Raw genomic sequence first — 45,653 nt, forward strand, 5'->3', positions numbered from 1 at the left:
TGAAACGATGAACAATAGCGAGGATTTAAATCATCTATATATTAATTTTACAAGCTTGTCTTCTGGTGGTACAGCATGGAATAGTCCATATTACTATGCCTCTTATATAAATCCTGAAATTGCAAACTATATAAAACAAAAGAATCCTTTGAGAGTGGGCTGGGTAATTCAAGACTACATAAATGAAAAGTGGTCACCATTATTGTATCAAGAAGTTATAAGAGCGAATAAGTCATTAATAAAAGAATAAAGATGATGAGAGTAAGAAGCGATAAAATATATCGCTTCTTTTTCTTTTCCAATAACCAACAATATAAATTGTACTTTTATAATAGAAAAAAATAAAAACATAAGATATAATCATACATATAAAATTTGTACCTATAAATTTTATATGTATGATTGAATTTGATTTGTTGTAATGAAATGGAGGTATATACTATGAAGTTTCCACATGATTTTTTATTCGGAGCTGCTTCAGCTTCTTATCAAGTAGAAGGTGCATGGAATGAAGATGGAAAAGGTGTTACGAATTGGGACGAGTTTTCAAAAATTCCTGGCAAAACATACAATGGAACAAATGGTGATGTAGCTGTTGATCATTATCATCGATATAAGGAAGATGTTCGCTTAATGGCTGAGATGGGATTAGAATCGTATCGTTTTTCTATTTCTTGGGCGAGAATATTGCCGACTGGAGATGGAAAGGTAAATGAAAAAGGGATTGAATTTTATAACAACTTAATTGATGAATGTTTAAAATACGGGATTGTGCCGTTTGTCACTTTATATCATTGGGATTTACCATTACCGTTAGAAAAAGATGGTGGATGGACGAATAAAAGAACAGCAGAGGCTTTCGTAAAATATGCAGAAACTTGTTTTAAGGTATTTGGTGACAGAGTTAAGCATTGGATTACTTTTAATGAGACCGTAATGTTTTGTGGATTAGGTTATTTAAAAGGTGCACATCCACCAGGAATACAAAATGATGTTCCAAAGTATTTTCAAGCTACTCATTATGTATTTTATGCACACGCGAAAACAGTTGCGGTGTACAAGCAGCTGAAACAATATGGTGAAATTGGGATTACACATGTTTTCTTACCAGCTTATAGTGTGGATGATCAAAAAGAAAATATACAAGCAGCAAATCATGCGAATGAATATGAAACGTATTGGTATTATGATCCAATTTTAAAAGGCGAGTATCCGTCTTATGTTGTACAACAATTAAAGGAAAAAGGATGGACTCCTAATTGGACGGTTGAAGAATTAGAAATCATTAAACAAAATGCAGAAGAAAATGATTTTATTGGCTTGAATTATTATCAACCAATACGAGTAGAAAGATACGATATGGATATAAAGAGTGAGGAACATTCTCGAGAAAACTCAACGCTTGCTCCAGGTAACTCTTCTTTTGATGGTTTTTATCGAACAGTTAAAATGGATGATAAAACATATACAAAATGGGGATGGGAAATATCTCCCGAAGGTTTCTTAGAGGGATTGCATATGTTGAAAGCGCGTTACGGTGACATAAAGATGTATGTAACGGAAAATGGACTTGGTGATGAAGATCCGATCATTGACGGAGAAATTGTAGATGTTCCGAGAATTAAATTTATTGAAGCGCATTTAAAAGTAATGAAGCGTGCAATTGAAGAGGGAATTAACTTAAAAGGTTATTATGCATGGTCAGTGATTGATCTTTTAAGTTGGTTAAATGGATATAAAAAGCAATATGGCTTTATTTTTGTCGATCATAATGATAACTTAAAACGTAAGAAGAAACTTTCGTTTCATTGGTATAAACGTGTGATCGAAACGAGAGGGGAAGAGTTATAACAGATAAAAGAGTATTTTAGGAGAAAGTGTATGAGTGCAAAGTATAAACAAATTGCAGATGTGTTAGAGCAAAACATTCGAGATGGGCTTTTTAATGAAACGAAAAAACTACCTACAGAAGAAGCGTTGATGAATCGATTTGAAGTAAGCCGTAATACGATACGTAAAGTAATTAGTCAGCTTGTGAATAGAGGTTATATTTTTCAAGTGCAAGGTAGTGGCATGTTTTTACGCGAAACTTCTGTAACAGATTACATTAATTTAGGAAGTTTACGTGGATTAACGAAAAATCTTGTTTCACAAAATATTGAAACGAAAGTGTTAGAGCTTGAAGTAATAGATGCGGACGAAGAGATAGCAAAGCAGATGCAATGCGAAGCTGGAACTAGGTTGTATTTTTTGAAGCGCTTAAGAATTGTAGATGCTAAACCATTCTCTATTGAAGTAAGTTATTTCAAAAAGGATATTATTCCATATTTGAACGAAGAAATAGCATTAAGCTCTGTATACAGTTATTTCATTGAAGATTTACGATTAAATATTGGTTTTGCTGATAAAGTTATTAGTTGTGAAAAAGTAAATAAAGAAAATGCACAGCTTTTAGAATTAAATGAAGGTGATCCGGCGCTTCTTATTGAAAATACAGTGTATCTTGTAAATGGAACAATTTTTGAGTTATCTCAGTCGATGTTTCATTATGAAAAGGCGAAACTTTTAAATCGAATTAATTTTAAATGAAAAATTATTGTGTGAAAAAAGCAACTGGTCCTAAGTGATCAGTTGCTTTTTATTTTTTAAGTGGATGAGCAAAAAAACACGAAAGTGGTTGGTCCGCTTTTTGCAAACATCTATTATGATAAGAGAAGAAAGGTAGTATGTTATCAACGTTTTAAAGAGGAAGGTTTTTATGTAAGTTCTTTAATTAAAATAGATGGGTCTTAGAGAGGTGAAAAGACAATGAGTTTTGCAATTTCACTAGTCGTTATTATTGTAATTGTATCGCTATTTGGGACTGTACTAGTTGCAAGAAACGTGGAGGAGAATTACGGTAAGTCTACAAAAAGAAATGTGAAAAACTTATCTGCAATCTATATTCTTCTTCTTTTTGTTCTACTAGTTGGGGTAACATGGTATGCGGTAACGATTTAATAGTTTGTAAAAGAACTGAAATGAGAGTATGAAGTTGGAATTTCAGAAGCTATTGAGTAATCAGAAAGAGAACCATTTTGGATATATCCATTTACGGATAAGAAAATGTGACTAATTAATACTATTTTTACGGTGAATACTGTTAGTAAAAAATGAGGATAGTTCGTTTTGAAAGGAGGGAACTATATGGAATGGAAACCAAATCGTGCAGATAAGACACCTGTATATAAACAAATTGCAGATTATATTGAAAGAGGCATTTCTTCAGGCGAATTTCCTTCTGATAGTAAGTTACCTTCTGAGCGTATGTTAGCAAAGGAATTACAGGTGAACCGGAGTACAATAGTAGCTGCGTATGAAGAATTAAAATCACTTGGAGTAGTAGAACGGCAAAAGGGAAGCGGAACACGGGTCAATACAGACATATGGGGTGTCTCACATAAACGAATACCGAACTGGGGTAGGTACGTGGAGGATGGATCGTTCTTACCTAACGTACCACTCGTTCAACAAATTCGAACGGAAACACAAAAAGATGATTTAATTAATTTAGCAAGTGGTGAACTGTCACCAGAATTAATTCCAAGTGATAGATTTCGAACAATTTTGTCGGAGAAAACATTTATGGAAAACCTCGGTTATGACCATCCACTTGGAAATGAGATGTTGAGAAAAACAATTGCAGCACATGTTCAGCAATATAAACAAATTGAAGCAGATTCAAGCTCTATTCTTATTACGTCAGGAGCACAACAGGCGCTTAATCTTATCGTTCAATGTTTATTAAAACCTGGCGATGCGATCGCGATTGAAGATCCTTCGTATTGTTTTTCGCTTCCAATGTTTAAATCGGCCGGTTTAAACATATTTCATTTACCTGTTGATGAGCATGGAATGAATCCAGATGACTTAATCGATTTGCACAAAAAGCATCGCATTCGTATGGTGTTTTTGAATCCAGATTATCAGAATCCGACGGGTACTGTGCTTTCATTAGCGAGACGTAAAAAAATTTTAGAACTGTCTTCTGAGTTCGGTATACCAATTGTAGAAGATGATCCGTATAGTTTAATCTCTTTTAATGGAGAAGTGAACCCAACATTAAAATCAATGGACCAAAATGGAAATGTTCTTTATATAAGTTCACTATCAAAAATTGTTGCATCAGGATTACGTATTGGATGGGTAATTGGTCCTACACGCGTAATTGAGCGTTTAGCAGATGCAAAGCAACAAGTTGATTTTGGCCATAGTGTATTTACGCAGTGGGTAGCAAATCAATTTTTAGAATCAAAGGATTTCCATACACATATTACGATACTTCGTGGACAATTGAAGCAAAGAAGAGATGAATTAATTGCAGAGCTTGAAGGAACATTGGGAGAACGAGTTGAATGTTTCGTGCCAGAGGGTGGAATACATGTATGGTGTAAAGTAACAGGAAAGTTTGATGAATATCACTTATTAGGTGAATCTATACGGAATGGTGTCGCATTTGTTCCGGGCAGTGTTTTAGGTTCGAAAAATGAATATATACGATTTACGTTTGGTAGAGCGAATATAGAACAAATTCAACTTGGAATTAAACGGTTTGCCGACACGCTAAATGAGATTTCATAATATGGATGTGTGATAGTGAAATGAGGGAAAGAAGTGAAGTACGTGACGCTTTTACTTCAAGTAGGCGTGCTATATGTATTTAGCCTAGTGGGTACGTGGATTCAGGAAATATTCCATCTATCAATACCGGGGAATTTAATAGGGATGTTAATACTGTTCCTGCTCCTTTCCACTCGCGTTTTACCGTTAAAATGGTTTGAGTTAGGTTCGGAAAAGTTAATCGTATTTTTACCGTTATTTTTAATCCCTTCGACAACAGGGCTCATGGAATACGGGTCTTTTCTTTTCAGTAAGGGAAGTATTATATTCCTTTTAGTAGTTGCAAGTACTGTAGTAACTTTGATTGTTTCAGGGTATATAAGTCAATTATTAGTCACATCAAAAAAATAAAATCGACAAGGTGCACGATTCAAATGGTCTTAATTATTATTACTGTAGCAATTTATTTCTTGGCGACAAAGCTATATAAAAAATTTACGTTTGCATTTACGTTACCAGTGTTAACAGTTACGGCAATTATGATTTGTTTATTTTTGATTTTTGGTATTTCTCATCATGAGTATAGGGAAAATGGGGGAAACATTCTTTCAAGCTTATTGAGCCCTGCAATTGTAGCATTGGCCATACCTCTATTTAAAGAGCGAAAGATACTGATGAAAAATTTTTCATCGATACTAATCGGAGTAGTGATAGGTATAGTGGCTGTAACGAGCATGAATGTAGTGATTGGCGGAATTTTAAATATAGATAAGGAACTTATATTAACTACTTTACCACAGGTAGCGACAATGCCAATTGCCCTTTCAATAGCGGATCAAATTGGTGGTATTCCATCTATGACTTCTAGTTTTGTAGTTGTTGCAGGAATAACAGGTGCTATGATCGGACCAACAGTACTTAAGCTTTTCCGTATAACAAGTACGATTGGAAAAGGAGTTGGAATGGGCTGTGCATCACATATTATCGGTGTGAGTCGTTTAGTGAAAGAAGGCGAGAAAGAAGCGACTATCGGTTCGGTAACGATGATTGTAACTGGAATACTTATTAGTATACTAATACCGTATGGAACGAAATTTATTTTTTAAATGTAATGGAGATGATAACAATGACAACATGGTTTATAGTTACATTATTTGTTTTTGGAGCTATTAAAGTATTAGTTTCTAGCATGCCCACTTCTGTTGTAGAATCAATTATTAGTAGATTTGAATTGCATCAAAAGCTTGAGGCGGAAAATACTTCTATATCGATAGATGGAAAAAATATAGAGGGAGAAATGAAACTACAAGTTATTCATGAATTTAATGAGGCGTTGTTTTTAGATAAACATTATTTCCCGCCGCACGGAGAAGGGACACCAATAGTCATTGATACGAAGAAAGGGAGTAAAGAGATTAGATTTTCGCTATATAGCTATGAGGAACATGTTGATGTCATTAAGCAATATAAGAAGAAAGTCGTTGCCTATCGTTTACGCTCTAAAAGCCTTCAAACATTGACACCATTAGTAATAACGGAAGAGTATGCTTAAGAAGAGACCTATAATGGTCTCTTTATTTTTTTATCCAATTATATACGTTCCAAATAAAAGAATGAAAAATTATATAACCAAATAAAGAATATGTATGGTTCCAATTCGCACTATGTACAAATAAACCTAAACTTTCAGCAATCTGTTCAAAAAGGCTAGCACAAATACCGATTGAAATAATAAATGAAATTCTAGAAACTTTAGATAATTTTTTTGAAATGTGTATAAAGATAACTGTTAAAATCGGCAGTACGAACAATGTAAAAGCTATATTAACCGAAAATGTGGATGAGAAGGGCCTAGCCGGAAAGGAATATATTTGTTTATGAACAAAAAAGGCATCTAAGCAAGTTGCAATAATAGAAGAGAGAAAGATTGTAACTACTAATGCTAGAAACTCATTCTTCTTCTCGGAGGAGGACATTTTTCTTTGCGAGAATGGCGATTTCAATTTTTTCGAGTGTTTTGCAGTAGTCTTCTGTAATTTGTCCATTTATATTTTCCTCCTTATCAACTAAGTAATTTACAACTTGCCAATCGGTAAACCAATCTTCACTGTCAACTTCTTCATGCTTCATATCTCGCCATGCATAGATGAGTGCAGGGCTGTATATACGATAAGCGCCATTTCGTAACTGGCATTTCTTAATTCGGCGCTTATAAAACTCACGGGAAAAAGATTCATTTACACTTGAAAATAAATGGGGCCAGTAATCTTTCCTAGATCCTGTATGTGGATGGTGTTGAGCCCAGCTTATTATTTGAGATAAAACATGTGTATCTCGAAATAATAATGAGTACAATCTTTTTCCAATTAATATCCGTTCATGTAAGGAAGTGAAATGTTTCATTGTATCACCAAATAGTAATACTTTTTGTTTCTTATCATTTTCGTAGAATGGGAAAAGGATATGATTAAACTGAAAGAAATCAAAGAGTTTAAATCCAATACTATTTAGTACAGTCTTTTTAAATTGTACATTTTGAATTACTCTTTTTTCTAAGTAGTTTTGTTCATTAATAATAGTTGCAATTGCTAAAGTTTTTTTGTTACCTGTTTTCCAAAAATGGTTCCACATCGTTTCCATAAATGTAGAAACATTTAGGTGAGGGAGAAGGTGAAATAACTTTTGTGATCTCTTTACACTTTGTTCGTAAAGTAAAAATTGAGGGTATACATCTTGGAAAATAAGCCAATTCCCTCTTTCTAAAAAAGAAAAAAATATGAATTGATCTTTCTCTGATAAAATTCTCGTATATAAATCGCCCTTTAAATCAGTCATATTCCAACCGCCGTTACGTGATACCATATGCCCAAGCAGTGCCCAATGTATTTCTGGATATTGAATGTAAAATTGGTAGTATGCGCGTGTTCTTGTAACATTATTTTTATTTAGTTGTTCTGTTTGTATTTTTATTTTGTTGATGATGAGTTGTTCTTCTTTCGTTAATTTATACATGGTGTCAGAAGGAATAAGTTTGCTTTTTTGTTTCAATTCATTTTTTACGTCGAATAGGGAGAGAGGCAGTGCTTTGGAAGGTCCGTTATATGTATGATTTGAATTGCTTCGGTCCATTCCGTTACCTCCCTTTTTCATAAATTTAAACATGATTATTGGCTATGAATCATTCTATTTATTTTATTACGAGTATAAGAAATAAATGAGCGGTGTTTTTTACAAGGAATTTATTTATCATGCAAACAGTATAAAAAATCTTACTGTTGTGAGATGAAATGAAAAACAGAAACTACGTTTAATAGTTTCTGTTTTTTTATTTTGTCAATTAAATGTAACAAACGACGATTATGATTTGAATCAATTGAAAATAATTCAATAAATATTATTTAAATTGAGATGTTTCGTAGGAGGAAGAAGAATGTTAAATAAAATAATTTTAATTACTGGTGGTACAGGTTCGTGGGGGCATGAACTTATAAAACAACTATTAGAAAAATCACCGAAAGAAATTAGAATTTTTTCAAGAAATGAAACGGTTCAGTTTGAAATGCAGCAACAGTTTATAAATGATGATAGGTTAAAATTTATTATTGGAGATATTCGTGATAAAGATCAACTAGTCTATGCTTGCCAAGGTGTACATTATGTGTTCCATCTTGCAGCTTTAAAACATGTTCCAGTATGTGAGTATTATCCTTATGAAGCTATAAAAACCAATATACATGGTACGCAAAATGTAATTGAAGCCTCTATACAGATGCAAGTTGAAAAAGTTATATATGTTTCAACGGATAAAGCAGCTGATCCATCAAATACGTATGGGATGACAAAAGCAATTGGTGAAAAATTAATGGTTCATGCGAATATACAAACGAAGAAAACAAAATTCATTTGTGTTCGTGGTGGAAATGTTTTAGGAACGAGTGGAAGTGTAGTACCACTTTTTAAACAACAAATTAAAAAATCTTCAGAAGTAGGGATTACCGATGCGAATATGACTAGATTTTTCTTAACAGTTGAAGATGCTGTTGGGTTGTTATTTAAAGCCGTATCTCAAGGTAGAGGCGGGGAAATTTTTGTTATGAAAATGCCGGCATGTAAAATAACAGATTTAGCAGAAGTATTAATTGAATATTCCGGAAAAGAAAAAGTTAAGGTAAAAGAGGTAGGGATAAGACCGGGTGAAAAATTAAGTGAAATGCTTCTATCTGAGGTAGAGAGTAAAACAAGTATAAGTTTTGATCAAAATTATTTTGTGGTACTACCGACTATTCCTATAGAAGGACTTCAAGAATATTATTCTAGCTATCCGCTAGTGGATGTGAAGAGTTTTAGTTCTCAACAAGACTTACTTGGAAAACATGAGGTGAAACAAATGCTATTAAAAGGAGGGTTTTTGCGATGAAAAAAAATGCGAGCCTTTTAATAACTGGTGCAAATGGTTTCACAGGACGCCATGCTTGCCACTATTTTTTACAGCAGGGCTTTCATGTAATTCCTATGTTTCAAAATCGTGCATATGGAGAAAAAATTAGAAATGGTATTACTTGTAATTTAACTAATAAGAGCGAAGTAATGAAGGTAATGAAACAAATAAAGCCAGACTACGTATTGCATTTAGCAGGAAGGAATTCGGTTATAGAATCTTGGACAGCTGCCCTTGAATATATAGAGGTTAATGTAATAGGAACATTATATTTATTAGAAGCAATTAAGCAAGAAGCCTCGCATTGTAGAACATTAGTTATAGGATCTGCTTTGCAAGCAGATAGTATGAACGAAATAAAAATTTCAAATCCATATAGTTTAAGTAAAACGATGCAAGTTATTATTGCAGAGGCTTGGGGAGGATTAATGGATTCAAATATTATCATTGCAAAGCCCTCAAATTTAATTGGTCCAGGGGTATCGAATGGCATTTGTTCGATTCTCGCAAAGAAAATGATAGATATAGAATCAGGTAGAAGTAAAGCTATTATCGAAGTAAACAGTTTGAAAGATAGTAGAGATTTTCTAGATGTACGTGATGCGGTCAAAGCGTATCATGTGTTATTACGAGATGGAATAAATGGAAAACAATATAATATCGGATCAGGAGTAAAACGATCTTTGTTAAATGTACTAGAACAATATAAAGAATTAACACAGCTAAATTTTTTTATAGAGGAAACAGAGAAAAGTGGGAGCGACTCAAATGAGAGTTTAGCAATAGAGGAAATAAAAAGGTTAGGTTGGATCCCAGAAATTGAATTTCATCAATCATTAAAAGATGTACTTGAGTATGCGAAGTGTAGTGACATCTGCATGCAATGAAAAACAAAAAAGGGTGTAAGAAATATATGAATGATTATGAAATAATAGATAATCAAAATACGCTATTTCTTTCAATTGTTGATGCGTTGGATTGGAGAGATGAAGAAGCGCATGTATTGCGTCTTTATGAGGCAATACATAAATATCAAGCGTATGTAGAAGAAAAAAGGGTTAAACAAATAAAGTCAGCATTAGAGACGAAAACTAGATATGTGATTCAAATCTTTGCTCAATACGAGTGTAGTGAGTATGGAAATGATTTTTATGAACTCATTAAAGATCTTTTACAAGATATAGAGGTGGAGTTAAAGATTTATATAAAAAATAATAATTTTATTTACATTTAAAAGGTAAATATAAAGCTAGATTTTTAATAATAAAGGTGGGTATAAGTTATGAGCAAAACGATTCTTTTTACTGGGGGCGGTACAGCCGGACACGTTATGATTAATATTGTATTAATTCCTAAATTTATAGAGAAAGGCTGGAGAGTCGAGTATATTGGATCCAAAAATGGAATTGAAAAATCATTAGTGCAAAATGTTAAATACAATAGTGTTTCAACGGGCAAGCTTAGGAGATATTGGGATTGGGAAAATTTTAAAGATCCTTTTAAAATTATACGAGGTTGTTTACAAAGTTATAAATTAATTAAGAAAACAAAGCCTGACGTTATCTTTTCAGCAGGAGGATTTGTTTCAGTTCCTGTAGCTATAGGAGCATGGTTAAATCGTGTGCCTATAATTATACGTGAACCAGATAGCACATTAGGACTTGCCAATAAAATAGCATTACCTTTTGCTACAAAGCTATGCACAACATTTCCTCAGACAGGAGAAAATGTAAGTAATGAGAAGAAGGTTTATGTAGGACCAATTGTAAGGGAAGAAATTGAGAAGGGTAACGTATTACGAGGAAGAAGATATTGTGAATTTCAGCAAGATAAACCAGTATTATTAATTATGGGTGGGAGTCAAGGTGCTAAGTGGATAAATGATATGGTAAGGGAATGTTTAGATACAATACTATTAAACTTTAATATTATTCATATATGTGGTAAAGGGAAGGTAGACCCATCTATTGGCATGGAGGGGTATATGCAATTTGAATATATAGGCGACGAGTTGCCGCATATACTAAATATGGCAAGTGTTGTAGTTTCCAGAGCGGGTTCTACTGCTATTTCTGAATTGTTATTTTTGAAGAAACCGATGTTGCTTATCCCGTTAACTAACAGTTCCAGCAGGGGAGATCAAGTTTTAAATGCTGAATATTTTTCACGGCAAGGATATGCGGAAGTTATACTCCAAGACAGAGTAAGTACGAATACATTTATATATGCAGTAAATAAGTTGTATACAAATAAGGAGAAATATATTCAAAACATGAATGGATATAAGAAAACAAATGATGAGGGAATTCATCAAATAATAGATATAATAAATGAAGTGGTGGAGTAATAGAAATGTAAATAGAAAAACAAAAGGAAAGAAGGTATCTTCTTTCCTTTTTACTATATTTGTTCAAATTCATTATTATTTATTCTAATTAGTTATGTACTATCGGTGAATGCCGTTTTCTAATAGCTCAGTAAATGCATGAATATGAATAGGTTTACTGTAATAATAACCTTGAATAAACTGACATTTATTTTTTTGAAGGAAATTTACGTGCTCTTTCGTTTCTACACCTTCAGCAATGACAGACATTCCTAATGTATTTGCTAATGTGATGATCGTTTTAATAATTTCCATTCCATCATCACATGTTTCAGACATTGTAATAAATTCTCTCGGGATTTTTAACGTATCAATTGGATACAAAGGTAAGTAGGCTAGCGAAGAATAACCTGTACCAAAATCGTCGATAGAAATGTGAATCCCTAAACTTTTTAGTGTACGCAGTTTTATCAATGTTTCTCGCTCATCCATCATTGCAATTCGCTCTGTTAATTCAAGATCAAGAGAGCTTGCTGGTAAACCTGTATTTGTTAAAGTAGAAGAAATAGACTTTACAAAATCCTCTTGTTCAAATTCTTTAGCAGATAAATTTACACCTATTTTTAAATGTGAATATCCGAGTGCGTGCCAACGTTTCATTTGCTTGCAAGCCTGCTCTAATGTCCATTTTCCTATTGAAATAATTTGTAGTGTTTCTTCTGCAATCGGAATAAACTCGTATGGAGAAATAATACCTAATTCAGGATGATTCCACCTAATTAAAGCTTCTGCACCGATAATTTTATTAGATTCACTATCAACTTGAGGTTGATACAAAAGGAACAATTCTTCATTTTGTAGTGCGTTTGGTAAATCTTTTTCTAATCGTAATCGTCTTTCAATTTTTTTAGCGATTACATCGTCATAAATAGAGACAGAGTTAAGCTCTTTTGCTTTTGCATCATACATTGCAACATTAGCGTTTTTCAGAAGTGTAGCGGTATCGATTCCGGAATGTGGATAAATAGCGATGCCGATACTCAGTGATAAAGTTAATTTATGCTCATGTATGATAAATGACTTTTTCATGCATTCAAATAATTGGTTACATAATTGGAATAAGTAATCTTCGTCAGTATAGTTTTCAATTATGATTGTAAATTCATCGCCACCGATTCTTGAAAGATGAGTATGTGATGGAAGACATGATTGGAATCGCTTTGCTACTTCTTCTAATATGTAATCTCCTGATGAATGTCCAAGTGTATCGTTAATTGCTTTAAAGCGATCTAAATCTAAATATAATAATGCAAACTCGCTTTCTGTTATTTTAGCATTTTTTATAACTCTCTTTAATTTCTTATGGAAAAAGGCACGGTTCCCAATTTTCGTTACAGTGTCATGGAATGCTAAATATTTTATTTCTTCTTGCTGTTTTTTTAGTGCAGTAATATCTTTCACCATAATATAGCTTCCTGAAATTTGTCCGTCTATTATAATAGGAATGATTGTAACGTATAAAAAATAAGTAAAGCCATCTTTATATTGAGAACTAAGTTGTAAGAATGCCGATTCTTGTTGTTTCACTTTTTCTAATGCCAATGCTAGCTTATGCTTATCTTCATCTAAAATGATCGAAAAACAAGTTTCACCTAGTAACTCATCCGTTGGTGCCCCAAGTAGTACACTCCCAGCCTTATTTACATTTAAGAATATTCCATTTAAATCAATGGTGAAGATAGGGTCAGGATGATATTCATATAATGATTTAAACTTTTGCTGTTTTTGAGAAAGAGCCTCTGATTTATGAACTAAATCAGACGTCCGTAAAGTAACTTTTTCTTCTAGTTGGGCATTAAATGCCTGCAAACGTTTTGTTAAGGAATTGTTTTGCATACGTACGATAGAATGACGAATGAGTACGAAAATAAAAGTAATACAATTTCCTGTAATGAGAGTTGAAGAGGATGTTTGTTCTTTTAATGTAAACCCGATTAGTATTGCAACAGCAAGATAAGGAAATACAACTAAAGCTTTTTTTCCTATTATAGGGTTTACAAGGAAATAATTTTTATGGCTATTATGATCTTCTGAAATAGAGCCAGCTATTGCAATAAGTAATATAGGTATTCTATATAAAAGACGTAATAATATTATAGTTTCAGTTGATAAGTGGTTATTTAAGTAAAAATAAATATAGTTAAAAGTTGCAGAACTTATTAATACAAAAATAAAGATATAAATTTTCCGTTTGGAATTAAAAATTGTTGGACGGAAAAAGAGACTAACACCTAGCAGTAGAAATAATAAATCTGCAATTGGGTATAAAAATGAAAGGAAAACATCTCCTAGTGAAAGAGCGAATATATTTAAATTTGGTTGATTAAATAAATACCATTCTAATGTGAATATGGAAGTAAGCACTATGCATATATCACAAATAAAGAACGCTTTTTCCCATTTATTGCATTCCTTTAAGATTTTATAGCAGAAAGCGATAAGACAGAAAAATAGAAAAAACATGTAAAATACATCAGAAACCGTAAAACGATGTATTGGAATTTCGAAGAAGCTATCTTGATATGTATATACTATTTTTCCTAATAAAAAACTACCAATTGCTATTGTAATACATATCCAAAACGGATTTGAACTGACTTTCTTAGAATATATAGAGTAAATCAGTGATACAAATGTAATGGCTTCAACGACAAGTGAAGCGAAGCGTACATCTGAATTTGAAAAATGAGTAGGGAACAGATAGAAAAACATAAAATAAATTGAATAGCATATTAATGTTCCGATTAATATACATAATTGTAAATTTTTATTTAATTTCAATGAAATCACCTTCTTTAATTATGCACTATGTTCGTTATATCTATACATAATAATATTATTTAAGAATTGTATCAGATTTCCTTATAAAAATCATGTTTATAAGGAAAGTGTTAAAGAGTGTAAGTATTCTTAAGGTTGAAAAAATATTGCGGTTGATAGTATAGACTGTATCAAGACTTTAAATAGAAATTGTATATTTAGTCATCCTTTGAATTGTAAAGTTTTTTTAGTGATTTGTAAGTGGAGATGCAAAATTGCATATAAAATGATGAGTATCTTTTTTTTGGTGAGATTTTTATTTTTAATCTGAAAATTAACATTTGTAAAAATGTTGGGAAAGGATATAAAATAAGAACGTGTATTCTTACAGAGTGGAATAGTATTGCCACTAAATAGGGAGGCTTTTTTATGATATATCGAATTAAAGATGCAGAAATATACTATGAAATTGTGGGAGAGGGTAAACCAGTCATTATCATACATGGCTGTGCCCCTGACCATAGGTTAATGATGAAATGTATGGAATCAGTATTTCAGAAATATGAAGGTTATAAGCGAATATATATTGATTTACCTGGAATGGGAAAATCGAATGCTCCAAATTGGATAAATAGTTCAGATCGTATAGTAGAAGTGCTTATCACATTTATTGAGGAAATCATTTCTACTGAAAAATTTTTATTGGTAGGAGAATCATATGGAGGCTATTTAGCCAAAGGTATACTTGCAAAGATGTTTGAGAGAGTTAGCGGATTACTATTAGTATGTCCTGTTGTTGTAGCGGAGCCAGAAAAAAGGATTCTTCCAGATAAACAGGTAATTGTACAAGATGAGGAATTTTTAAATACGCTCACTTCCACAGAAAGAGAGGAATTTTGTGAGTTAGCTGTAATAGCAAATGAATATACATATAAGCGATTTAAAGAAGAAATTAAGCCTGGGTTAGATGTTGCTAATTATGAATTTATTGAAAGGTTGCAAAAGAATTACTCTCTTACTATGGATTTTCAGCGTGAAAAATATGAAAATCCCGTTCTTTTACTGACTGGAAGACAAGATATATCAGTAGGTTATCAAAATATTATAGAAATTATTGAAGAATATCCAAGGGCAACATTAGCAGTGTTAGATATGGCAGGGCATAATTTGCAAATTGAGCAGCCTGAATTATTTGAGAGTTTAGTAGGAGAATGGATTAGACGAACAAATCAGCACAGTTTATAAAGTATTGTAGTATTACGCCTAAGTGTTGAAATGGGATAAATGAACGTGATTTATTAACTTATCTCGCTATTTTCCTGTAAAAGCCCGATTAGTAAGGGCTAATTAAAGTTTCACTTTATAAAAAATTTTAAGGAGAAATTATGAGCACATATATTTATATGGTTAGACATGGTGAATCACCAAAACTAGAAGGAAATGAAAGAATGCGCGGGTTAACTGAGAGGGGACATATGGATGCCCGTAGAGTAACTGACATATTAAAAGCGGAGAGGATTGATACTTTTATTTCCAGTCCTTATAATCGGGCTATGCTAACGATAGAGGAGTCAGCTAATTTCCATGAAAAAGAAATAGTAGTATATGAAAATCTTAAAGAGTGTATGTTTTCAAGTGAGGATCAGGTTATATCAGACAAAGAGGTGTATCCACTTGTACAGAAGATGTTCTCTAATCCGGACTTTGCACGAACGGAAGGAGAGTCATATGCAGATTGCCAGAGAAGAGTAGTGAAAGTATTAAAAGAAATCTTATTGGATTTTCAAGGACGCAAAATTGTAATTGGTACACATGGGCTTGTCATGACATTAATGATAAATTATTTTGATAAACAATATGGTTTTGAATTTTTAATGAATACGTCAAAACCGGATATATATAAGATGGAGTTTAAAGAAGAACAATTAATGAATGTGGAGAGATTATGGAAAGAGGAATAAAATTAGTTGCATGGATTTTGTTGTAAAAGTTACTTTTATAGCAAAGTCTTTTTTTTTGAATAGAAAGCATCTTTATCAACTATTTTTAGAATGTTAAATAAATAAGTAATTATTCAGTCTTTGAATAAATTATGGAGAAATTGGTTTAGGGAAACAATTTTAAATGTGTCAAAACTCCAAACGTTGGATTTATATTCAATAGGAGAAAAAGATGTAGAATTTTGTCTTACAGTCCCCGTTTACTTTTCATTTCATTACATATAGGCTTTGTGGTGTAAGGGGGACATTGCCTTTACACAAAATCTATAAGGAGGTCATTGTAATGAAACAGATTAAAAAGTTTGCGGGAGTTGCTTTAGCGGGGACGATTGGATTAAGTGGACTACTGTTTTTAGAACCAAGTGTAAGCGTTGCGGAAGCACAGCAAGTGAGAGTGGAAAATTTCAATACAATTGATGTAACGATGAATCTAAATGAATTGTATGTATTAAGTGGCAGAAGTATTGATATTCTTTCTGGAGATAAAGAAGCAATTCAGTTAAATAAATACACAATTAGTTTTAATAAACCTGGGAAGTATGTGATTAAAGTAAATGGCTGTATTTATGATGATGTATATACTTTTATTGTAAATGAGTAGTATATATTCTTAAATTGCGAGATAAAAACAGAAACACCCTATTTGCGATGAGAGTCGTAAATAGGGTGAATTTATTTGTATTAAGCTGTACTTTAAATATGTTCACTAATTTTCTTTTTGTTATGTAAAGTATGTAAAAGTGTTAACAATGTAAATGAAATATACATCTTCACAGTCAAAAAAGTTAAAATATTTCGTTTTAAGGATTATAATGGAGGGAGAAACATAAAAGGGAGTGAATGAACTTGAAACAAGAACTTATTGAAAGATTTACGAGATATGTAAAAATTGATACGCAATCAAATGAAGAAAGCCATACAGTACCAACAACACCAGGACAAATTGAGTTTGGTAAGTTATTAGTGGAAGAGCTAAAAGAAATTGGTTTAACAGAAGTAACGATGGATGATAATGGTTATGTAATGGCAACACTTCCAGCTAATACGGACAAGGATGTTCCTGTAATTGGATTTTTAGCCCATTTAGATACAGCAACAGACTTTACAGGGAAAAACGTCAAACCACAAATTCATGAAAATTTTGATGGTAATGCAATTACGTTAAATGAAGAGCTAAATGTTGTGTTAACACCAGAGCAGTTCCCGGAATTACCATCATATAAAGGACATACCATTATTACAACTGATGGTACAACACTTCTAGGAGCAGATGATAAAGCTGGTCTTACAGAAATTATGGTTGCAATGAACCATTTAATACATAATCCGCAAATTAAGCACGGGAAAATAAGAGTAGCATTTACACCGGATGAAGAAATTGGTCGTGGGCCAGCGCATTTTGATGTAGAAGCGTTTGGTGCATCATTCGCTTATACGATGGATGGAGGTCCATTAGGTGGTTTAGAGTATGAAAGTTTTAATGCTGCAGGTGCTAAGTTAACGTTTAACGGAACGAATACACATCCTGGAACAGCGAAAAATAAAATGCGCAATGCTACTAAACTAGCTATGGAGTTTAACGGGTATTTACCAGTAGAAGAGGCGCCAGAATATACAGAAGGCTATGAAGGATTCTATCATTTACTTTCTTTAAATGGTGATGTTGAGCAAAGTAAAGCGTATTATATTATTCGAGACTTTGATCGTGAAAATTTTGAGGCGCGTAAAAATAACGTTAAAAATATTGTGAAGACTATGCAAGAAAAGTATGGCGAAGATGCAGTCGTTTTAGAAATGAATGATCAATACTATAACATGCTTGAAAAAATTGAACCGGTAAGAGAAATTGTTGATATTGCATATGAAGCAATGAAAAGTTTAGACATTGAACCAAATATTCATCCGATTCGCGGAGGCACAGATGGATCACAATTATCATATATGGGATTACCGACGCCGAATATTTTCACTGGTGGTGAAAACTATCACGGTAAATTTGAATATGTTTCGGTAGATACTATGGAAAAAGCCGTTCAAGTTATTGTGGAAATTGCAAGACGTTTTGAGGAGCAAGCTTAAAAAAGAACCAAGTAGCACATTCGTACTACTTGGTTCTTTTTAATATAGTACTCGCCACAAATAAAAAGTCGCATAAGACTCCCAATTAGCCCAGTTTGCCGCGAAACCTTTTATTTCATTTTTAGTCGGTTTATTTTCGGAACCTGTTATAAATTTAATTGCATTATGCAGACCAACATCATCAATTGGAAAAGCTGAAGGAAATCTTAAACAACGCATTAAAACATAGTTGGCAGTCCATGGTCCTATACCATGGATAGCGGTTAATTGTTTCTCAGCAACCTTTACATCTTGTGTTTGCAGTAAATCCTCTTTTGATAGTTTTCTCTCTGTAATAAGCTTCGCAATACCGATTAAATATTCACATTTTCTAGTCGTCATTTTTAATTGTTGGAGATCTTCTACATGTAGATTTGCAATTGTTTCAGGTAATGGGAATATCCAATGCTTTCTACCGTCCCATTCTACATAACTGCCAAATTGCTCAACTAATCTTCTTTTTAGCGTATAAGCATATGTTAAGTTAATTTGTTGACCGATAATTCCCCAGGAAAGTGCCTCAAATAAGTCTGGAATACCTAAAGTACGAAGGCCATAATATTGTTCAATTGGTCCTTGAAGGAGTAAATCATGTTTAGCTAATGTATAAAAGGGAGCTAAATCAGTAGTTAAATCAAACCATTCTTTTACATAGTTAGCTACAGTTTCACGTATCGATTTTTCAGATGTATATGATTCTTCTAAACAACGTATTTGAATATTGCCATCTGTATTCACACTAATTTCAACTAAAGGATTTACATCTTGAACAGGGATAACTTTATAAATTTTGTTATCTTCAATATGAAACATACATTCATTGTTAGAACGTGATAGATAACGTAAATTTTCTTGGAAACAAAATTCTTTTGGAACTACTATAGATAATGCGCTATTATATTCTGCTGTCATATGAATTCCACCTGTAACTTTTCTAATGTAAGCAATTTTTTCTTCATTTCTAATCCACCCCTAAATCCGGTTAGTTTCCCATTCTTCCCAATAACACGGTGACAAGGAATAGTAATAAGGAGAGGGTTAGCAGCAATAGCAGAAGCAACGGCGCGCACAGCTTTAGGTTTTTGAATTCTTTCAGCAATTTCTGTATAAGAATATGTCTTTCCATAAGGAATTTCACGTACCGTATTCCAAACAGATAATTGAAAATTAGTTCCATAAGCATCGATAGGAAATGTAAAAGTTTCTCGCTTATTTTCTAAATACTCGATAACTTCTTGCGTATATATTTGCAAGTAATCTGGACTATGAATCAATATATGTTGGGGCAGTTTTTTTCTAGCCCATATATTTAATTCTTCAAAGTTTTCGTCTTGTGATCCAATGAAACATAGTCCATTTTCAGTTGCAGCAATATGAAATCGCCAATTTTTATGTGTAAGTAGCGTCCAATATATATAATTATTTTTGTAGGAATTCATTATCGTATCCCTCTTTCATTTCGTTCTTTTTTCGATATTCAGTAGGAGTAAATCCGGTTTTCTTTTTAAATAAAGTTGCGAAATACTCTGGGTTTTCTATCCCGACAGCAGTACTAATTTCTTTAATAGATTGATTTGTGTGTAAAAGGTATTTGGTTGCTTTAAGAACCCTGAATTGTTGTATATATTCTATAGGAGTTAGCCCTATTATTCTTTTGAAAGTACGCTGTAAATGAAAAGGGCTACCGTGACACATTTCCGCAAGCATGTCGAGAGTTAAGGATTCGTCATAATGCTTTTCGATATAGTCTTTAATTTGTTCTACCCACTCTTCATTAGGTAAAGTGATCCCATTTGGCTTACAACGTTTGCACGGGCGAAAGTTTTCGCTTAATGCTTGCTCTGCATGATGAAAAATTCGTACATTGTTTCTATTCGGTATTCTTGATTTGCATGATGGCCTGCAAAAAATTCCAGTTGATTTCACAGCATAAAAGAATTTGCTATCATAGGAAGAATCGTTATGAATAATTGCTTGCCAATACTCATTTGTTAATATAACTCCTTCATTGTGCAAAGAACATCACCTCTGAAATTAGTATAACCTGAATAAAGTGCGTATGTATGTATTCATAAATGTAAGAGCAAGATTACAAAGGTGAAAATATCGGATGGCGTTTAGATTATTTTGTTGTTTCGGAAAGAATGAAAGACCAAATAACAGAAGCGAAAATTAATAGTGAAGTGATGGGATCAGACCATTGTCCAGTTGAATTGCATATAAATTTCTAAAAAAAGAAGTATCTCCCTAATATTAGGGAGATACTTCTTTTTTTAATTCAGTTTGTTAAAATTTTTCAAATCATTCTTGAAATAATTTCATATTAAATATATACTTAGTAACGATAATCATTATCAGTGAAAATGATTATCAAGTGATGAAGGCGTAAAAGAATTATAGTCTAGGGGAAGTGAACGTGAATGAGTTCTGGATAAAATTATTAATCTAATGAAATATATATATGGGATAAGATTCATATAGTTAAATTCTATTGAGAATATAGTTTGAAAATTTGAGAGGAGACATATAAAGATGAACAAGAAATTATTTACTTTAGGGATGGTTACAGTTTTAAGTGTAGGTTTAGCGGCATGTAATAGTGCGGATAAAACTTCAGGCGAGCAAAAACAACAGACAAAAGCTACGGAAACGAAAAAAGATGAAAAACGAAAAATTACATATTTAGGTAAAGAATATACAGTGCCAGCAAAAGTAGATAAAATTGCGACAGCTAGTTTAGAGTCAATGGAAGATGCGGCAGTACTTGGAATTAAACCAGTTGGTGCCATTACTGTAGGTGGTAAACTACCAAAATACCTGGAAAAAGAGTTAGAAGGTGCGAAATCTGTTGGTGAGAAAATGCAACCCAATTTCGAAACATTACTACAATTAAAACCAGATGTGATTACATCAAGTACGAAATTCCCAGCAGAAACAGCTGAAAAGTTTACGAAAGTAGCTCCTACATTCCCGGTATCACACGTTTCAACAAATTGGGAAGATAACTTAAAGTTAATGGGAGAATTAACTGGTAAAAAAGATAAAGCAGAAAAAATTATTAAAGACTACAATTCAGACGCTGAAAAAGCAAAAGCAAAACTAGGAGATAAGTTAAAAGATAAAAAAGTACTTGTCATTAGACTAAGAGCAAACGAATTATTCCTATATCCAGAAGGAGTATACTTCAACCCTGTAATTTATAAAGATCTTGGACTAACTGCTCCAGAACAATTGAAAACTGTAAAAGCACAAGAGAAAATTTCATTTGAAAAACTTGCTGAACTTAACCCAGATTATATTTTCTTACAATATGAGGCAAGTGAAAATAAAAATCCAAAAGTGTTAGAAGAAATTGAAAGTAATCCAATTTGGCAAAGTATGAATGCTGCGAAGGAAAAGAAAGTATTTGTAAACGTTGTAGATCCAATGGCACAAGGTGGTACTGCTTGGAGTAAAACTGCCTTCTTAAAAGAAGCAGTGAAAAATTTATCTAAATAATACAATAAGTAAGGTGCGTTGAATGATATGCAGAAAACAAATGCAGTACCAGTAACTATATTATGTATAGCACCCATACTCATCTTATTTACAGTTATACTTTCGATTTTGTATGGGGCGAAAAGTATTGATGCTGAAACAGTGTGGAACGCATTATTTCATTTTGATTCAAGTGATGTAAATCATAATATTATTATTACTTCACGTTTACCAAGGGTAGTTGCAGCTCTTTTAGTCGGAGCATTTCTAGCCATATCAGGAGCACTTATGCAGGGGATGACAAGAAACTATCTTGCATCCCCTTCTATTATGGGTGTGACGGATGGTGCTGCCTTTGTTATTACACTTTGTATGATTTTTCTTCCAGGAATGTCATCAATTGGTATGGTTATATGTTCAATGATTGGTTCTGCACTCGGAGCCGGTATCGTGTTTGGTTTTGGTTCGCTCCTTCAAAATGGCTTATCACCAGTTAGGTTAGCAATTATCGGAACAGTTATTGGAACATTTTTAAGCAGTGTATCGGCTGCCATGGCTTCGTATTTCCAAATTTCTCAAAATGTTAGTTTTTGGTTTAATGCAAAGTTAGATCAAGTAGATCCTAATATAATTAAAATTACGATACCGTTTGGGATAATTGGAATAATTTTAGCATTGTTAATATCAAAATCTATTACCATTCTTTCATTAGGCGAAGAGGTTTCTATTAATTTAGGACAGCGTACAAAACTAGTTAAAGCGATGGCAATTTTATCGGTAATTTTTTTAACAGGAACAGCAGTTGCTTTAGTGGGGAAAGTTGGTTTTGTAGGTTTAATTATTCCGCACATTACCCGCTTTATAATTGGAGTAGATTATAAATGGATATTGCCATGTGCAGGCGTTATTGGTGGGGTTTTCTTAGCGTTATGTGATGTTTTAAGTAGATTTGTAAATTATCCATTTGAAACGCCAATTGGAGTCGTAACATCTTTAATTGGAATTCCTTTCTTCCTTTATTTAATCCGTACAAGAGGAGGAGAGAGACATGCTTAAAAGTTCAAGTAAACGTTTTGGAATGACGATGGGGATTATTATATTTTTCATACTATGTGCTATTTATATTAGTTTAACAAATGGTACGTTCGACATTACGATTACAGATGTGTTTAAAACACTTTTTAGAATTGATCCAGTACCAGAACATGATTTAGTTATTTTTGAGTTTCGTCTTCCACGTATCATAATTGCTGGATTAGTAGGATTAGGCCTTGGTGTTGCGGGTGCCGTTATTCAAGGGATTACGAGAAATGGATTGGCAGACCCAGGTATTTTAGGAGTAAATGCCGGTGCGGGAACAGCGATCGTCATTTTTATGTTTTTCTTTCAAGGACAATTAAAAAGCACAGACTGGGTTTCTATTATGATGATGCCAATGTTTGGTTTAGTCGGCGGATTAGGTGCTGCTATTATCATCTATCTTTTTTCTTGGAAAAACGGTAAGTTAGATTCGCAGCGACTTTTATTAACAGGGATTGCAATTGGATCAGGATTTGGGGCCTTTTCTATGTACTTATCACTCAAAATGAAGTCAACTGATTTCGAGATGGCTGCAGTGTGGGTTTCTGGAAGCATATATAGTGCGAACTGGAAGTATATTGTGGCTATGTTACCATGGCTTATTATTTTAATTCCACTTATACAAAAGAAAGCATATTTACTAGATTTATTTCAATTGGAAGAAACTAGTATTACAAGTTTAGGTGTTTCAGTAGAAAGAGAGAAATCGATTTTATTATTAAGCAGTATCGGGCTTGTGAGTGCATGTGTTGCTGTTTCAGGGAGTATCGGTTTTATTGGCTTAATGGCACCGCATATAGCGAAAAGACTTGTCGGTATTCAACATAAGTATATAATTCCTACGTGCGGCGTAATCGGAATGTTTCTTGTAATTGCCTCAGACTTTATTGCAAAAACAGTTTTCACACCTGTAGAGTTACCAGTTGGAATCGTTATTTCTATTGTCGGTGTACCGTATTTCTTATATTTACTTTATAAGGCGAAAGCGTAAGAGGAGGAATAAAAGTGAGTATTTTAAGTGCAAAAAATTTAGAAACAAGTTATGAAAAGCTTACAGTGTTTCGCGATTTAAATGTGGAAATACAAGAAGGAAAAGTAACGACAATTATAGGTCCAAACGGTTGCGGTAAATCGACATTGTTAAAAACAATGGGAAGAATTTTAAAACAAAAAAGCGGAAAAGTATATTTGCAAGGGCAAGATTTACATACAATTTCAACGAAAGAAATTGCGAAGCAGTTAGCTTTACTCCCGCAAACTCCAATTGCACCAGGTGAACTTAAAGTGGAAGAATTAATTTCTTATGGACGCTATCCACATCGAAATAACGTAAATAAGTTAACGACAAAAGATAAAGAAATGATTGATTGGGCATTAAATATAACGAAAACTTCTGAATTTCGAACGAGACAAATTGCAAATTTATCAGGTGGTCAAAGACAAAAGGTATGGCTAGCGATGGCATTAGCACAAGAGACAGAAGTGTTGCTATTAGATGAGCCAACTACATACCTTGATATGTCTCATCAATTAGATGTATTACAAATTGTGGAGAAGTTAAATAAAGAACATAATTGTACGGTTGTTATGGTATTACATGATATTAACCATGCAGCAAGATTTTCAGATGAAATTATTGCAATGAAGGAAGGAGAAATTGTTACAACTGGTAGCCCAGAAGAAATCATTACAAATGAAGTATTAAAAGAAGTATTTCATATTGATGCACGTGTCATGATTGATCCGTATAACGGGGCTCCTGTTTGTTTCGGTTATGATAGTGTTGTATCTCAAGAAGAAAAAATCGAAATATATGTAACAAGTTAAAAAGGGGGGGATAGGGTGAATACTACAGTTGAAAAACAGCAGATTATAATATCTAATACAGAACAATGGAAAATGTATTCAAAATTAGAAGGTAAGGAATATCAAATTCATATTTCAAAGCCGAGGCAACCAGCACCGGATTCAGGATATCCTGTCATTTACGTATTAGATGGCAATGCCTTTTTTCAAACATTTCATGAAGCAGTTAAAATACAATCAGTAAGAGCGGAAAAAACTGGTGTTTCACCAGCTGTTATAGTAGGAGTGGGTTATCCAATTGAAGGCGCATTTTCAGGGGAAGAAAGATGTTATGATTTTACGCCTAGCGTAATTTCAAAAGATGCCCCTTTAAAACCAGACGGTAAACCGTGGCCTAAAACAGGAGGAGCACATAATTTCTTTACTTTTATTGAAGAAGAACTGAAACCACAAATTGAAAAGAATTTTGAGATTGATAAAGGTAAGCAAACGTTATTTGGGCATTCTTTAGGTGGATTATTTGCTCTCCATATACTATTTACAAATTTAAATGCTTTTCAAAATTATTTTATTAGTAGTCCATCTATATGGTGGAATAATAAATCCGTACTTGAAAAAGAAGAGAACCTTATAAATGAATTAAACAATGCTAAGTTTGAAACAGGAGTGTTCCTTACAGTTGGGTCACTAGAACGAGAGCATATGGTTGTAGGTGCAAATGAATTATCAGAGCGCCTTCTCCAAGTAAACCACGATAAACTTAAATTTAAGTTTTATGAAGCTGAAGGGGAGAATCATGCATCTGTTGTGCCGACGTCTTTAAGTAAAGGGTTGAGATTTATTAGTTACATATAGGAAAAAAGGTTATGGATGAAACATTCCATAACCTTTTTTGATATGTAGAATTGTCCTTTTTGAAAGTTTTGTTTCAACTTTTCGTCTAAAGAGACAAAAAGTTGTCACAAAACGGTCACAATTAGCATAAACATAAAATAGACGAAATGAACTTATTTCCAAAAAGGCTCGGTTTATTCCGATCATGATTTGTAGAGCTGAAAAAGTATGGATTAAAAGTTCACTATATTCCCAAGGAGGTAGATCGTATGAAAACTATTCTTGCTATCGCTGGACTTATTTGGGTTCTATCGCATGGCATCCCAATTTATGAAGGAGAACAAATTCGCAGTGCTCTGAATAAAAATTTTAATGAATATCATATCATTGACCGGCAAGATAATGTTGTAACAGTTCGAGTAAATGACTGTTTTCATACGGTAACCGTTGAAGGAACTTCAGTAGTGAATGATACAAAAGTATGCGATCAGCAATAATCATATATGGAAAGAAAAAACTCTTGGATTAAATAGCTGAAAATTAAGTTTTTAATATTATAGACAAAGAATAAGCGGGGGCGGGTAATCCCCGCTTATTCTTGTTTCATTTTATTGAACTTTGATGAGAGATATAATGATTTTTTTGAAAAAAAGAAAGGGTATACTGAAAATTGAGATTAAGAAGCTAATGCGTTGTTAAGAATAATCATAAAGCGGAAATATACTCATATGGGGTATCATACATAGATAATTAATGCTATAATTGGTATACTCGTAAAAGCAATTGTTTTATTGGATGAAGAGAAACTTTAAGAAGGTGATAATATGGGTCATAAAGAGCATGAAGCGGTAACACATAGATCAGAAAAAGAAAAAGAACAAATTATAAATAGATTAAAGAGAATTGAAGGACAGGTCCGCGGTATTCAAAATATGATTGAAAATGATCGTTATTGCGTGGATATTTTAGTGCAAATTTCAGCGATTAATGCAGCGATGAAAAAAGTAGGAATGGGTGTATTAAAAAACCATACAAGTCATTGTGTTTCAGGTGCTATTAAAGATGGCAATGGTGACGAAGCAATTGAAGAATTAATGACTGTATTTGAACGTTTTTCAAAAGCGTAAAAACAAGCTAGTATGTCACTGGCTTGTTTTTTTTTGTTTACCTTCATAATAAGGTTTCGGGGTATTGATGTGAAAAAGTGTGTGTAAAATAAACTTTTAGAAAATAATTGAAAAATCATGATACAAAACCATTGATTACCTTAGGGGGGTATGGTAAGATGTAATTGTGATTAACAAAGAATGAAGAAACAAGAGGAGGATTTTAAATGGAACAGTTAACATTACAAGTTGAAGGTATGTCTTGTGGACATTGTGTAAATGCTATCGAAAGCAGTGTGAAAGAGCTAAACGGTGTTGAACAAGTGAAGGTTCAATTAGCAGAAGGAACTGTTGAAGTTACTATCGACTCGTCTGCCGTAACATTAAAAGATATCGTTGCTGTAATCGAAGACCAAGGATACGATGTTCAATAATTATTTTTAGATATGGAAATAAATCGTACTTTAAATGAAGTACGATTTATTTTGCTAATAATTATACCTCATAAGGGTATATAGAGGTGAGAGATATGAATGAAAAAAAAGAGGCCAATCTTCAAATATCAGGAATGACATGTGCGGCATGTGCAAATAGAATTGAAAAAGGTCTAAAAAAAGTAGAAGGTGTTCATGAGGCGAATGTAAATTTTGCACTTGAAAAAACAAAAATAATGTACGATCCAACTAAAACAGATCCGCAACAGTTTAAAGAAAAAGTTGAATCGTTAGGATATGGAATTGTAAGTGATAAAGCTGAATTTACTGTTTCAGGAATGACATGTGCAGCATGTGCAAATAGAGTTGAAAAGCGTTTAAATAAGTTAGATGGTGTGAACAAAGCGACAGTAAATTTTGCTTTAGAATCAGCTACAGTAGACTTTAATCCTGATGAAGTTAATGTAAATGAAATGAAGAGTGCGATTACGAAGCTAGGATATAAATTAGAAGTGAAACCAGATGATCAAGATGCATCAACTGATCATCGATTACAAGAAATTGAAAGACAAAAGAAGAAGTTTATTATTTCGTTTATTTTATCTTTCCCATTATTGTGGGCAATGGTTAGTCATTTCTCATTTACGTCGTTTATTTATTTACCGGATATGTTAATGAACCCTTGGGTGCAACTAGCACTTGCAACCCCTGTTCAATTTATCATTGGTGGACAGTTTTATGTTGGAGCTTATAAAGCGTTACGTAATAAAAGTGCGAATATGGATGTTCTCGTGGCGCTTGGAACGTCGGCCGCGTATTTCTATAGTGTATATTTAAGTATTCAATCTATTGGTTCTTCGAAACATATGACAGATTTATATTTTGAAACGAGTGCGGTACTTATTACATTAATTATTTTAGGTAAATTATTTGAAGCGAAAGCAAAAGGGCGCTCATCAGAAGCAATTAAAAAATTGATGGGTTTACAAGCGAAGACAGCTACAGTTGTGCGAGATGGAACAGAAATAAAAATTTTGATTGAAGAAGTAGTAGCTGGTGATATCGTCTATGTAAAGCCTGGTGAAAAAATACCAGTAGATGGTGAGATTGTAGAAGGAAAGTCAGCAATTGATGAATCGATGTTAACGGGTGAAAGTATTCCTGTTGATAAGTCAATTGGGGATGTAGTAATAGGTTCGACAATAAATAAAAATGGATTTTTAAAAGTGAAAGCAACTAAAGTAGGAAGAGATACTGCATTAGCTCAAATTATTAAAGTAGTAGAAGAGGCACAAGGTTCAAAAGCTCCTATTCAAAGGGTAGCAGATCAAATTTCAGGTATTTTCGTACCGGTTGTAGTTGTGATTGCGATTATCACATTTGCAGTATGGATGATATTTGTTACACCTGGTGATTTTGGCGGAGCACTTGAGAAAATGATAGCAGTACTTGTTATCGCTTGTCCATGTGCATTAGGTCTTGCAACGCCTACATCTATTATGGCAGGATCAGGAAGATCAGCAGAGTATGGTATTTTATTTAAAGGTGGAGAGCATTTAGAAGCAACGCACCGATTAGATACGGTTATTTTAGATAAAACGGGTACAGTGACAAATGGGAAGCCGGTGTTAACAGATGTAATTGTAGCAGATGGATTCAATGAAAATGAACTGCTTAGATTAGTAGGGGCAGCAGAAAGAAATTCTGAACATCCACTTGCAGAAGCGATTGTAGAAGGAATTAAAGAAAAGAAAATTGATATCCCAAGTTCAGAAACGTTTGAAGCGATTCCGGGATTTGGTATCGAATCAGTTGTAGAAGGAAAACACTTATTAATTGGTACACGTCGATTAATGAAGAAATTCAATATTGATATTGAAGAAGTTTCTAAATCAATGGAAGCGCTAGAACGAGAAGGAAAAACAGCAATGCTTATTGCAATCGATAAAGAATATGCTGGTATAGTTGCCGTTGCAGATACTGTAAAAGATACTTCAAAAGCAGCTATCGCAAGACTGAAAAAAATGGGTCTAGACGTTGTGATGATTACAGGAGATAATACACAAACTGCTCAGGCAATTGCAAAGCAAGTTGGTATTGATCACGTAATTGCAGAAGTATTGCCAGAAGGAAAAGCAGAAGAAGTGAAAAAACTGCAAGCAAATGGTAAGAAAGTAGCGATGGTTGGAGACGGGATAAATGATGCTCCTGCTCTTGCTACAGCGAACATTGGTATGGCAATTGGAACGGGAACGGATGTAGCGATGGAAGCAGCGGATATAACGTTAATCCGCGGTGACTTAAATAGTATTGCTGATGCGATCTTTATGAGTAAAATGACAATAAGAAATATTAAACAAAATTTATTCTGGGCATTAGCTTATAACGCGTTAGGAATTCCAATTGCGGCATTAGGTTTCTTAGCCCCTTGGGTTGCTGGAGCAGCGATGGCATTTAGTTCTGTATCCGTTGTATTAAATGCATTACGATTACAAAGAGTTAAATTAAAATCTTAAAGAGCTACATTAAGTAATTGAATAGAATTAAAAAACAATACTTTGAATAAGTATTGTTTTTTTGTTCGTATAGAAATTAAAACGATATAATAAAGCAGAAATATAGAATCGTATGTAGTAGAAAAGTTAAGAGGTAGTTTCGTAAGGAGACTTATATATGTTAAAAGATATTATAATTAGAACATTCCAGAAAGAAGATTTAGATCAAGTATTACAATTGTTCTATGAAACAGTTCATACGGTTAATGCAAAAGATTATAATGAGTTACAGCTACAGGCGTGGGCACCGGAGCGACTAGATAGAGAAAATTGGTTACAGTCTTTAGAAAAGAATATTAGCTATGTAGCGGATCATAAAGGTGTGATTGTGGGGTTTGGGGATTATAACGATGATCGTTACGTAGATCGTTTATTTACGCATAAAGATTATCAAGGGAAAAGAGTCGCTTCATACATACTACAGAAGTTAGAAAAAGAAGCAGTGAACCTAGGGCATAGGGAGATATATACAGAGGCGAGCATTACCGCAAAACCTTTTTTTGAAAGTAAAGGTTTTATTTGCATAAAAGAACAAAAGAAACAACATAATGGTCAGATTTTTATTAATTATATTATGAAAAAAATATCCTTCTCATAAATGAGAAGGATATTTTTCATTATTTTACAGCTTCTTTTAGTTCTTTACCAGCTTTGAAAGCAGGTACTTTAGAAGCTGCGATTTGCATTTCTTCACCAGTTTGTGGGTTACGGCCTGTACGAGCAGCTCTTTCACGAACTTCGAATGTACCGAATCCGATAAGTTGTACTTTTTCACCAGCAGCTAAAGTGTTAGTGATTGATTCTACTACAGTTTGTACAACTACAGTAGCTTCTTTTTGAGAAATCTCAGCATTTTGTGCTACGTTTTTAATTAATTCTGTTTTGTTCATGTTTTTCACCTCATATGTAAATAATGCTATTTAAGTTGTTATTATAACGTATAAAACATTCGAGAACAAGTGTACGTACATATATTCGCAAAAAAAATGAAATTTGTAATATTTTTTAGGGCACTTTATAGACATTCCATTTAAGCGGACAGAGATTTGTTCTTCATTTCAGTCTTCTCTTGATGAGCAGGTAGTTTCTTATTATAAGATATGAAGTAAGGTAGTGCTACAAATAACATACCTCCTACTAAATTTCCAAAGAAAACAAAAATAAAGTTTGGAAAATATTCAGCCCAAGTGAAATGACCGGCAAAAATGGCGGCTGGGATGACAAACATATTGGCTACAACGTGTTGAAATCCAATCGCAACAAAAGTCATAACCGGGAACCAAATACCGATAATCTTTCCGATAAATTCTTTACTTCCCATACTGAGCCAAACAGCTAAACAAACGAGCCAATTACATCCGATTGCAGAAATAAATGCTTGCAATGGTGTATCTTGTAGTTTCGCTTGAGCGATAGAAATAGTTTTTGCTAAAAAAGCTCCTTCAGTTAAGCCAACGATATGACCGAAAAAGTAGGCTACAAATACAGCCCCTATGAAATTGCTAAATGTAACAATAACTAAATTTCGTATGAAATAAAATAAAGTAATTTTCTTTTGAAGCCAGGCCATAGAAACTGTCATCATGTTACCAGTTACTAGTTCACCGCCTGCAAGAATAACGAGAATAAGGCCAATAGGGAATACAGCAGCGCCTAGAAAACTAGTAAATGATCCCCAAGCCTTTGGCATTGTTCCAATAACATGAATATCGAGTAAATACCCTAATGCTATAAAAGCACCGCCAAAAAAACCGAGAATTAACATAGGGAGTAATGATAAATGAGCTTTTTTTCTTCCGGAATTAGCAGCAAGTTCCGTAATTTCTTCTGGTGTAAATACAGACATGAATAACCCCTCCGTAATAAAATGATGGAATGAATAGAAAAAATTTCGAAAATCTATGTATTATAAAAATATGTTATGACTTCTGTATAAAATTGTCAAAGTGAATAGAGAGGGAATTACATATTGATAACATTGTTCATGTTGTCACATGAATGTAACAATAAGGATTTAAAGTGTTTCTAGAGGTGAAAACATGAATACGAATCATGTAAAAAAAGAACGAAAAAAATCAATCGTAAAGATATTTATTATTAGTTTTATAAGTATATTAATGATACCAGTAAGTTTGTATTATTATGCGACAGAAATAGAACGAAAACTAGTAACAGTTACGTGGAATGAAATAGAAGCTTCTACAATTCCTAAAGAGTTTAATAATAAAAAAATATTGCAGTTTTCAGATGTACATTTAGGACCAGAGTTTACACTGAAACAACTTGAACATTTAGTGGAGAAGATGAATGAATTACATCCAGATATAGTAGTTTTTACCGGAGATTTAATAGATAAATTTGGGTCTTATAGTGCGGAAAGAGAAGAAGCGAAGGTTATTTTGCAGAAAATTTACGCTCCCTTAGGGAAATATGCTGTGTTTGGGAATCATGATAGGGGCGGGGGCGGTAGTTTATTTTACAAAAAATATATGGAAGAAGCTGGTTTTTCTGTATTAGTAAATGAAGTGCAGAAAATTAAAGTGGAAAACGGCAAATATATTATAATATCAGGTTTGGATGATTTTCTATTAGGGAAGCCGCAAATAGATTCAACTTTAAAAAATTTGAAACAAAATGATTTCAACATGTTATTAGTACATGAGCCGGATGTTGTAACCAAAATAAATCGTTACCCAGTTGATCTTCAACTGTCAGGACATAGTCACGGAGGACAAGTCCAAATTCCTTTTGTAGGTCCGTTAATTACTACCAAACTAGCTGAGCACTACGTTGAAGGTATGTATGAAGTAGAGGGGAAGAGTAAGCCGTTATATTTATATGTAAATCGTGGCATTGGGACTACTAGGATGCCTGTTAGATTTTGTAGTGTACCTGAACTTTCAATTTTTGTGTTGAAGCAAAATAGTAACTAGAATATTTAACAATATGATTCCAAGGAACGTGCGATGTTGGTCGATGGAAAAGAGTTTCTTAAAACTTTAGATGTGACAAAGTAATTTTCATAAGTAAAAAACAACAATAGGACCTATAAAGGGACCTATTGTTGTTTTTATCCTGCATTGATTGCCCATAAATGTCCGATTGATGAGGGCTAATTATAGTTTTACTTTGTTATTTTTGCAAGGAAAGACCATCAAAATATGTTCTATAGTTACTAGAGAATTCAAAGTTGTTTTTTGCATCCCAATTAATAGACCAAGACATTAGGCCGCGGAATGCAGGATAGCCACTCTGGTTAGAAAGTTTATACTTTCCTCCGAATGGAACTCCTTTAATGATATAATTTAAAGCTTTTTTCATTTCAGTTGGCGAAATGTATCCACCACTTGGAGCTGCCGCTGGTGCTGCTGGAAGCCCAATCATGACTTGATCTGAACGAAGAGCTGGGAAAATGTTATTTGCATTACCACCTACAGGAAAACCATGTAAGAGCATATCTGCCATAGCGACCTCGTAGTCTGCAGTACCTTGATTGTAGTTATTACCGTCCATTCCAATCCCGCTACCAGCGTTGTAGTGTTGAACGTGAATGTATGTTAGTTTATCTTTCACTCCGTAAATAATTGGTAAATATGCACCCCATATGCTTCCATATGCGCTATATCCGCCTTGAACATAAGCTGTTTCAGGGGCCATGCTTAATAGAAAATCTGGACCATAATGATCTGAGATTGTTCGAATAGCTGAAATAAGATTTACGATTTGAGGGGTAGTTGGGTTTTTGAAGTTAGTGTCATTTCCGTTTAAGTAAATACCTGATTCAAGGTCAATATCTATTCCGTCAAAACCGTATTTATCGATCAGAGATTGTATGGAATTAATAAAACGATCCTTAGCGGCATTGTCAGGAAGTAAAACGACCCCATTTTGTCCACCTATTGAAAGAACTACTTTCTTTCCTTTACTTTTTAAATAAGAAATATCTGATTTGAATTCTGCATCTGTACCATACACAGGAGAAAATTCAACAGTGGAACGATCACCACCAGTTTCACCAAAAGATACATTGATTACATCCCATTTTGGTGAAACGTCTTTTAATTTAATAATGCCAGTACCGTTATCAAAATTATGCCAGTATCCAACGAGTAATTTTGAACCTAAATTGTTTGCTGCTTGTGCTTGGAAAGGGGATAACGGTAGAAGTAAGAACATTACTAAAATACAACAAAAAAATTTGAACTTGTTTAACATATCAACACTCCTATACAAAAAGTTGTCTAGATGTATAATCTTGTTTATTTAATAATATCTGAAAATTCTTTCTTTTGTAAAGGGACTATAATTTTCTCAACAATTGTGTATGGGAAAGTATTAAACCTAATGTAATAATTTTTGAAGGAGGTTGAATTTTAATTGTTGAATTCAGAATATTTTGATATATTTTAAAGTATAGGACAAAATCTTTCGCACAGTACTCTTACATAAATTTCAAAATTTAGTTTGGAAGGGGATGTACAAGATTTGGATAAAAATCTAAAGAAAGACCTCAAAATACGCCACATTACAATGATTTCAATTGGCGGTGTAATAGGGGCTGGTTTGTTTGTTGGAAGTGGTGCAGTTGTACATTCGGCAGGACCAGGTTCTATCGTTTCATATGCATTAGCAGGACTTCTAGTCATTTTCGTCATGAGAATGCTAGGAGAAATGGCAGCTGTTAATCCGACAAGTGGTTCATTTGCAACGTATGCAAGAGAAGCGATTGGTCCTTGGGCGGGTTATACAATAGGCTGGTTATACTGGTTTTTTTGGGTAATTGTTATTGCAATAGAAGCCACAGCAGGTGCTGGTATTATCCAATATTGGATTCCACAAATACCGCTTTGGTTATTAAGTTTAATATTAACAATTTTATTAACGCTGACGAACGTTTTTTCGGTGAAATCATTTGGAGAGTTTGAATATTGGTTTTCTTTTATTAAAGTAATAAGTATTGTTTTGTTCCTTTGTCTAGGTCTTGCTGTTATTTTAGGATTTGTTCCAGGAACAGAAGCACCCGGCACTTCGAATTTAATTGGACAAGGTGGATTTATGCCAAACGGTATAAGTTCGGTACTGCTTGGAATTACTGTCGTTATATTTTCATTTATGGGATCAGAAATTGTAGCGGTAGCCGCAGGTGAATCTGCAGAACCTGTAAAAGCAGTAAAAACAGCAACAAACAGTGTGATTTGGCGTATTCTTGTATTTTTTATTGGGTCTATAGCGGTAGTTGTTACGCTACTGCCATGGAATTCAGCAAACATATTAAAAAGTCCATTTGTAGCTGTATTGGAACATATAGGAATACCAGCTGCGGCACAAATTATGAATTTTATCGTTTTAACAGCTGTACTCTCTTGTTTAAATTCGGGTTTATATACAAACTCAAGAATGCTTTTTTCGATGGCAGAAAGAGGAGATGCTCCAAAGGCGTTTTTGAAATTGAACAGTAGTGGTGTTCCAGTTCGGGCCGTTTTATTTGGAACTTTCTTCGCTTATATTGGCGTTGTGTTTAGTTACATTTCTCCAGATAAAGTCTTTTTGTTTTTAGTGAATGCTTCTGGCGGGATTGCGTTACTAGTTTATCTCGTTATTGCAGTTTCGCATTTAAAGATGCGTAAAAAAATGGGGAAAGTGGAACAACAAAATTTGAAAGTGAAAATGTGGCTTTTTCCGTATGTAACGTATGTTACAATTGTTGCTATTATAGCAGTTTTAGTTGCGATGTTCGCAATTGATACTTTACGTTCACAAGCACTTTTAACAATGTTTGTTACTGTTCTTATCATACTTTCTTATTTTATTTTTAATAGAAATAAAAATAGCACAGTTTTGAATCCTAAAAGTAAGAATGAGGAATCTGTTCGATTCTAATTTTCTAATTTTCGAAGAGAGTTACACCCAGTCATTGCTATAAAAGAATCATATATAATCATAGAAACAAGTAATTACTATTGTCATAGTGGATATAAACTTTTTTCTTGACTTTTTATACGAAGGCGAGCAAAATGGTAAAAAAGGAAGGGGGGATGATAATGGAAGAGTACGTATTAGAGCTGTATAACCTGTTATATACGACAGAATGGCAAGATATTGTTTCGTTTCTAGGAATCGTATTTTGCATGAAAATTGTAATTGTATATATGGAAGAGCAAGGTATGTTCTATTCCTTCTCATCCCCGTTCGATATGCAGCGCGAGCCGTTGCTAAACTATGCCAATGTGAATTACGAACAAATTCCTTTTGTTATTTTCTTTATGATTCGATTTATTACAGCAATTGTAAGGAAAAAGGAAAGTGACGATGAAGAGTGCCACTCAACTTGTAATATAGCGAATGTTTTTTAAGCTAAATACAAGGAGGAGATTTATATGTGGTTTCGATTTCTTATGATTGGTTTCTTTTCATTAACAGCAATTTCTTTAATGGGATATCAAGTGTCTGAAATTTTTCAAGCATATAGCGATACATTTTTTAACAAAAACTAATCGCGTTGCTATTTGAATAATAAAGCGATAAAATCCTTCTTAAGAAGTTTTATTAAGAAGGATTTTTTCTTTGTCTTATCTTGCTGTGTCAAACTATTGTCACATTTACACTGTGAATAGTATGTTAAAATAGTGAGGTTACGTATACATATTTGAAGGAAGAGGGAGTGACCATTTTGGTGGATCAATCAACAAATCAGAAAAGCTATGCTCCTATTGTGATAACGCTTTCTGTAATTGTAAATGCGATTATTTTATTTTTGTTCTTTGGACCTGTTGGCTATGAAGGAGAATTACATTTTGATGTAACAATTTTACCAATGTTAAATGCAATTTTTAATAGCTTTACGTTCGTATTCTTATTAGCAGCTCTATACTCTATTATTAAGAAGAATGTGAAAATGCACCGTGGTTTCATCCTGGCAGCATTTACAACGACGTTGCTATTTTGTGTTTCTTATTTATCTTATCATTACTTAGCACCAGCAACACATTTTGGCGGAGAAGGATTCATTAAATATGTGTATTTCATCATTTTAATTACACATATTATCCTGGCGGCAATTATTGTACCGCTTGCATTGTTTGCACTTGTATTTGGTTTTACAAATCAATTAACACGTCATCGTAAAATTGTACGTTGGACGATGCCGATTTGGTTATATGTAAGTTTATCTGGTGTTATTGTTTACTTAATGATCTCACCTTATTACCAATAAAAAATCTCAGCCTGTAGGCTGGGATTTTTTTATTAAGCAAATATTTTTGTGAAATGAAAAAAATATGGTATACAAAAGTATAGTTGCTTTTCATATAGAAGGGATGGTAAAGGAATATGCAAAATTTTGTATTTCGTAATCCAACGAAACTTATTTTCGGTAAAGGTCAATTAGAGCAGTTAAAAACTGAAATTCCACAGTTCGGTAAAAAAGTTCTTCTCGTATACGGGGGAGGCAGCATTAAAAGAAACGGTATTTATGATAATGTAATTTCTATTTTAAAGGATATAAATGCAGAAGTATTTGAATTGACAGGTGTTGAACCGAATCCACGTGTATCAACTGTAAAGAAAGGGATTCAAATTTGTAAAGAAAATGGTGTTGAATTTATTTTAGCAGTTGGTGGAGGAAGTGTGATCGACTGTACGAAGGCAATTGCAGCTGGTAGTAAGTACGATGGAGATGTATGGGATATTGTAACGAAAAAAACATTTGCTAATGAGGCATTACCATTTGGTACTGTACTTACTCTTGCAGCAACAGGATCTGAAATGAATGCAGGCTCGGTAATTACAAACTGGGAAACGAATGAAAAGTATGGATGGGGTAGCCCAGTTACTTTCCCGCAGTTTTCAATTTTAGATCCAGTTCATACTACTTCTGTACCGAAAGATCAAACAATTTACGGTATGGTAGATATTATGTCGCACGTATTAGAACAATATTTCCATCATGGAACGAATACAGAACTACAAGATCGTTATTGTGAAGCTGTTTTAAAAACAGTAATTGAGACAGCACCTAAGCTTTTAAGTGATTTAGAAAATTATGAGCATAGAGAAACTATTTTATATTGTGGTACTATGGCGTTAAACGGCATTTTAGCGATGGGAGTAAAAGGAGATTGGGCGACTCATAATATTGAGCATGCAGTTTCTGCTGTTCATGATATACCACACGGGGGTGGCCTTGCGATTTTATTCCCGAACTGGATGAAACATGTTGTAGAGGAAAATGTAAGTCGTTTTAAACAGTTCGCTATTCGTGTATTTGATATAGAAACAGATGGCAAAACAGATAAAGAAGTGGCTTTAGAAGGAATTAAGGCACTGCGTCAATTTTGGACTTCAATTGAAGCGCCAGCAACATTAGCTGATTACGGTATTGGAGAAAATGAAATTGATATAATGGCTAATAAAGCGATGGCGTATGGTGAATTTGGTAACTTTAAAAAATTAAATAAAGATGATGTTTTAAGTATATATAAAGCTTCTTTATAAGTGAATTTAGAAAAGAAACCTATTTGATTGTTTAATCGAATAGGTTTCTTTTTGCTGTTTATAAATGTTTATGGTTGTTTTTGATTATTTTTGATTGTTTGTGGTTGATTTTTGTGACCGTTTTCATTATACTGTAATCAAAGAAGAGGTGAATAAAATGTTAACTCCTGAACGTCATCAAATGATATTGCAACTTGTAAAAGAACAGAAAGTTGTAAAATTACAGCAATTAGTTGAAAGAACAGAAAGCTCTGAGTCGACAATTCGCCGTGATTTAGCACAATTGGAAAAGCAAAGGTTATTAAAAAGAGTTCATGGTGGTGCTGCTGTTTTAACAGGAAAAGGGCAAGAACCAACGATGGTTGAAAAATCATCCAAAAACATTCAAATAAAACAACAAATTGCTAATTATGCGGCTAGCGTTATTGAACAAGGTGATTGTATTTATTTAGATGCAGGAAGTACAACATTTGAAATGATTCCATTTTTAATAAATAAAGATGTGACTGTCGTTACGAATGGACTTATGCATATTGAAGCTTTAGTTGAAAATAATATTCGTGCGTATTTACTAGGTGGAATGATGAAGAGTAGGACGAAAGCTTTAATCGGTGCTATGGCACAGGAAAGTATGCAGAAGTATCGTTTTGATAAATGTTTTTTAGGTGCAAATGGTGTACATGAACAGCTTGGCTTTACAACGCCAGATCCAGAAGAAGCGCTCTTAAAACAAATGGCATTAACATTAGCAAACGAAGGATATTTCTTAATTGATGAAAGTAAGTTTTCAGAAGTTGCATTTGCGAAAATTGCAAATGTTGAAGAAGCAAATATTATTACAAACCATTTAGAAATTGATTTAGAAAAATATAAAAGACAAACCAATGTAATTGAGGCTGATAAACAATGATCTATACAGTTACTTTAAACCCATCTATTGATTATGTAGTACAAGTTAATTCCTTTGATTTAGGCGCAGTCAATCGAGCAGAGAAAGATATGAAGTTTCCTGGAGGAAAAGGGATTAATGTTTCTCGCGTTCTCCATCGTTTAGGTGTGGAAAATATAGCACTTGGATTTACTGGTGGATTCACCGGTCAATTTATTAAAGGTGTATTACAGGCGGAAGGCGTAATGACAAACTTCATCCAAGTAGACGGAGATTCCCGAATTAATGTGAAAATAAAAGGGCAAGAAGAGACAGAATTAAATGGGCAAGGTCCTAATGTGACAAATGAGCAATTTGAACAATTAATGAAACAAATCGAAAGTATGAAGCAGGGAGATTGCGTTGTGCTAGCTGGAAGTGTACCTGCATCTATCCCAACTACCTTTTATGAATCAATCGCAGCGCTCGGAGCTGAAAAAGGTATTCGAGTAGTAGTCGATGCGAGTGGAAGTGCACTGCAGCATGTAATTAAAAATAAGCCATTTTTAATTAAGCCAAACCATCATGAACTTGGTGAGTTGTTTGGAGTGGAGCTTTCAACAGTAGAGGACGTTTTACCTTATGGAAGAAAATTAATTGAACAAGGTATAAAACACGTTATCGTATCGATGGCTGGAGAGGGAGCTTTATTATTTACGGCAGAAGGTATATATGAAGCGACTGTTCCAAAAGGTGTTGTAATTAATTCAGTTGGGGCCGGAGATTCTCTTGTTGCAGGGTTTGTAGGCAAATATGAACAGACAAAAGATATTGAAAAGGCATTTCAATACGGCGTTGCAACAGGGAGTGCAACAGCATTTTCAGCTGATTTATGTAAGAAGGAAAAAGTAGAAGAATTATTGTCGCAAGTAATTGTAGCTAAGCGATAGGGGGGAAGCAACATATGAAAATTACAGAACTATTAAAAAGAGATACAGTCATTATGGATTTGACAGCTTCAAATAAAGAAGCTGTCATAGATGAATTAGTTGAGAAATTAAATGGGGCAAATCGTTTAAATAGTAAAATGGAATTTAAAGAAGCTATTTTAAAGCGGGAGTCCCAAAGTACGACTGGAATAGGGGAAGGTATTGCAATACCTCATGCGAAGACAAAGGCTGTTAAACAACCATCGATTTGTTTTGGTAGAAGTGTAAGCGGTATCAATTATGAGTCGCTTGACGGACAGCCAGCACACTTATTCTTTATGATTGCTGCAAGTGAAGGAGCGAATAATACTCATTTAGAAACGTTGTCTCGTTTATCGACATTATTAATGGATGAAGGATTTCGCAAGCAACTATTAGAAGCAAAGGATGAAAGTGAGCTTCTTCAACTATTTGATGAAAAAGAGAATGAAAAAGAAGAAGAGATTGAAGTCGCAAAACCAGAAGTAAATGAACCGTACGTACTTGCTGTTACAGCTTGTCCAACTGGAATCGCTCACACATATATGGCAGCGGATAGCTTAAAAGCAAAAGCGACAGAGTTAGGAATAGCGATTAAAGTTGAAACAAACGGATCGACAGGTATTAAAAACGGTTTAACGAAAGAGGATATTGAACGTGCAACAGCTATTATTGTTGCGGCGGATAAACAAGTAGAAATGAATCGTTTTGCTGGTAAACATGTCATTCAAGTACCAGTCGCTGATGGGATTAGAAAAACGGAAACACTTCTTAATCGAGCTGTAAAGCAAGATGCACCAATCTTTAAAGGTGTAAAAGAAGATGGAAAGGCAGAAAGTACGGAAAAAGAAAAAGGATTAGGAATTTATAAGCATTTAATGAATGGCGTAAGTAATATGCTTCCGTTCGTTGTTGGCGGCGGGATTTTAATAGCGCTAGCGTTTTCGTTTGGTGGTATAAAGGCGGAAGGTCCTTTAGCTGAATTGTTCATGTCAATTGGTGGAGGAAAAACAGGTGCGTTTTTATTCCTTGTACCAATTTTAGCTGGATTTATTGCAAGTTCTATTGCTGATCGTCCTGGTTTTATGCCTGGTGTTGTAGGTGGATTTTTAGCGGCGAATGCGAATGCTGGCTTTTTAGGTGGATTAATTGCTGGTTTCTTAGCTGGATATGTTGTTTTAGGGTTGAAAAGATTATTTTCAGGACTACCAGTACAATTAGAAGGAATTAAACCTGTTTTGTTATATCCAGTCTTTGGATTATTGATTACAGGAGTTGTAATGCAAAAAGCAGTGATTCCGCCTGTAGTAGCATTAAATGAAATGTTGACAGGGTGGTTAAATGGTTTAAACGGTACGAATGCTATATTACTAGGTCTTATTTTAGGTGGTATGATGGCAATTGATATGGGTGGTCCAATTAATAAAGCGGCGTTTACGTTTGGTATTGCTGCAATAGAAGCACAGAATTTTGGAGTGCACTCAGCAGTTATGGCTGGTGGTATGGTACCGCCACTTGCGATTGCATTTGCAACTACATTCTTTAAATCAAAGTTTACAGAAGCGGAACGTAAATCTGGTTTAACAAATTATATTATGGGAGCATCGTTCATTACAGAAGGTGCGATTCCGTTTGCAGCTGCAGATCCGGTTCGAGTAATTGTAAGTTGTGTTGTTGGTTCAAGTATTGCAGGTGCGTTATCTATGTTATTCCAAATTACATTACCAGCACCGCATGGTGGATTATTTGTAATAGCGTTAGTAAATAAACCGTTACTATATATTTTCTCTATATTAATTGGAACGATTGTCTCGGCTATTATGCTAGGTGTTTGGAAAAAGAAAGTTCAATAACAAATGAAAAGAGAGCAGCTTTTAGTAGCTGCTCTCTTTTTATTACAAAAAAATAGGTTAACAATTAAATATTGATGTTTTTTGGTAAAAGATGTAACGAATTGTGAATTTTTTGTAACAAAAAAGTAACACTGTAATTTTTTCTGGAAAAAAGTTCTTGTGCTCGTATATGAAAAATATATGAAAACCACTGGAGATTGTATGAGAAATACATTTTATTAATATGGAAATTTATGTTACAACTCGTTAATCGTATATTACGAATGCTTTGTAATTGTGTGATTTCTAAAAATTCTAAAAATCTGTTGCTATAATGAAAATACGAAAACAAAGCAAATGGAGGCTATTCATGAAAAAATTATTAGGTATAGCAACAGCAGCAGTTTTTGGTCTTGGGATTTTTGCGGGTTCTGCTAAAGCGGAAACAATTGTAACAACAGACGTATTAAATGTTAGAGAAAACCCAAATGTAGAGTCAAAGCTTGTAGGTAAAGTGTTAAGTGGGAATACACTAGATGTTATAAATACAGAAAATGGATGGACAAAAATTAAGTTGAACGGTAAGGAAGCGTTTGTAAGTGCCGATTTTACAAAGAGCACATATTATGTAACGGCGGGCGTATTAAATGTTCGTGCTGGAGCGAATACTGATTCTGAAATTTTAGGTAAACTTAATAAAAATGATGTGATTGAAACGACGAATCAAGTTCAAAATGAATGGTTACAATTCGACTACAATGGAAAAGTTGGATATGTTCACGTGCCATTTTTAACAGGAACAGCACCTGTAATCGAAAAGAAAGAGGTTGTAGCTCAAGAAGAAGCGCCAGCTAGAACAAATACGCCGGTTAAAAATAATACAGTAGTTAAGAATAAAGAGTCTGTTAAGAGTAACGATTCTATTAAGAATGTAGAATCAAGTAAACCTGTGGTAAAAGAAAAACCGGCTGCAAAACCAGTTGCAAAATCTACTGAAACAAGTGCGCCTACTGGTGGTCGTGAAATTACAGTAGAAGCGACGGCATATACAGCAGATCCGAGTGAGAATGGTTCGTATGGTGGTCGTGTATTAACTGCAATGGGGCATGATTTAACAGCAAATCCAAATATGAAAGTAATTGCTGTTGATCCGAAAGTAATTCCGCTTGGATCAAAAGTATGGGTAGAAGGATATGGAGAAGCGATTGCTGGAGACACTGGTGGTGCGATTAAAGGAAATCGTATTGATGTATTAGTCGGTTCAGATGGTAGTGCTAATAGCTGGGGGCGCAAATCTGTAAAAGTGAAAGTTATACAATAGGTTATCGATATTAATATAAAAAGCGGTTGCTTGAAATTATGTAAGCAGCCGCTTTTTATGGATTATTGAAATGGATAAATAGTTTTACCTGTAATAATTTTATATGCACTGCAAAATTGCGTTTGTATATATTCTGTATTTTTATTTTCTGGATGTAATGTTGTTTCATGGAGGGTAGAATGAAAAGCCCGTAGTAAACAATTTAGGGCGAAGTATAATTCCTCTTGTGAACAATTTTGTTCTTTTATAGAAGTAGCTAAAATGAGGTCTTTTGTCAAAGATGAAAAATTGATGGTGGATTGTTTCATAGTTAACTCATCCTCTCGAAACTATTTTTATCATGTATATGCAGAATTGGACAAACTATGTTCTTTTTTCTGTATAATTTCATGTACCGAAATGAAAGAACTTGCAATCATGCCGTTAAAATTGGTAAGATTGGGTATAATCAATAGATGGAGTATATTACATAAAGAGAGTTGAATGATATGGGAGAAGTGCAACGTGAAAAAGTTGCTGTCATCATTGGACCAACTGCTGTTGGAAAGACGAAGTTAAGTATCAATCTTGCCAAAGCGTTGAACGGTGAAATTATTAGTGGTGATTCCATGCAGATCTATCGAACGATGGATATTGGAACTGCAAAGGTAACAAAAGCAGAGATGGACGGAATTCCACATTATATGATCGATATAAAAAATCCGGAAGATTCATTTTCTGTCGCGGAATTTCAAGAACGTGTTCGCAAGCATATTCGAGAAATTACAGAACGTGGTAAATTACCAATTATAGTTGGTGGGACCGGTCTTTATATACAATCTGTTTTATTCGATTATCAGTTTACAGATGATGCTGGTGATGTGATATACCGAGAGCAAATGGAAAAGTTAGCTTTAGAACGCGGTGTGGAATATGTACATAAAAAATTGCAAGAAGTAGATCCAGAAAGTGCGGAGCGTATTCACGCAAATAATGTACGACGTGTCATTCGGGCGTTAGAAATTTTCCACACGTCGGGTGAAAAAATGAGTGAACAAATTGAGAAACAAGAAAAAGAGTTACTCTATGATGTTTCATTAATTGGCTTGACAATGGATCGAGAAATGCTATACGATCGCATTAACTTACGAGTGGATTTGATGATGGAACAAGGCCTATTAGAGGAAGTAGAAGGGCTGTATAATAGAGGGATACGAGATTGTCAATCTATTCAAGCGATTGGATATAAAGAAATCTATGATTATTTTGAGAATCGAGTTTCTTTAGAAGATGCGGTATCACAATTAAAGACGAATTCGCGTCGTTATGCAAAGCGTCAATTAACGTGGTTCCGTAATAAAATGGATGTCACGTGGTTTGATGTTACAAACGGTGAAAAAACGTCAGAAATTTTACGATACATAGAAGGAAAGTTACAAGTAAAGTCGAATAATAGTAAGTAGAGAAAAAGAGGAGGATTCGACATGAAGCAATCAATCAATATTCAAGATCAGTTTTTAAATCAACTCCGTAAAGAAAATACGTTTGTTACGCTGTACTTATTAAATGGTTTCCAGCTTCGTGGACTAATTAAAGGATTTGATAATTTTACAGTCCTGCTGGAAACAGAAGGTAAGCAACAGCTTATTTATAAACATGCAATTTCTACATTTGTACCACAAAAAAATGTTTCAATTGAATTAGAATAGTAATGAATTATTGTACATAACAAAAAAGAGCGAGTTTCCTCGCTCTTTTTTTATTTGTCATAAACAATATATAGTGAAATTTAAGCGATTCTAAATACAGTAAGGCGGATGTTAGTATTTCCTGTTGCAGGGATCGTAATCTCATTAAGTGTAGATTGGACAGAGATTCTTGCACCAGCTGCTAATGTTTCTATTGTAGTAAATGAAAGTGAGTCGCCTATTAAATTTGAAGAGAAATTATCAGTTGCGACTGCTCCATTAATTGAAATTCCTACTCCGAGTGGAGCGCATCCTGGCGCAGTTGTAGAAATGGATACGCTAATTACATAAATACCACCGTTAATAACAGTAACTGTATCTGTGCCGTTGAAGATAATATTGTTTACGTTAATTGCAGTACTAAAAATAAAATTATTAAATTGCAGTACTGTTTGCTGAATATTGTTTGTTACAACAATTGTTGCTATAGGGAAGCTAGGTCCAGTAGGCCCAGTAGGTCCGGTAGGTCCACCAGAAGGTCCAGTAGGTCCAGTAACTCCTATGCCAGTAGCGCCGGTAGCACCCGTTGGTCCTTGAATGCCTTGAGGCCCGGTAGCGCCTGTGTTACCTTGAACACCTTGAGGTCCAGTGGCACCAGTAGCACCCGTGTTACCTTGAGCACCTTGAGGTCCAGTGGCACCAGTAGCACCCGTGTTACCTTGAACACCTTGAGGTCCAGTGGCACCAGTAGCGCCTGTGTTACCTTGAACACCTTGAGGTCCAGTGGCACCAGTAGCGCCTGTGTTACCTTGAACACCTTGAGGTCCAGTAGCGCCAGTAGCACCCGTGTTACCTTGAACACCTTGAGGTCCAGTGGCACCAGTAGCGCCTGTGTTACCTTGAACACCTTG

48 protein-coding genes and 1 pseudogene (1 of these 49 running past the window's edge) are annotated in these 45,653 nt (G+C 34.0%); 38 read left to right on the forward strand and 11 right to left on the reverse strand.

The genetic code is table 11. The features are described 5' to 3' along the window. From plcA to ES895_RS05230, 8 genes are all read left to right on the forward strand, one after another. A protein-coding gene (gene plcA / locus ES895_RS05195) for a phosphatidylinositol diacylglycerol-lyase (RefSeq protein WP_000066292.1) crosses the window boundary here: on the forward strand, positions 1 to 250 show its 3' portion. It extends 740 nt beyond the left edge of the window; 250 of the gene's 990 nt are visible here — the last part of the coding sequence; the start codon falls outside the window, past its left edge; its stop codon occupies positions 248 to 250. A gap of 191 nt (positions 251 to 441) precedes the next feature. Next, positions 442 to 1,851 carry a glycoside hydrolase family 1 protein gene (locus ES895_RS05200; RefSeq protein WP_097814056.1) on the forward strand — a complete coding sequence of 470 codons (1,410 nt, stop codon included), beginning with the start codon at positions 442 to 444 and terminating at the stop codon, positions 1,849 to 1,851. Between the two features lie 30 nt (positions 1,852 to 1,881). Next, positions 1,882 to 2,589: a GntR family transcriptional regulator gene (locus ES895_RS05205; RefSeq protein WP_001274909.1), complete on the forward strand. Its 708-nt coding sequence runs from the start codon at positions 1,882 to 1,884 to the stop codon at positions 2,587 to 2,589. Positions 2,590 to 2,808: 219 nt separating this feature from the next. Continuing rightward, positions 2,809 to 3,000 carry a hypothetical protein gene (locus tag ES895_RS05210; RefSeq protein ID WP_000006460.1) on the forward strand — a complete coding sequence of 64 codons (192 nt, stop codon included), beginning with the start codon at positions 2,809 to 2,811 and terminating at the stop codon, positions 2,998 to 3,000. A 186-nt stretch (positions 3,001 to 3,186) separates the two neighbouring features. Further along, positions 3,187 to 4,620, forward strand: coding sequence for a MocR-like pyridoxine biosynthesis transcription factor PdxR (pdxR, locus tag ES895_RS05215; protein WP_000454966.1), 1,434 nt, complete (start codon positions 3,187 to 3,189; stop codon positions 4,618 to 4,620). Between the two features lie 33 nt (positions 4,621 to 4,653). After that, positions 4,654 to 5,010 carry a CidA/LrgA family holin-like protein gene (locus ES895_RS05220; RefSeq protein WP_000878485.1) on the forward strand — a complete coding sequence of 119 codons (357 nt, stop codon included), beginning with the start codon at positions 4,654 to 4,656 and terminating at the stop codon, positions 5,008 to 5,010. A gap of 23 nt (positions 5,011 to 5,033) precedes the next feature. After that, a complete protein-coding gene (locus ES895_RS05225) occupies positions 5,034 to 5,705 on the forward strand; it encodes an LrgB family protein (RefSeq protein ID WP_135238179.1) in 672 nt (223 codons plus the stop codon). A 20-nt stretch (positions 5,706 to 5,725) separates the two neighbouring features. Next, on the forward strand, positions 5,726 to 6,151 hold the full coding sequence (locus ES895_RS05230; protein ID WP_000214645.1) for a YfmQ family protein: 426 nt from the start codon (positions 5,726 to 5,728) through the stop codon (positions 6,149 to 6,151). A gap of 22 nt (positions 6,152 to 6,173) precedes the next feature. Here the strand turns inward: ES895_RS05230 and ES895_RS05235 are convergent, their stop codons facing one another. Both ES895_RS05235 and ES895_RS05240 read right to left on the reverse strand, forming a co-directional pair. Beyond that, positions 6,174 to 6,575: a CBO0543 family protein gene (locus ES895_RS05235; protein WP_033667178.1), complete on the reverse strand. Its 402-nt coding sequence runs from the start codon at positions 6,573 to 6,575 to the stop codon at positions 6,174 to 6,176. Next, positions 6,550 to 7,728: a DUF2515 domain-containing protein gene (locus tag ES895_RS05240; protein ID WP_000376162.1), complete on the reverse strand. Its 1,179-nt coding sequence runs from the start codon at positions 7,726 to 7,728 to the stop codon at positions 6,550 to 6,552. The genes ES895_RS05235 and ES895_RS05240 overlap by 26 nt, the downstream gene beginning before the upstream one ends. A 301-nt stretch (positions 7,729 to 8,029) precedes the next feature. Here ES895_RS05240 and ES895_RS05245 point away from each other — a divergent pair, with 301 nt between their 5' ends. The 4 genes from ES895_RS05245 to ES895_RS05260 are packed head-to-tail and all read left to right on the forward strand — an operon-like array spanning position 8,030 to position 11,384. After that, entirely contained in the window at positions 8,030 to 9,016 is a 987-nt protein-coding gene (locus tag ES895_RS05245) for a UDP-N-acetylglucosamine 4,6-dehydratase family protein (RefSeq protein WP_000932589.1), read from the forward strand. Next, positions 9,013 to 9,924 carry an SDR family oxidoreductase gene (locus ES895_RS05250; protein WP_000739085.1) on the forward strand — a complete coding sequence of 304 codons (912 nt, stop codon included), beginning with the start codon at positions 9,013 to 9,015 and terminating at the stop codon, positions 9,922 to 9,924. The genes ES895_RS05245 and ES895_RS05250 overlap by 4 nt, the downstream gene beginning before the upstream one ends. Then, the gene (locus tag ES895_RS05255; protein WP_002103505.1) at positions 9,921 to 10,271 is read left to right on the forward strand and encodes a DUF6572 domain-containing protein; all 351 of its coding nucleotides are present in this window, start codon (positions 9,921 to 9,923) and stop codon (positions 10,269 to 10,271) included. The genes ES895_RS05250 and ES895_RS05255 overlap by 4 nt, the downstream gene beginning before the upstream one ends. Before the next feature lie 48 nt (positions 10,272 to 10,319). Further along, positions 10,320 to 11,384: an undecaprenyldiphospho-muramoylpentapeptide beta-N-acetylglucosaminyltransferase gene (locus ES895_RS05260; RefSeq protein ID WP_000047556.1), complete on the forward strand. Its 1,065-nt coding sequence runs from the start codon at positions 10,320 to 10,322 to the stop codon at positions 11,382 to 11,384. Between the two features lie 99 nt (positions 11,385 to 11,483). On the opposite strand, the gene ES895_RS05265 is transcribed toward ES895_RS05260, so the two are convergent. Then, positions 11,484 to 14,204 carry a putative bifunctional diguanylate cyclase/phosphodiesterase gene (locus ES895_RS05265; protein WP_000773555.1) on the reverse strand — a complete coding sequence of 907 codons (2,721 nt, stop codon included), beginning with the start codon at positions 14,202 to 14,204 and terminating at the stop codon, positions 11,484 to 11,486. Positions 14,205 to 14,612: 408 nt separating this feature from the next. On the opposite strand from ES895_RS05265, the gene ES895_RS05270 reads away from it, so the two are divergent. The 4 genes from ES895_RS05270 (at position 14,613) to pepT (ending at position 18,262) form a co-directional block, all read left to right on the forward strand. After that, positions 14,613 to 15,428, forward strand: a complete 816-nt coding sequence (locus ES895_RS05270; RefSeq protein ID WP_000640336.1) for an alpha/beta fold hydrolase — start codon at positions 14,613 to 14,615, stop codon at positions 15,426 to 15,428. A gap of 140 nt (positions 15,429 to 15,568) precedes the next feature. Further along, entirely contained in the window at positions 15,569 to 16,144 is a 576-nt protein-coding gene (locus ES895_RS05275) for a histidine phosphatase family protein (protein ID WP_000109177.1), read from the forward strand. A gap of 322 nt (positions 16,145 to 16,466) precedes the next feature. Further along, positions 16,467 to 16,784 (forward strand): hypothetical protein, encoded by a 318-nt coding sequence (locus tag ES895_RS05280; RefSeq protein WP_000809497.1) that lies wholly within the window; start codon positions 16,467 to 16,469, stop codon positions 16,782 to 16,784. A gap of 245 nt (positions 16,785 to 17,029) precedes the next feature. Then, positions 17,030 to 18,262, forward strand: coding sequence for a peptidase T (pepT, locus tag ES895_RS05285; RefSeq protein WP_000807014.1), 1,233 nt, complete (start codon positions 17,030 to 17,032; stop codon positions 18,260 to 18,262). 39 nt (positions 18,263 to 18,301) lie between these two features. On the opposite strand, the gene ES895_RS05290 is transcribed toward pepT, so the two are convergent. Genes ES895_RS05290 through ES895_RS05300 form a run of 3 tightly spaced genes read right to left on the reverse strand, consistent with a single transcriptional unit; the run spans position 18,302 to position 20,317 of the window. Next, the gene (locus tag ES895_RS05290; RefSeq protein WP_000123512.1) at positions 18,302 to 19,213 is read right to left on the reverse strand and encodes a DNA glycosylase; all 912 of its coding nucleotides are present in this window, start codon (positions 19,211 to 19,213) and stop codon (positions 18,302 to 18,304) included. After that, on the reverse strand, positions 19,210 to 19,740 hold the full coding sequence (locus ES895_RS05295; RefSeq protein ID WP_001089839.1) for a methylated-DNA--[protein]-cysteine S-methyltransferase: 531 nt from the start codon (positions 19,738 to 19,740) through the stop codon (positions 19,210 to 19,212). The genes ES895_RS05290 and ES895_RS05295 overlap by 4 nt, the downstream gene beginning before the upstream one ends. Further along, positions 19,721 to 20,317 (reverse strand): bifunctional transcriptional activator/DNA repair enzyme AdaA, encoded by a 597-nt coding sequence (locus ES895_RS05300; RefSeq protein ID WP_000551300.1) that lies wholly within the window; start codon positions 20,315 to 20,317, stop codon positions 19,721 to 19,723. The genes ES895_RS05295 and ES895_RS05300 overlap by 20 nt, the downstream gene beginning before the upstream one ends. A 77-nt stretch (positions 20,318 to 20,394) precedes the next feature. Between ES895_RS05300 and ES895_RS05305 the strand changes: the two are divergent. The 11 genes and pseudogenes from ES895_RS05305 to ES895_RS05355 all read left to right on the forward strand — a co-directional run. Further along, positions 20,395 to 20,532 (forward strand): annotated as a pseudogene (locus ES895_RS05305) (exodeoxyribonuclease III); the annotation flags it as partial. A 301-nt stretch (positions 20,533 to 20,833) separates the two neighbouring features. Beyond that, the gene (locus ES895_RS05310; protein WP_001035506.1) at positions 20,834 to 21,799 is read left to right on the forward strand and encodes an iron-hydroxamate ABC transporter substrate-binding protein; all 966 of its coding nucleotides are present in this window, start codon (positions 20,834 to 20,836) and stop codon (positions 21,797 to 21,799) included. 27 nt (positions 21,800 to 21,826) lie between these two features. Further along, on the forward strand, positions 21,827 to 22,834 hold the full coding sequence (locus tag ES895_RS05315; RefSeq protein WP_001173053.1) for a FecCD family ABC transporter permease: 1,008 nt from the start codon (positions 21,827 to 21,829) through the stop codon (positions 22,832 to 22,834). After that, positions 22,827 to 23,849, forward strand: a complete 1,023-nt coding sequence (locus tag ES895_RS05320) for a FecCD family ABC transporter permease (protein ID WP_000920434.1) — start codon at positions 22,827 to 22,829, stop codon at positions 23,847 to 23,849. The genes ES895_RS05315 and ES895_RS05320 overlap by 8 nt, the downstream gene beginning before the upstream one ends. A gap of 14 nt (positions 23,850 to 23,863) precedes the next feature. Next, positions 23,864 to 24,685, forward strand: a complete 822-nt coding sequence (locus ES895_RS05325; protein ID WP_000025773.1) for an ABC transporter ATP-binding protein — start codon at positions 23,864 to 23,866, stop codon at positions 24,683 to 24,685. Positions 24,686 to 24,700: 15 nt separating this feature from the next. Next, positions 24,701 to 25,519: an alpha/beta hydrolase gene (locus tag ES895_RS05330; protein WP_001098697.1), complete on the forward strand. Its 819-nt coding sequence runs from the start codon at positions 24,701 to 24,703 to the stop codon at positions 25,517 to 25,519. Positions 25,520 to 25,767: 248 nt separating this feature from the next. Next, positions 25,768 to 25,995 carry a hypothetical protein gene (locus ES895_RS05335; RefSeq protein ID WP_000849103.1) on the forward strand — a complete coding sequence of 76 codons (228 nt, stop codon included), beginning with the start codon at positions 25,768 to 25,770 and terminating at the stop codon, positions 25,993 to 25,995. Between the two features lie 327 nt (positions 25,996 to 26,322). After that, complete coding sequence (locus ES895_RS05340; protein ID WP_000509876.1) at positions 26,323 to 26,625, forward strand: metal-sensing transcriptional repressor; 303 nt, start codon at positions 26,323 to 26,325, stop codon at positions 26,623 to 26,625. A gap of 206 nt (positions 26,626 to 26,831) precedes the next feature. Further along, positions 26,832 to 27,038: a copper chaperone CopZ gene (copZ, locus tag ES895_RS05345; RefSeq protein WP_000436973.1), complete on the forward strand. Its 207-nt coding sequence runs from the start codon at positions 26,832 to 26,834 to the stop codon at positions 27,036 to 27,038. Between the two features lie 95 nt (positions 27,039 to 27,133). Continuing rightward, positions 27,134 to 29,554 carry a heavy metal translocating P-type ATPase gene (locus tag ES895_RS05350; RefSeq protein WP_098207293.1) on the forward strand — a complete coding sequence of 807 codons (2,421 nt, stop codon included), beginning with the start codon at positions 27,134 to 27,136 and terminating at the stop codon, positions 29,552 to 29,554. A 157-nt stretch (positions 29,555 to 29,711) separates the two neighbouring features. After that, the gene (locus ES895_RS05355) at positions 29,712 to 30,191 is read left to right on the forward strand and encodes a GNAT family N-acetyltransferase (protein WP_135238180.1); all 480 of its coding nucleotides are present in this window, start codon (positions 29,712 to 29,714) and stop codon (positions 30,189 to 30,191) included. 19 nt (positions 30,192 to 30,210) lie between these two features. On the opposite strand, the gene ES895_RS05360 is transcribed toward ES895_RS05355, so the two are convergent. Together ES895_RS05360 and ES895_RS05365 are read right to left on the reverse strand one after the other, a co-directional pair. Continuing rightward, positions 30,211 to 30,483, reverse strand: a complete 273-nt coding sequence (locus ES895_RS05360; RefSeq protein ID WP_001043904.1) for an HU family DNA-binding protein — start codon at positions 30,481 to 30,483, stop codon at positions 30,211 to 30,213. A 140-nt stretch (positions 30,484 to 30,623) separates the two neighbouring features. After that, positions 30,624 to 31,439: a formate/nitrite transporter family protein gene (locus ES895_RS05365; RefSeq protein ID WP_000110530.1), complete on the reverse strand. Its 816-nt coding sequence runs from the start codon at positions 31,437 to 31,439 to the stop codon at positions 30,624 to 30,626. A gap of 193 nt (positions 31,440 to 31,632) precedes the next feature. Between ES895_RS05365 and ES895_RS05370 the strand changes: the two genes are divergently transcribed. After that, a complete protein-coding gene (locus ES895_RS05370; protein ID WP_001095345.1) occupies positions 31,633 to 32,526 on the forward strand; it encodes a metallophosphoesterase in 894 nt (297 codons plus the stop codon). Positions 32,527 to 32,725: 199 nt separating this feature from the next. Here the strand turns inward: ES895_RS05370 and ES895_RS05375 are convergent, their stop codons facing one another. Further along, a complete protein-coding gene (locus ES895_RS05375) occupies positions 32,726 to 33,808 on the reverse strand; it encodes a chitinase (protein ID WP_000932440.1) in 1,083 nt (360 codons plus the stop codon). A gap of 270 nt (positions 33,809 to 34,078) precedes the next feature. On the opposite strand from ES895_RS05375, the gene gabP reads away from it, so the two are divergent. The 8 genes from gabP to entD all read left to right on the forward strand — a co-directional run bounded on the left by gabP (position 34,079) and on the right by entD (position 43,075). Next, positions 34,079 to 35,473, forward strand: a complete 1,395-nt coding sequence (gene gabP / locus ES895_RS05385) for a GABA permease (RefSeq protein WP_000360110.1) — start codon at positions 34,079 to 34,081, stop codon at positions 35,471 to 35,473. 134 nt (positions 35,474 to 35,607) lie between these two features. After that, positions 35,608 to 35,946 (forward strand): hypothetical protein, encoded by a 339-nt coding sequence (locus ES895_RS05390; RefSeq protein ID WP_002005644.1) that lies wholly within the window; start codon positions 35,608 to 35,610, stop codon positions 35,944 to 35,946. Positions 35,947 to 36,263: 317 nt separating this feature from the next. Further along, positions 36,264 to 36,806: a DUF420 domain-containing protein gene (locus tag ES895_RS05395; RefSeq protein WP_000228314.1), complete on the forward strand. Its 543-nt coding sequence runs from the start codon at positions 36,264 to 36,266 to the stop codon at positions 36,804 to 36,806. Between the two features lie 116 nt (positions 36,807 to 36,922). Then, positions 36,923 to 38,086, forward strand: a complete 1,164-nt coding sequence (locus ES895_RS05400; RefSeq protein WP_001179092.1) for an iron-containing alcohol dehydrogenase — start codon at positions 36,923 to 36,925, stop codon at positions 38,084 to 38,086. 157 nt (positions 38,087 to 38,243) lie between these two features. Continuing rightward, positions 38,244 to 38,996, forward strand: a complete 753-nt coding sequence (locus ES895_RS05405; protein WP_000957286.1) for a DeoR/GlpR family DNA-binding transcription regulator — start codon at positions 38,244 to 38,246, stop codon at positions 38,994 to 38,996. Beyond that, the gene (gene pfkB / locus ES895_RS05410; RefSeq protein ID WP_000640830.1) at positions 38,993 to 39,904 is read left to right on the forward strand and encodes a 1-phosphofructokinase; all 912 of its coding nucleotides are present in this window, start codon (positions 38,993 to 38,995) and stop codon (positions 39,902 to 39,904) included. The genes ES895_RS05405 and pfkB overlap by 4 nt, the downstream gene beginning before the upstream one ends. A 14-nt stretch (positions 39,905 to 39,918) precedes the next feature. Further along, complete coding sequence (locus ES895_RS05415; RefSeq protein WP_000704599.1) at positions 39,919 to 41,775, forward strand: PTS fructose transporter subunit IIABC; 1,857 nt, start codon at positions 39,919 to 39,921, stop codon at positions 41,773 to 41,775. A 349-nt stretch (positions 41,776 to 42,124) separates the two neighbouring features. Next, positions 42,125 to 43,075, forward strand: coding sequence for a cell wall-binding protein EntD (entD, locus tag ES895_RS05420; RefSeq protein ID WP_000734613.1), 951 nt, complete (start codon positions 42,125 to 42,127; stop codon positions 43,073 to 43,075). Positions 43,076 to 43,137: 62 nt separating this feature from the next. On the opposite strand, the gene ES895_RS05425 is transcribed toward entD, so the two are convergent. Further along, on the reverse strand, positions 43,138 to 43,383 hold the full coding sequence (locus ES895_RS05425) for a hypothetical protein (RefSeq protein ID WP_000814426.1): 246 nt from the start codon (positions 43,381 to 43,383) through the stop codon (positions 43,138 to 43,140). Positions 43,384 to 43,563: 180 nt separating this feature from the next. Here ES895_RS05425 and miaA point away from each other — a divergent pair, with 180 nt between their 5' ends. Further along, positions 43,564 to 44,517 carry a tRNA (adenosine(37)-N6)-dimethylallyltransferase MiaA gene (gene miaA / locus ES895_RS05430; protein WP_000504957.1) on the forward strand — a complete coding sequence of 318 codons (954 nt, stop codon included), beginning with the start codon at positions 43,564 to 43,566 and terminating at the stop codon, positions 44,515 to 44,517. A gap of 21 nt (positions 44,518 to 44,538) precedes the next feature. Beyond that, on the forward strand, positions 44,539 to 44,763 hold the full coding sequence (gene hfq, locus ES895_RS05435; RefSeq protein ID WP_000813896.1) for an RNA chaperone Hfq: 225 nt from the start codon (positions 44,539 to 44,541) through the stop codon (positions 44,761 to 44,763). Positions 44,764 to 44,843: 80 nt separating this feature from the next. Here hfq and ES895_RS05440 read toward each other — a convergent pair. Further along, positions 44,844 to 45,653, reverse strand: an 810-nt coding sequence (locus ES895_RS05440; RefSeq protein ID WP_135238181.1) for a Gly-Xaa-Xaa repeat protein, incomplete at its 5' end; no start/stop codon positions are given.

The sequence above is a fragment of the Bacillus sp. 007/AIA-02/001 genome, from assembly GCF_004634455.1.
GTDB classification, from domain to species: Bacteria; Bacillota; Bacilli; order Bacillales; family Bacillaceae_G; genus Bacillus_A; species Bacillus_A cereus.

Bases quoted from the DNA above. Each gene is read 5' to 3' on its own strand.
- ES895_RS05400 (WP_001179092.1), top strand. From the start codon at position 36,923: ATGCAAAATTTTGTATTTCGTAATCCAACGAAACTTATTTTCGGTAAA.
- ES895_RS05415 (WP_000704599.1), top strand. From the start codon at position 39,919: ATGAAAATTACAGAACTATTAAAAAGAGATACAGTCATTATGGATTTG.
- ES895_RS05405 (WP_000957286.1), top strand. From the start codon at position 38,244: ATGTTAACTCCTGAACGTCATCAAATGATATTGCAACTTGTAAAAGAA.
- ES895_RS05375 (WP_000932440.1), bottom strand. From the start codon at position 33,808: ATGTTAAACAAGTTCAAATTTTTTTGTTGTATTTTAGTAATGTTCTTA.
- ES895_RS05245 (WP_000932589.1), top strand. From the start codon at position 8,030: ATGTTAAATAAAATAATTTTAATTACTGGTGGTACAGGTTCGTGGGGG.
- ES895_RS05210 (WP_000006460.1), top strand. From the start codon at position 2,809: ATGAGTTTTGCAATTTCACTAGTCGTTATTATTGTAATTGTATCGCTA.
- miaA (WP_000504957.1), top strand. From the start codon at position 43,564: ATGGGAGAAGTGCAACGTGAAAAAGTTGCTGTCATCATTGGACCAACT.
- ES895_RS05225 (WP_135238179.1), top strand. From the start codon at position 5,034: ATGGTCTTAATTATTATTACTGTAGCAATTTATTTCTTGGCGACAAAG.
- ES895_RS05230 (WP_000214645.1), top strand. From the start codon at position 5,726: ATGACAACATGGTTTATAGTTACATTATTTGTTTTTGGAGCTATTAAA.
- ES895_RS05355 (WP_135238180.1), top strand. From the start codon at position 29,712: ATGTTAAAAGATATTATAATTAGAACATTCCAGAAAGAAGATTTAGAT.
- pfkB (WP_000640830.1), top strand. From the start codon at position 38,993: ATGATCTATACAGTTACTTTAAACCCATCTATTGATTATGTAGTACAA.
- hfq (WP_000813896.1), top strand. From the start codon at position 44,539: ATGAAGCAATCAATCAATATTCAAGATCAGTTTTTAAATCAACTCCGT.
- ES895_RS05335 (WP_000849103.1), top strand. From the start codon at position 25,768: ATGAAAACTATTCTTGCTATCGCTGGACTTATTTGGGTTCTATCGCAT.
- ES895_RS05205 (WP_001274909.1), top strand. From the start codon at position 1,882: ATGAGTGCAAAGTATAAACAAATTGCAGATGTGTTAGAGCAAAACATT.
- copZ (WP_000436973.1), top strand. From the start codon at position 26,832: ATGGAACAGTTAACATTACAAGTTGAAGGTATGTCTTGTGGACATTGT.
- ES895_RS05370 (WP_001095345.1), top strand. From the start codon at position 31,633: ATGAATACGAATCATGTAAAAAAAGAACGAAAAAAATCAATCGTAAAG.
- entD (WP_000734613.1), top strand. From the start codon at position 42,125: ATGAAAAAATTATTAGGTATAGCAACAGCAGCAGTTTTTGGTCTTGGG.
- ES895_RS05280 (WP_000809497.1), top strand. From the start codon at position 16,467: ATGAAACAGATTAAAAAGTTTGCGGGAGTTGCTTTAGCGGGGACGATT.
- ES895_RS05260 (WP_000047556.1), top strand. From the start codon at position 10,320: ATGAGCAAAACGATTCTTTTTACTGGGGGCGGTACAGCCGGACACGTT.
- ES895_RS05390 (WP_002005644.1), top strand. From the start codon at position 35,608: ATGGTAAAAAAGGAAGGGGGGATGATAATGGAAGAGTACGTATTAGAG.
- ES895_RS05270 (WP_000640336.1), top strand. From the start codon at position 14,613: ATGATATATCGAATTAAAGATGCAGAAATATACTATGAAATTGTGGGA.
- ES895_RS05250 (WP_000739085.1), top strand. From the start codon at position 9,013: ATGAAAAAAAATGCGAGCCTTTTAATAACTGGTGCAAATGGTTTCACA.
- ES895_RS05240 (WP_000376162.1), bottom strand. From the start codon at position 7,728: ATGGACCGAAGCAATTCAAATCATACATATAACGGACCTTCCAAAGCA.
- ES895_RS05310 (WP_001035506.1), top strand. From the start codon at position 20,834: ATGAACAAGAAATTATTTACTTTAGGGATGGTTACAGTTTTAAGTGTA.
- ES895_RS05315 (WP_001173053.1), top strand. From the start codon at position 21,827: ATGCAGAAAACAAATGCAGTACCAGTAACTATATTATGTATAGCACCC.
- ES895_RS05365 (WP_000110530.1), bottom strand. From the start codon at position 31,439: ATGTCTGTATTTACACCAGAAGAAATTACGGAACTTGCTGCTAATTCC.
- ES895_RS05350 (WP_098207293.1), top strand. From the start codon at position 27,134: ATGAATGAAAAAAAAGAGGCCAATCTTCAAATATCAGGAATGACATGT.
- ES895_RS05425 (WP_000814426.1), bottom strand. From the start codon at position 43,383: ATGAAACAATCCACCATCAATTTTTCATCTTTGACAAAAGACCTCATT.
- ES895_RS05290 (WP_000123512.1), bottom strand. From the start codon at position 19,213: ATGACAGCAGAATATAATAGCGCATTATCTATAGTAGTTCCAAAAGAA.
- ES895_RS05295 (WP_001089839.1), bottom strand. From the start codon at position 19,740: ATGAATTCCTACAAAAATAATTATATATATTGGACGCTACTTACACAT.
- ES895_RS05255 (WP_002103505.1), top strand. From the start codon at position 9,921: ATGAAAAACAAAAAAGGGTGTAAGAAATATATGAATGATTATGAAATA.
- ES895_RS05235 (WP_033667178.1), bottom strand. From the start codon at position 6,575: ATGTCCTCCTCCGAGAAGAAGAATGAGTTTCTAGCATTAGTAGTTACA.
- pdxR (WP_000454966.1), top strand. From the start codon at position 3,187: ATGGAATGGAAACCAAATCGTGCAGATAAGACACCTGTATATAAACAA.
- ES895_RS05320 (WP_000920434.1), top strand. From the start codon at position 22,827: ATGCTTAAAAGTTCAAGTAAACGTTTTGGAATGACGATGGGGATTATT.
- ES895_RS05200 (WP_097814056.1), top strand. From the start codon at position 442: ATGAAGTTTCCACATGATTTTTTATTCGGAGCTGCTTCAGCTTCTTAT.
- ES895_RS05360 (WP_001043904.1), bottom strand. From the start codon at position 30,483: ATGAACAAAACAGAATTAATTAAAAACGTAGCACAAAATGCTGAGATT.
- ES895_RS05340 (WP_000509876.1), top strand. From the start codon at position 26,323: ATGGGTCATAAAGAGCATGAAGCGGTAACACATAGATCAGAAAAAGAA.
- ES895_RS05275 (WP_000109177.1), top strand. From the start codon at position 15,569: ATGAGCACATATATTTATATGGTTAGACATGGTGAATCACCAAAACTA.